This window comes from Dyadobacter soli, from assembly GCF_900101885.1.
Classification (GTDB): Bacteria; Bacteroidota; Bacteroidia; order Cytophagales; family Spirosomataceae; genus Dyadobacter; species Dyadobacter soli.
In genome coordinates, this window is record NZ_FNAN01000025.1 from 1 (window position 1) to 57,671 (window position 57,671).

The following is a 57,671-nucleotide window of genomic DNA, read 5'->3' on the forward strand; positions in this document are numbered from 1 at the left end:
ACCAGAATTTCTGGCTGACAAATTCAGGCAATGGTGCGAGAGCAAAGGCATCGCGATCCATTACATTCAACCCGGAAAACCGATGCAAAATGGTTACGTTGAAAGGCTAAACCGCACCTATCGCGAAGACGTGTTAGATGCCTATTTGTTTGAATCACTTGAACAAGTTCGTATTTTATCAGATGAATGGATGGATAATTACAATCGGCTACACCCGCATCAAGCCCTTGCAGGAATGGCACCAGCCGTGTTTGCGAAGACAATAGAAAACAAAAAAGTCTGATATCTCATTGTCCTATTTTAGGTAAGGCTACACCAGCAATTGCTTTTGAACAGATACCTTCAATTGGTTAATAACCACTACATCGATAAAAGAACGGTGAAAGAATATGCCGATCTTCTTTCGGTTACCGCCAATCACCTTTCGCAATCGATCAAGGAAGTTTCGGGCAAGAATGCGCTTTCGTACATCGCCGACCGTTTGTTGACCGAAGCAAAATCGCTGCTGCTGTATACGCACGTGGACATTGCCGAAATAGCCTTCCAACTTGGCTTTTCCGACCCGGCTAATTTTGGCAGTTTCTTTAAGAAGCACGTGGGAATGTCCCCTCTGGCGTTCAGGAAAGGCAAGGAGAAATAAAATTCACCATTATAACCAAGGTTTTAACCAGCGGGACGGGGTAAGAAGCTTTTTCTTTGCAAGGAAGTTTATTTAATCACCACTTAAAGAAAAAAGTAAATGGCAACCAAAATTTTTGTCAATCTTCCAGTAAGTGACCTCAACAAATCAAAAGCATTCTTCGAAGGCCTTGGGTTTTCCTTTAACCCTCAATTTACGGATGAAAATGCGGCCTGTATGGTGATCAGCGATGCTATCTATGCGATGCTGCTGACCGAACCGTATTTCGCGACTTTCACGGAAAAACCGATTAGCAATGCCCATGAAAAGACCGAAGTACTGATCGCCCTCGACGCAGCTTCCAGGGATGAGGTGCAGCAGACCATTGCCAAGGCGAAGGCATTGGGCGCAACCATTTATAAAGATGCAGCGGATCATGGCTGGATGTACCAGCATAGTTTTGCAGATCTCGACGGGCATCAGTGGGAGTTTGCCTACATGGACGAGACCCAGTTTCCTGCGTCGTAATGCAAAAGGCAATAAGCGGAGCAAATCAGGTGTTCCGCTTATTGCTTTCAATTGCAATGAATTCCGGCAAATAGTTGGGAGTACAGCCTTTTGACACCTTTTCCCCTTTGAACAGTCCTGTGTTTTCGCCGATAGCCACGCATCGGCTCCGATACTGTTTTTCATAAACGCCGATCCAGCCGGCGGTGAGGTTCATTGCCCATTGAACTTCCGGCGCTTCTTTGCCGATATTCGCTTCGATTCTGGCCAGCAGCTCGCCCGTATCCGCGGGAGGCGTTTGCCCCATCCACCGCAGCCGCCCCTGATGGTACCAGAACACCCTTCGTTGAAGCGCCGAAGGGCTATTTTCCCACGATTCAATGAGCGCGATGGTCTTCTTGTCTTTATGAAGCTGATTCGCCATTAACCAGTCGATCAATTGATTTCGCTCAACAAAAGGATGCGTCTGCATACCTTGATCAAGCTCATCAATCAGCGCTTGCGAGAGGCGTTTGCTGTCCATAATCAGAATTGCCAGTTGCCTCGGCAAAAACTTTCCGGTCGACCACAGCTCGATTGCCAGCTCGTGATCTCTTTTGATATCCTTCGCCATGGTCCGCAAGTCGCCCAGCTTGGTTTGCGAATCGATCTTATTCAGGATGTTTTCGGCTTTTGAAGATAGTTTCATTACAAAATTTATTTTTACCGGGATGAAAAAAACCTGGAATGGGTATTTGTCCGACAATATAAAACAGCCCGATCAAAAATACTTGTCAATTTTCCGGTTGCCGGGTGGGTGTCGGCATCCTAATTTTGGCTATCAATTCAACAAACAGAACCATGAATCTCTCAAAAGAAAGGATGTATCAGGCTATTATCGAGAAGGATAGCCGATTTGAAGGTATTTTCTTCACAGTTGTAAAAACCACAGGGATATTTTGTCGCCCAACATGTACCGCCCGAAAGCCGAGAATGGAGAATGTTGAATTTGTGTTTTCTACCAAGGAAGCATTCCAAAGAGGGTACCGGCCGTGCAAAGTTTGCAGACCGTTGGAACATTCGCATCAGACACCCGTGGCCATTCGCGAGGTTCTGGATGAATTGGTTGACGATCCGGCCCTTAAATTCAAGGATGCTGACCTGATCGCGCGCGGGCTTGAACCAAATGCGGTCAGGCGATGGTTTCTGAAAAACCATCAAATGACGTTCCATGCTTACCAACGAATGTACCGGATCAATTCCGCTTTCAAACACATTCAGCAGGGGCAGCCCGTCACCAAGGCGGCATTTGATTCCGGTTTCGATTCCCTGAGCGGTTTTGGCGATTCGTTTAAGCGTATTTTCGGATTTTCACCTGCGAAGGGCAAGGCGCAGCAGGTGATCGACCTGACCCGGCTGGAAACACCTTTGGGAACGATGTTCGCTTGCGCTACAAAGGATGGTTTGTGCCTTTTGGAGTTCACAGACAGAAAAATGCTGGAAACCGAGTTCAGGATTCTCTCGAAGTCGCTGAATGCTATTATTGTTCAGGGGCGAAACGAGCATATTGCATTGCTGGAAAAGGAGCTTGGTGAATATTTTGCAGGGGTTAGGAAGGCGTTTTCCGTCCCCCTCCTCACCGTAGGTTCGGACTTTCAAAACAAGGTCTGGCAGGCATTGCAGGCAGTACCATACGGTGAGACCCGAAGCTATCAGCAGCAGGCGGCAATGATCGCCAGCCCTACTGCCGTACGGGCGATAGCCAATGCCAATGGTATGAACAAGATATCCATCCTCGTACCCTGCCATCGGGTAATCGGCTCGGATGGCAGCCTCACCGGTTATGGCGGCGGTATCTGGCGCAAGCAGTGGCTGCTCGATATGGAGCGTGCCAACAGGTAATTTCCAAACTATTTTTTAACGTCTCATACCCGTTCCATGAATACTTTACATTCAAGGTGGCTGACGCTCTGTGTCATTCTCACCGCGCCGTTGCTGTATGTGATAGACATTTTCATTATCAATATGGCCTTGCCTGTCATTGAACAGAAGCTGAATGCCAGTCAAAGTGATGTCCAGCTGGTAATAGCCGGATACTTGCTGGGCAGTGCTTGTTTTCTCATTCCTGCCGCGAGGGCGGGAGATTTTTTAGGCAGAAAGAAAGTGTTTTTTTGGGGAATGCTGGCTTTCACGGTAACCTCGTGTTTTTGTGGCCTCGCACAAAGCCCGCTGGTGCTTAATATCGCCCGTTTCTTTCAGGGTATCAGCTCTGCGTTTATGGTAACTCAATCGCTATCATTGATACAGGAACTGTTCCCGCAACCTGCCGAAAGGGCCAAGGCTATTGGCTGGTATGGGATGACGCTGAGCATTGCTGCAATAATCGGACAGATTCTGGGAGGTTACCTGGTGGAACTGGATTTTGCAATTGCCGGATGGCGACTGATTTTTCTCATCAACGCCCCGCTCGGCCTGGCCTCGTTGTGGGCTATCGATAAATGGATAGGGGAGAGTCCCGGGGTATCACTTCGGAAATTCGATGTGACCGGAACGATGTTGTTAATGCTTGGAATTGGAGCGCTGATTTATACCCTCACTGCCGGGAGGGAAGCTGGCTGGCCGTTCTGGAGTGTGGTGGCGGCAATGGCCGGGTCACTATTACTTTTTCTTTTCTTTCGATACCAGCAGTTGAAAGTCCGTCGTAATGAAGAACCCTTAATGGACGTCGGCATATTCAGGCACCGCGAATTTATGATCGGGCTAGGGGCCGTGTTGTTTCATTTTATGCTCCACACCGCCTATTTGCTCATGATTGCGGTTTATCTTCAATCCGGAACTGGCATTTCGGCTCTGGCCTGCGGCACCTATTTCATTCCTCACGCATTGCTGTTTATGTTGTCCTCATTTGTCGCATCAAAGCTGATAGGACGTCACGGCAAATACATTCTGCTGACAGGTTTGGGAATAATCATGAGCGCTTTCATTTTACATATACTTTTGCTGGATCACAGGGCACCATCAGCATTGGTGATAGCATTGATCGGCTTGTACGGTCTCGGGAATGGGCTTGTCCTTCCATTTCTTCTCAATATCGTGCTGGACGGACTACCAGTTTCTGATGCCGGCATTACATCCGGAATTTTCTCTACGTTTCAACAAATTGCGTCGGCGTTGGGAATCAGTATTATCGGCGGAGTTTTTTATCAAACACTAGCGGATGGTGTCTCTTTCGAGCGCTACAAGCATGCGCTCGATAATGGGTTGCTTGTCGGGTTAACCTTCGCCGCTGTTGTTTCCGGCCTGCTATTGCTGACGCCCCGGAGCAACACCAGGCCGGAAAAGAAAAGGCAAAGTCAGGCGTTGGACGTCCACTGAGGGCTGACATCACCGATGATTACGCTGGGACGCCCGTTGAACTGCCATCATACCCTATCCTTATTAACACTGTAACGAAGCGATATCAGCCCTGACGCGTAGGGCTTGCTCTCGATCAGTGTGAGATGCGTGCGGCTGTCGGACTGACTGAACAATGGGCGGCCGCTGCCAAGTAATATGGGATGTACCGACAGCCACAGTTCGTCGACCAGACCTTCGTGCATCATAGCTTCGGTGAGGGAAGCGCCGCCATACAGCCAAATGTCTTTTCCCGGTTGCTGCTTGATTTTACGGGCTTCGTCCATTGCGTTGTCCGCTATGAGGATTGCACCGGTTTTTACTGATTTTAAAGTGTTGGAAAAAACATATTCTACCAAAGGCGGCATGCCCGGAACTGCTTCCCCGTCGTTGCCTTCTGCAAATTGTTGCGCGACCTCGTAACTTTTGCGGCCGATAAAAATGGCATCGATCCTCTGAAAGAATTCGTTCAAGCCATAATCCTGGTCGGTAAAGCACCAGTCAAATTCTCCATTCGGCCCTTCGATGTACCCATCTAATGTGATTGCCAGCCCTAATATCAATTTTCGCATATCATTATTGTTTTTCAGGCAAAACTACATTCCGCCGATTGACAGGAATTGTACGAAATGGACATCAATATAAAATATGACTTGCCGCCACAACCTCGCCGGGAGAATGGCCCGTGTAAACTTTATAATCGCGTATGAAATGCGCCTGGTCGTAGTACCCGCTCAGGTGCGCGATTTCGGTAAGCGACACGCCCGGGTAATTTGCCAGGTATCGGAGTGAAGCATTGAACCTGCACACACCGAGGTATTCTTTGGGAGACAGACCAACACTTTGGTGGAATCTTCGCGACAACTGACGTTGGCTGAGGCCAGTTTCGTTCGCCAGTTGCCGGACAGGTATCGAGCCTTGGGTGTGCTGCGCCTGGTTGAGGCAATAGGCCACTTGTAAATCCTGTTTCTCGGATTTCAATTGCCTGAGCAAAAAGTCCTGCATTACGGCACTTCGTCCTTCATCGTCAGGCGCGCAGGCGAGTTCATCTTCGAGCGCGGAAGTTGCGTCATGCCATAAGTCGGGAAAATTGACAGTGGTATCCTTCAATGCATCCATGGGCACACGAATGAACGGATAGGCCATTCCGGGATGAAAGCACACGGCCAGACAGCCCGACCCTTTGCGCATCTGAACATCCACAGGGCGGCTCAGCCTGAAACAAACGATACTACGCTTGTAAAGTGCCTGATCAATTACCGCAATAGGGGTGGTGGTATAATTTACAAACAATTCCACACAGGTATCCGGCAGCACCCGTACCTGATTCCAGTCTGCTTCCCCCTCGCATTCCATCGAGCAAATTGACTTTACGTAGTTTTGTAATTGCGGTAGGATGACGTAAGATCGAATGCGCATGAGGCAAAAATATAAATCATGTTTACTCAACAACTTTTGCCGGGACTGAGCTGCCGCGGCGATAGTTGAAAATCCATGGCGCCCAACGGGTAGGGACGGAGGCCTGGGGGATATTTTAATTTTGCATAAATATATGTATTATCTTAAAGCGCCTGATTAAGAAAATGGCGAATGCATCGCTTCTGGAATTCCGGCAGGGTTTTAACTAAACATTTTATCGTGAAAGTCATCATCACAGGCGCAACGGGCATGATCGGCGAAGGCGTTTTGCTCGAAAGCCTCAAACATCCGCAGGTCAGCCAAATACTGAGCGTCAGCCGCAAACCCTGCGGCATTGAGCACCCGAAACTGACCGAATACATTGTTCCCGATTTTCTGGCTTTGCAGCCAAACGACCCCAGGCTTACCGGCTACGACGCCTGCTTCTTTTGCGCGGGCGTAAGCAGCGTAGGTATGAGCGAGGAGCAGTACGAGCGGCTCACGTACGACACGACGATCGCGTTCGCACGCGCTACCGGCCCGAATCCGCAAATGACCTTTGTGTACGTAAGCGGCGGCGGCACCGATAGCAGCGAAAAAGGGCGGATGCATTGGGCCCGGGTGAAAGGCAAGACGGAAAACGATCTGATGCGGATGCCCTTTAAGCAGGCATTCGGCTTCCGGATCGGCGTGGTGCAGCCTGCTTCGGGACAGCAAAGGGTGTTGAGTTATTACAAATATTTCTCCTGGCTTATTCCGATACTCAAAGTGCTGTTACCGAGAACCATCAGCACCATGAGTCAGGTCGCTAATGCCATGATCAACGTTTCTCAAAACGGTTACCCTGAAAATGTAATTCAAATCAGTGACATCGCTATTTTATCCAAACAGAACGGATAAGCAGGTTAGATTGAATTCGGGTTGCGGAAGGTTGGGCATAGTATTACTATATTTAAATTCAATAAGTTATGACAAAGCAAGTGGTCTTTTTTCATGGTGGCGGGTCAGAAGAGGATTTCGAGGCCGACAAAAAGCTGGTCGAATCGCTGAAAGCGCATTTGGGCCCGTCTTATGCCGTTCAATATGCTTTTTTACCCGATGATGGATCACCCGACCTGGGAAGGCGCCGACAGATCAGCCAGGCCATATCGGATAGCAACGACGGCGTCATGCTCGTTGGCCACTCGTTCGGCGCTTCGATGCTGCTGGCTGTCCTTTCCGAGACGATCATCACGCGAAAGATCGCGGGGATATTCCTGATATCGACCCCATTCTGGCAGGGAAGCGAGGATTGGGTAGAAGCATTCAAGCTACGGCCGGATTTTGCAGAAAAGATAGACCGCCGGACGCCATTATACCTGTATCATTGCCTTGACGACGAGGATGTTCCCGTTGAGCAATTCGCGATCTACAAACAACACCTTCCCTGGGCAACTTTCCGGGAAATCCCTACCGGCGGGCACCAGCTGAATGACGATCTTGGTGTGGTGGCGGCGGATGTCAAGCAGGTTGATTCAAATAAATAGTGACGAACCCCAAACGAAACCGAAGTACGTCGGTTAAGTCGTCAGGACAACGGAATAATAATGCTGACATGCGTGCCATTTTCGGAAGTCAGCTTGTAGTCTGCTTTTAGTTTCCTGATTCGCATATCGACATTTTTGAGCCCCATCGCGCCTTCCTGGTATTTGTCTGCGGGAAAGCCTTTGCCGTTGTCATCAATATGGATATGCATAGCCATTTCTTCGACGGTAATGCCGAGAGTGATCTTGCTGGCTTCCGCGTGTTTGATCGCATTGTGAAGAAATTCTTTAATCAGCAGCAGGATATTTTTACGTGTGTCGCCCGATACGGAGATTTCCGGGATAAACTCAGGTATTAGGGCTTCAAACTGAATGTGGGAATGATCAAACAGTTTGACCATCTGGAATTTGGTATACAGGATCAGGTCAGCCAGGTTGTCATTCTCAACATTGGTACTCCATATGATTTCCCTGATTTTTTGAGATATTTCGTTGATCATGACCGAAATACGCAACAGGTCCTCGCGCGGGTCGCCCGTGTCACGCGCGACATCGGCAAAGAGTTTGATCGCGAAAATTCCGGCCCCGATGTCGTCATGAATTTCGCTGCTGATCCGCTGGCGTTCCTGGTTGATCGACTGCTGTTGCTGGTAAAGTATGCGCTCGAAGGTACGCTTGTTCAAAAAGTAATTTACGAGAATGTAGCAGGTGAATCCCACCAGTAGCAGGGTTACCAGATACTGAAAGGTCTCATTTTGCCACCAGGAGTGCAGTATTTCGAATTGATACACGACCGGCTGCCGCGCGTAGCCCAGTTCGGGGTTCACGGCAAGGGCCTTGAATGTATATTTCCCCGGCATGAGCGAGGCGAAAGTTACCGTACGCTCGCCCGGGCCCGTGACATTCCAGCTCGAATCCTTGCCGGTAACCAGTGCATACCGGATATAGGTTTGCCTTGCCTTATAATAAAGCGGAACATCGATTTTAAATTGCAGATTATTCTGTCCCGGTCCGAATTTCCTAACCTCCCCCGCGAGCTTGTTGTTGACCTTTACCGGCGCGAGAAAATTGGAGATTTTCTCGTTGAAGCTGGCTTGCTCCGCTCTCACCACGTACAAGCCGTCCATTGTCGCCAGATAGGATTCATCGTTCACAAGGAGAAGGTCGGTCGTGATGACATTTTCCGCGACAGAATGGTTTTTGTTGGAAAGAAACGTCATGTTGGACATATCAAAGACCTGAACTGCGCCCGAGCCGATTATCCAAAGTTTGTCGCCGCTTTTGCGAAGGCCCAAAATACTGTTTGACAACAGGCCCGAATCGATGGAGAATTGCGTGGTGGAGCCTTTGTCGTAAACCAGCAGCCCGTCGTTGACGGTGCCGATAAAGATCCTCCCATTGTGATACAAAAGTGCCTGCGCATAAACCTGGCGGCCCTTGTATTTAACCACCGCCGATCCCTGTGAATCAATGGCGTAAAGGCTGTTACGGAAAGCCACAAAAAGCGATTTTTGGTCCGGGTAGTAGGCAAGGGCATCGCATCTTTTGCCATAACTAAAAGAGTTCGTCTGCCGGTCATAATCAAAAGTGCCGCCAAATTGTTTCCTGACCCGTTCTACCAGGCGGTCGGATTTGTGACCCGGCAATATGACCAGGTGACTGGCCGATGTCGCGAAGACGAGCTCATCGGCATAATCGGTTTGTTTAAGAATGTTCAAAACCGGTATTTGTTCCAGCCGGGCGGTAGTGAGGTCGAGCTTGTAGGAATGTATGGAAGTCCCAAGCAGAACGACGTCGTTCCGGAAAAGAGCAATTTTATTAATGGCAGGGAAGTCTTTGGGGAGTGGTATCTTCCCGGCGAAACGTTTTCGTTTGTAATCATACCGGTAGAGCTTGCCGCTTTGTGTCCCCAGTAAAAGCATTCCGTTGTGATGTAACATGGTTTTAACCAAACTCTTGTCATCAGGTTCCGGCAGTTTCACCATCTCGCGTGCCTTTTGTTTATAAGAAACCAAAAGGCCGTTTTCAAGGCTGGAAAACCATTTGTTCTCTTCCCGATCAACCGCCACATCGCTAATGTTCTGCCCGCTTACCAAGTCCTTCGAGTTTAACCTGGAACTCGTCTTCTGCGTGTTTACCCAAACTTCCTTGTCGTTCAGGGAGATTGTATTAACAAATTCTGAGTAGGTTTTCTTTTTGTACACAACCATCGAATCGTTTCGGATGCCGAGCATTTTCAAAGTACCGGCAGGATTGGAAAACATGTATACCGTGTCACGACAGGATGACGGATGCAGGGAGGATACCTCATGCGGGGATGTAATGCCTGTGGGATGTTTAAGTCGGATAAGGGAATTGTCAATGCCTGGCCTGAACGAAAACCAGTCCTTATCGCCCAGCACGACTACGCGATCGGAAATCACTGTGAGCGCATTCGTTCGCAGGGAACCGCTGTCGGAGGTGCCCACATACCGGCTGGCCAGCGTGCGGGTGTCGCAAACGAATAGTCCGCTGTCGGAAGTGGCTATCAGAAAGTCCTTATGCAGGGCAATCCTCGGGAAGCGAGATTCGCGATCGGAGCGGTATGATTTGAGCAAATGCGTTTTTCCCTTGTCGATATAGAAAATCTGTCCGGTAAAATTGTAAAACCAGATCTTCCCCTGATCGTCCTGCATTAATCCCGATGCGCCCAGGGAGCTTTGCTCGGCGGAGGAAAACAGGGTGAAATTAATGCCGTCGTAACGATGTATTCCAACTTCCGATGCCAGCCATAGAAAGTTTTGACGATCGACAAACAGGTCGTAAATGGTCTTGGTCGGAACGTTGGCTATACGTTCAATAATCACCTGATCCGGCTGGGCGGCTATGGATCGCGCAAGTAGGAGGCAGACAAAAACGCCCAAAAATTTGTGCATGAATCTCAAAATTGAATGTATCAATATATGTATTTTGTATCCTTGTTTAAACCTGATTCCATCTAAAATTCTGCCATGATCTCCGTTTCGATAGTCGAAGACCACGATGCTTACAGATTTTCGCTCGTCAAAATGCTTAAAAGCAACCCGGATTTCGGCATAGCGGGTGTTTACGATTCAGCGGAAAAAGCGTTGGCACTTATGCCCGGGCAGCGGCCGGATATCGCGATCGTGGACATCGAGTTAAAGGGAATGTCCGGCATAGATCTGATCAGGTCGGTCAGAGATGAAATGCCCAATACGCAGTTCCTGATCTGTACTTCGTATCAGGATAATCAGAATGTTTTTAATGCATTGCGAGCGGGGGCACTGGGCTACATTCTGAAAGATGCGACTTCCCGGGAAATTCAAAATGCCATTATCGAGCTCAATAACGGAGGTTCGCCGATGAGCCCTTACATTGCCAGACAGGTCATTATGCTCATGGGAAGCCTCCCCACACAGGAATACGAGGAATTGAGCATCCGCGAGCTGGAAGTAATCACGTTGCTGAGCAAGGGACTGCTCTACAAAGAGATATCGGACACACTCTCGATTAGCCATAACACGGTTAAAAACCATCTGAAAAATATCTACAAAAAGATGCATGTGCAGAACAAGGTAGAAGCAGTTAACAAGTACAATTCGCGTAGATAGGATGCGGCGATGTAACATAAAAATGGCTCCGAAACCATAGCCCAAACGGGCTATTGCCGGGTGGTCGATATTGGGATAGTTTTGTGAAAACGCTCCTCTATCTCTTTTTTCGCCCTCCTTTATGAGAATACTAGCATCTGCTATGCTTGCCTTTCTTTTGAGCACAGCATACCTGGCACACGCGCAGACGGTCGATGTTCACGGCCCCGAAGGCAGTGATAATTTTAGCTATTTCCTGCTTTTGCCCAATGGGAATTATGCGGTTGCCGATCCATTTTTCGATGACGGGCCTGTTCAGGATGTGGGGGCCGTCCACCTTGTGAATGGTAAAACCAAACAGATTATCAGTACGCTGAAAGGGAGTTTCCCCAACGATAGGGTGGGGAACACGATCATAGCGGTTTCCGGAAGCAATTTTGTGGTAACCAGCCCGGACTGGAACGGAAGTATCGGGGCAATAACCTGGGTAAATGGTGTAACAGGCCTTTCAGGGGCAGTTTCTGAGGAAAATTCACTGATAGGCTCCGCGGAGATCCAGGTTGGGTACGATGTACAGGTGAAAGTATTGGCCAACGGCAACTACCTGGTGAGCACGCTCAACTACGATACCGGCATCGGAACGCTTACATGGAGCAATGGCTCCACTGGTACTACCGGCGTCATCAGTATCTCCAACTCATTAATCGGGCCCTATATCGGACAAAATGTGTTCATCCTGCCCAATGGTAATTATGTATGCGCATCACCTTCGTGGGGTGATGGAAAGGGTGCGGTCACATGGGTGGATGGCACCACGGGTGTCAGCGGAGAGATCAGTGCGGATAATTCCCTGGTCGGCAGTTCACCGGGCCATCTGATCGGACAGGAAGTAGATGTTCTTGCAAACGGTAACTATGTGGTGCGCTCTTCCAGCTGGAATGCTTCGCGCGGCGCCGTAACCTGGGGCGACGGGGCCGTTGGGACGCGTGGTGTCGTTGGTGAGACAAATTCGCTGATAGGCGACCAGCCCGACGACCAGGTCGGGGACGCCGGTATCATCCAGTTGCCCAACGGAAGCTACATTGTGATCAGCAGGCTATGGAATAACAGAAGAGGGGCTGTAACCTGGTGCAGCAGCACAGGTACGGTAACGGGCGTCGTGAGCAGCACCAATTCACTTGTTTCGGCCTCAATCAATCATAGCGGGACTACCAGCAAGGTAACCGTCCTGTCGAACGGAAACTACACTGTATCCAATTCCTCATGGGAAAATTCCCGGGGCGCAGTTACCTGGGGCAGCGGCTCATCCGGTGTTTCAGGGGTGATTAGCGCTTCTAATTCTTTGGTAGGTCCTTCCGCGGGCGACGCTATTGGCATTGTTACCCCTTTAACCAATGGCAATTATGTGGTAGCGAGCTCATTGTGGAACGGCAAGAGAGGCGCGGTAGTGCTATGCGACGGGAACTCGGGGAGAGCAGGGGATGTCGGCCCGGCTAATGCATTGACAGGTAGTAATCCAAATGACTTTGTGGGAACTTACGTCACGGCCCTGACCAATGGCAACGTGGTGATTGCCTCTCCTAGTTGGAACAGTGAACGGGGAGCTGCTACCTGGATGGACGGCACACTGGGCGTTACCGGGCCGATATCGTCCGGGAATTCCTTAGTCGGGACAACCGCCGGCGACCGGGTCGGATACATGGGAGCTGTTGCACTACCTAACGGCAATTACCTGACCAGCAACTGGTTTTGGAACAATTATACCGGTGCGGTGACCTGGGGAAGTGGAGCAACGGGGATTGCAGGCCAGATATCTGCGGACAATTCGCTGATTGGCGCTACATCGGGCGACAGGATCGGATACACCGGAGTAAAAGTGCTATCGAACGGAAACTACGTTGTCCAGAGTGAATACTGGGCCAGCACCGGAGCCGTGACATTGGGGAATGGTTTAAGCGGTATTTCTGGTATAGTCTCGCCTGCCAACTCGCTGGTGGGTAGTAATTTGTACGATTACATCGGAAGAAAGATAACGGAACTTGCAAACGGCAACTACGTGGTGGAGAGTTCGAACTGGGGCTCCGAGACGGGGGCTGTGACCTGGGGAAACGGGCTAACCGGCGTAACCGGTCCGATAAGCAGTGCAAATTCATTGCTCGGAAGCTCCCGGAGAGATGGCCTGTCTCTGTCCGTCAAAGCCTTGCCTAATGGAAATTATGTGGTCGTTACCCCTTACTGGAACGACATGAAAGGAGCCGTAACCTGGGGCAATGGGAAGACCGGCATAAGCGGGATGATCGGAGCCGACAAGTCACTGGTCGGTAGTTACAGGGGCGATATGACCTCATCGACCCCGGGTGCCGATCACATTACCGTTTTCCCAAACAGTACCTACGCAATTTATAACCCGGGATGGTTTTTTAATCGTAGCGCACTGACATTTGTAGACGGCTTTACCGGGCTTGCGGGGACCATTAACGCATGTAACAGCGTAGCCGATAACGACACCTATTCCTACAAAGGTCATTTTAATTACAACCTTGTATTCGGCTATGGCATGGTTGCGCTGCCACACCTCAAAAAAATAGCGCTCGTAAACCCCACTTTTACACCCATTTCGAATGCAGCCGATGTCGCTGTCAGCACAATAAGCGGCTCCCGTAAGGTGCATATCATCGCGGCCGATAATTGCAGGCTTATCGCCTCGGTACAGCCGTCCGGCAGCAGTCCCGTAAGCGGTGTGATCGAATCAAAAGCGTGGGTTGAAACCAGCATTCCTACACACCAAAACCAATTGTATACCGCGAGGCACTACGAGATCACCCCTGAAACAGGGGCCGCTTCCGCCACCGGAAGAATAACCCTGTACTTCAAACAGGAAGATTTCGATCTGTTCAACAGCCATCCCAGAAGCCTGCCGGACTTGCCGACCGGGCCAAATGATGCGGCCGGGATCGGCTACCTGCGCGTTGCTAAATTTCCGGGCAAAAGCCAGGACGGATCGGGGATGCCTGCCAGCTATTCAGGTGCCATCACCACGATCGACCCTGCCGATTCGGATGTTGTCTGGAATCCGTTGACCAGCCAGTGGGAAATCAGTTTTGACACCGAAGGTTTCAGCGGGTTCTATTTGTTCAGTTTCGGATCATCTCTTCCAGTGACTTTGATCGAGTTTAAGGCACAAAAGATCGAGAACAATGCGCTACTAACCTGGAAAACAACGAATGAGCGCGACGCTGATCGGTTTGTGATCGAAAGAAGTGCAAATGCGAAGACTTTTCATGCAATCGGCTCTGTCCCGGCGCGAAACCTGACGGACATAAACCAGTATGAATTCGTAGATACGCTTATCGACTATCTGGGGTCCGAAAAACAATACTATCGCTTAAAACAAGTCGATTTCGATGGGAAATACGCCTATTCGGGCATCGTCGCGGTGACTGTTGACCAGCGCAACCAGATTTCCTTATTTCCGAATCCGGTCGAAGATCAGTTAAGCGTAAACGGTCCCGCAACCCTCGAACCATTGAATCTGAGGATTCTTGACGTTACAGGCAAGATTCAATTCCAGAAGAAATCCTTTCATGGAGGCAGCCCGCGCACTCTGGATGTAAAACGACTGGCTCCGGGGATTTACCTCCTGGAAGTTGACGGAAAGGGCGGAAAGCAAGTCAGGAAGTTTATCAAACAGTAAAATTATTGGTTCAATATTAACTCCTCCTTATGAAAAAAACGCTACCATTCTTATTACTCTTCCTGGCTGGTATTTGCAATGCATTCGCTGCGAAAGACATTGAAGTTTCCGACACATTTGTGCTGTTGGGAAGTTCGTTTACCTACCGCTACGTTTCCGCGTCAGAAAGTTCAAATAGCATTCAGTTTACAAGAAATTCGGATAATAAGACAACTACGGAGCTGTTATTCGAATCATTTACGATCGAGGTTTTCAAAGAAATATTCCACGATTCGGTTCCAGGTCTGATTCCTGGTTACGATCCGGCGACGCAATACAACGATGTCGAAAATAAAGCTTCCGAGATTTTTTATGGTATCAAAGCAAGAAAGGAATTTCTCGACGACGAGCCGGTAACATCCACAATCCTCGTCAAAAGTGATACCATCAATAGCTTGCTAAGCTTGAACGGATCGCTGCATTACCAGGGACCGCTTACCGGCCTGCTGGTAGCCCACAAGCTCAAAGATTTTGAAATTGAATTCGAACAGGGAACAATCAAAAACGTGACACTCCGGCTGGTTGACCTGACAAATCCGAACCTTAGGAATTATCTGATTTTTACGAACCGTTTCCCCTTTACCATTTCGGCCAAGTTTGACAATGAATCCCTGGCAAATATGCGCTTGTATTGCAACAACTGCGGAGGGGTCGATAATGTTACCCGCTTCGTCACATTGGGGAGTTTTCTGATCCTGGACAACAAATACGATAACTACAAGGAAGATTATAGTCCTGTTGACGGCGTAACGATCCTGAACCCGCAACATCCCGTCAAGGAATTACGCAAGGAAAAGCGCTCACAGATTCTTGAAGTAGCCGGCTTTACCGACTTTATGGGTGTGGACGAGAAAAATCCGAATGGACTGCTTCAAATCGAAGTTTCACGGAAAATCAATCTCTGGAACCAGCATTTCAGCGGTGCAACGAAGAAAAAGGACATCTCATCCTACCTGGATTTCGGAAAGGTATACCCGGCAATGCCTTTGATTAAAAAAATAAGCGAGAAGGAGGGGCTTTACAAAATTACTTTCCTTTCCGCTACTGAATTAAGAAAAGCACAAACGAAAGATACGATCAACTCAAGTGCGAGAAAATTCTTGAAGAAAGACACTTCGTCATTGAGTCCCAAGCAATGGACGCAGCTCGCAAAAGACAGAAGGTACGATTTTGATATGCTGATCAAGGATAATGTGGATTCTAACATCAAATCCATGGACGATATGCCCAAAAGGCAACGGGCAAATTTGCAGGCCTACTTTGATCGGACGGACTCGATATCGGGCGTATATTATATTAAAACACAGAATTTTAGTAAGGTTTATTCCAACTTCTTTGGAAGCCTTGAAACCAAGTTCAGATTCTCAAAAATTGAGGACAATCAAAAGAACCTCAGTTACACCCCCGATACATCTGCGGGCAATCCGGACACTTTGAATCCATTGAATTTCTATCGCTATCAGAAAATGTCGTTTGGAGTCGATTTGAATGTGATAAAAATCAACTTCACGAACTTGAAATTTGCGATCAACCTCAATATGGGTGTCAATTGGTATAAAACGGGACTGGCCAACCAGGCATCGGAAGAGTCGCGGAGTGTCGACGGCTTTACTTATACATTGAGCAGCGGAATAAGGTTTTTCCCCGACGGCAGATGGGGCGCGGGTGTCGGATATGATTACCTGCACAATACACTGCTGGGTGAAGACTTCACACTCGCAAAAAACAGGGGATTGTTCCAGTATAAGTTCGATGGGTACCTAAAAACCAATGCAACTGATAAGGTATTTTTCAGGTATCGGCTAACGCATCAATCCGGTAACAGAAACAACGTATTTGCGCAGGTACAGCTCGGATATTCTATGGATATTTTCAGTGTAAAATCTAAATAAGTACCAGCCGACTCAGATTTTGAGTAAGAAGGAAGGCGCGGGCATGCTTTCTTGCGTTTGCGGGTCGAGTTTGTCCGATTGCGGTACCAAAGCAAAAAGCACTGAATTTCAGTGCTTTTTGCTTTGTAATGAAACAATTGACCCAATGCCCTCTAACACCCTCCATTGATTGGTATGGCATAAATAGCGTTGTCTGAAACAAATAAATTGAAGACCTTATCTCCAACGGAAGGTAATAAAAGCTGCCATGTTTTACCCTTATCCGAGGATCTGTAAACACCTGCCGGGTGACCACAGAACATGAATTCACCCACCTCGGTAATGGAGGCGATATCGGGGCTTGGCGGAAGATCAGCATCGATAGGCTGCCAGGTTTTACCGCCGTCATAGGATGTCCGTACCCTTCTTGTCTCCGTCTCGGTATTGTAAGTAATCGCGGCAAATCCACCTTTGATACGTTCGACAGCAATGCCCACACCACCCTCATTGATCACATTAACCCAATTTTCACCCCCATCTGTCGACCGGATGATGCCTCTCTGGCTGGTAGCCATCAGCACGCCATTTGATTCCACCAATTTCATTACCCAGCCTCCGTCATGGACCCGTTTCCAGTTTTTCCCATTGTCGTCAGATCTGAAAAGGCCCTTATCGCAACCGATAAAGACGGTGTTTCCAGTTTCAAAGATCGTGCGAACGCTCTTCCCCGGGAATTCCGTATATATGGGCAACCATAAACCCGTTCCGTTTACTTTTTGCAAAAACTGGCCACCGTAATTGAATGCGAGCATTCCGTTCTTGCCGGGGACAATGCTGCCAAAGTTGCCCGGTGAAATTTCTTTTTTCCAAAAGGGAGCGGTGGCATTTGGTTTGCTGTAATACAGCTCTTTGCCAGTGCGCAGATAAATTCCATGATCATTTGCCAGGAAGCCATCTCTCCAAATGCCGTCTTCTGGCAAATTTTCGGGCAGCCCTTCACTAACGTCCTGCCATGTCTGCCCACCATCTGTGGATTTGAAAATGATGTTTGCGGCTACTGCCTTATCCCGATTTTGTTTTTGCTCACTATCCGTAACTGAGGAGGGCGGTGAAAATTTTAAAGCCTGGTCAAAAGCAAACGGGAATTGGAAAAGGAGCACTAATGCAAGGTTGTGGATCTTCATGACTAAAATTGGTTTGGTGAAATAATAGCGTAAAATTGTTTTTAACTTCACGTATCCAAATGTAGGCGCCTGTGTTGCTGCCCGTTGTAAATCAATTGTAAAAAGAAATGTAAATGCGTGTAAATTCTGCCTTTACTGGCTTTTTCACTAACCGGTTGGTGGTGGGAGCGGGCATTGCGACGGTAATGCTTGCTGTTTTTCTGATCACCTCGTCATTCACAGAACATTCCGGCCGCGACTTCCGGGCGAAGCAAGTGAACCTCATTATCCGTCAAATTGGTCATCGGTTGCTTTTGCAGGCAGGTGACTCCACCTCACGCATATTACCCGTTACGGAAAATAAAGAAGGCACGTTTTTGCTCCGGTTCGAAAGTGAATTTGTTTTCAACCACGACTCGCTCATGGTGCTGTCGCAGGGATTACTTCCCAAAACACAGTTCCCTTCCGGTTACACGGTTACCGTACATGATTGCGCGAAAAGCGGCATCGTTTATGGTTTCCAGGTAAATAATACCTCGCCAGACATCCTGGCTTGCAGTGGCAGAAGTCAGCCCTCGGGTTGTTATACAATCGAATTTGCCTTTCCGGATTTTTACGAGAACGTAAAACAGCAGAATGCCGTCACCGACCGGCGGGCTGCGTCAGTTAAAGCGGATACGCAGGTAGTCAATGCGAAACCGGACGAATTCAAAGCGGCAACCTTCGGCTACGGCAGCGGCCAACAGACTGAAAAACGCAAATCCGCTAAAACGGATGCCAGGGAAGTCGATTCAAAATTGGAAGAAATAGCAACTACAACCTTTGACTATCCATTAGTCAATATGGTTTACGGCGGTATTTTTGTGTTGCTGAGTGTTACCTTATTGGTCGGACATTTTGGGGGAAAATCAAAGGCAATGTCCGGGCAGAATCCAAACTACGCGGTAATAAAAGAGCCCGTTCCGGAACTGGCCTCGCTCGGGAGTTTTTTGTTTAATGTGAAGGGGCAGCGATTGCTTTTGGGAAGCGAAGTGATTAGTCTCACCGACAAAGAATGCAAGGTTCTGGAATTGCTCCACAAGCATTTCGGTGAACTGATCCCCCGCGAAACGCTGATGCAGGAAGTCTGGATCAATGAAGGAGTCTTCACCGGTCGCAGCCTGGACATGTTTGTGTCGAAACTACGGAAGAAATTAAGCCATGATCCTGAACTGAGAATCACGAATGTTCACGGGAAGGGATACAAGCTGGAAATGCCTGAGAGACCCGTTAAAGCAGTTTGATATGCGCCTTGACTTTTCCGCGAAGATGAACTTTTTCCGGATAAATCGGCCCAAATGTTGAGTTCCGCTGCGCAATTCTAAAATAGACGTCATACTCCGCCTGGACTTCTTTATCGTCCGCATTGTAGGATGTTACTTTCACCGTACTTTCCTTCGAGCGATCCAGCATATATTGATCCTTACCGGCGTCGCAATTCATCGAAGTAAATTTCACGTGTGCGTATTCCGGTGTGTGCAGTTGCGTAAACTCGTTAAGGGAAGTGGTTGAAACTTTAAGCGGCGCGCGCACGACAAAACTTTCCATCAAACAGGATTCGATTTGCTGGGCTGTCAGCATAGGATAGATGCCGATCAATATTTCGGGCTCTCCCGTTGCCGTTTGCGGCGGATCGAAACGGTTAATATACACCGAAAGAAACGGGGCATGGTCCCAGGAGTGCCCGTTAAAATAGCTCTCAATTTCCCCTCCAAGTAGGGTAGGATCGTGCGTCTCGATTTTTGACCCATCCAGATTCCGGGGATATTCCCCATTGTAAGAATTTGGATCGAACTTCTCGTCTTCCTTGCAAGCAGATGCAAGGAGGACGAGAAGATAAAAGCATATTTTTTTCATAATACAGTCACCGTAAATAAAAACTTGCTTTGGATGTGGGTTCTGCTTTGAAATAATTGAATATACAAACCGTCCTGTCAACTCAGCATTTGCAGGAACTGCTTGCGATAGGTAGATGAAATAGGAATGTACATTTGACCGATCTTTACTTTTTCCTTTTCCACTGTTTCAATTTTATCCAAAGCTACCATATAGGATTTGTGTATCCTGCATATTAAATGAGACGGTAGTTCTTTCTCGAAATCCGTAAAATTTTGCAGCGTCATGATTTTTTTCGACAGGGTATGGATCCGGCGATAGTCGCGCATTCCCTCAATGTATAGTATTTCATCCAGGAGCACTTTTTCCAACCGGTTTTCAGTTTTCACAAAAATCCATTTTCTGTCGAAAGGCCTTGTCCTTACCAGATTTGCTTCCACTTTCTCCACGGCTTTGACAAACCGTTCGAAAGTATATGGTTTGAGCAGGTAATCGGTCACATTCAATTCGAAACCCTTCAAGGCAAACTCGTGATAGGCCGTGGTGATGATGACGTGGCTCTGTATGCTCGTCGTTTCCAGTAAATTAATGCCGGAAATCGCCCCTAAATTAATGTCCAGGAAAATCAGGTCGACCTGGTTGGATTTCAGAAAAGAGAATGCGTCGGAAGTATTATCGAACGTGCCCACCAGGTTCAGCGACGTCAGCCGGGAAACGAAATCGACGCCTCTTTCCATGGCGAGGGGTTCATCTTCGACGATAATGCAGCTGATTTTCATATTTCGAACGACAGTTTGACCATCCATTGTCGATCCATTTTAAGATCGACAATGGATGTTTACCCGGATAAAGCAATGTCAAACGTCTTTCTAACAGTTTTCTTCAGGACAACGGGCAAATTCCTGAATTCCAACCGGCAGGGTTTGCGGCTACCGCTCTATCAAAATTTTCTGAACGGCCTTCAGGCCATTTGTCCAGGAAATTTCCATCACATACAATCCTGCCGGCAGGTTATCGACCCGGATACCGGCATCGCTCACCTTGCTGGTCCAATAGACCACTTTCCCGTTCATATCGCTTATACGGGCGCTTGAAACTTGTGTGGAATTCTGTACAAAAAGCTTTTCCGTTGCCGGATTTGGGTATGCGAGGCTTTTGCCCGAACCTGAAAAAGACAAATTCCTGATCCGGCTGTAAGCGAAAGTACCGTCGGTATCCACCATCCTTAAACGATAGAAGCTTTCTTTTGAAACCAAGGGATGTGAATCCACAAAGCGATAGTCCGTCAACACCTGGCTCTCCCGGGCAGCCCCGACAGCCCCGATACTTTCCCAATCTTTTGCATTACTGCTGCGTTCCACTTCGAAGCGGTCACTGTTTGTTTCGGAGGTGGTCGACCAGCTTAGCAATGCCGTATTTCCTTCCGATACGACATCGAAACGGGCGAGCGTGACGGGAAGCGGGCTGTTGGGATTGGTCACCGCGAACGGCGAAAAACTCGTTATGCCCGAGCGGCGTTCCGTGTAGGGGTCACTTCCTTCCACGGAACCTGCCGGTATCTCGTCCCATTTATTGTTTTTGTAATGAGAAATAAAGCACATGCCGCGATCAAAAGAAGGTAATTCATCGGACTTGTTCCAGGTCAGCGACATCGTCACATTGGACCCGCCGGGCACGTCTTCGCTCACATACCAGGTTTTGTTTACCGCCATACTCGTAACAGGGCTTCCCTGAGGAACATTATCCGCGTAAGTCGGGTAGGCACCATCACCAGCGCGAACAGTGAAGTTGTCCGCAATGCCCAGGTTGCTCAGAACCACCGGCGAGTAGCCGCTTTCAGTACCTACCGGAAAGCTGAATTCCTGCGAACCGACATTTTCCTTTTTGAAGCCCCCCGTCCCATCTGTAATAAAATAGCTTCCTGCACCGGCGCCTTCTATCAAAGCATTGTTAACCAACGCTATGTCGTTGTCGCCCAATGCGACCTTCGTATTGCCGGAAAGAAGTATAAGGCTATTTACACTAGCGTCGCCCGTGAGCTGTTTCCTGGCATCGCCGCCGAGGGAGAGGACTGAATATTCTACACCTGGGATGGTTTGCGTACCGGTGCCCACGAAAGCAACCCACGCACCTTCAACACCTGCGTAGAAAGCCCCATTGTTGATAGCATTTCCGTATATGGCAAATACGCCTCTTCCCGTCATCGTGAGACTTGCGCCTGCTGCTATCGTCAAATCATTGGTGACGGCGTTCGCGACACTAATGACCGGGTCATTTGGCGTACCGGCGGGGATATAGACATTCATCGTCGCATCAGGAACTTTGCTATAAGTCCAGTTATCCGCCCTACTCCAGGCAGAACTGTGCGCGCCCGTCCAGGTGCCGGGAGGGTCGGACATTACATAATTGAACGGTACCGTATAAACGCAATCAGAATGATTGATCACCATTTGCACGTAAAGCGTCTGACTTCCCGGGGGCAGGGATAGGACTGGTGTAAAATCGTACCCGTCAAAGGTGCCGGCCGTCTGTGTTCCTTCCTGATCGCTGAAAATGCCTAAAATATCAAATCCGCTCTCCGTTCCGTAGTCGATAATCAAGAGCTTCGGGTCGTCGGTGACCAGAGCGGAGCCTGTTCTTTTTTCCTGGTTATACAGAATTTTGAAATTATCCTGGTCGGCTGCATCGAGCGTTTTAAGTTTTAGAATCCCCGCGTTTTCAAATATTCCCATCGGCAATTTCAGCGAGTCGGTAATGATAGTAGTTCCTTCATTAGTCATGCCTCTACTAGCTTCGTCGTCGATGGTCAGAGAGCCGTTCACCTGGAAATGTGCACATTCTTCGTTTTTTGTCGTTCCGCCCATGAGCATCACATTGCCATCGCAGACAAACTTGCCGTTATTGACGATATCGGCAATACTAAAGAGCGTTCCCTTGACCCGTATTTCAGCCCCGTTTTCATTGATTATGTCACATCGAGGTAGTGAAACCAATCCAAAGTTGTTGTCAAGGGAAAGAAGCCCACCCGACGCATTGTATAACTCACCTGAAACAACAAAAATGCCAACTGATATGGTACCGGTTTCAGTCAGGGTTCCAGCGTTGCCAAGGAGACCGCCATTATTTATCTCAATGGCGGCCCAATCCTGAGGGCCGACAGCGTTGTTGGTGATCGTTATGGTGCCATAGTTGATAAATCTCCCCAAAATCTCCAGTGTACGATTCTGCGAAGCGGTGGAGGTCATAGTAGCGCCGGCTTCCACAGTAAAAGTAGCGCCGTGATTGAGTTTGATACTACCGAAATTGATGTTTGAACCGGCCGGAACAACCGGACTGTTAGGAGTTCCCTCAGGAATGGTGATGTTCGCAGCGGAAGCCGGGATGCCTAAGGGTTCCCAGTTTCCGTCGTCTGTCCAACGCTCGCTTGATGTTCCTGTCCAGGTTTTCTGAGCGAATGATGTGGAGCCTACGGCGCACAAGAAAAGTAACGGAAGTAGAAATTTGTACATGAGGCTAAGGTTTGGTAGATGGTGTTTTTCAAATGTTGTTTTTCGATATGGAGAAGAACCTGTTTAGCCGCCTACGGCTTAACTAACTTCAAGACTTGCGCTTTCCCGTCGTTCTGCAAATGAAAGTTGTATATGCCCGTCGGGAGGTCGCTTACCTGTACCTGTATACGCTCGCCCGGCACAGCCTGAAAGCTGAGCCGTTTCACGGTTTGGCCCGAACTGTTTATCACCCGCAAATTGACCTGGCCGGTCATCTTGGTCATTTTCAGGTTTACGACATCGGTAGCCGGATTCGGGTACATTGAAATCTCCGCTGCATTATTATTGCTTAACACGACGATCCGGCTATACTCTGAGGCGCCGTTAGCGTGCAGGATGTGCAACCGGTAGTATTGTCTGCTGGCCGTAGCGTTGCTATCAACGTAGCTGTATTGATGAAGATCCGGAATGTTGTCGGCGGCAACTTCTGTCAGTTTGGTGAAGATTTTTCCGTTGGTACTTTTCTCAATCTCGTAGTGATCAATTTCTGATTCATTTTCGGTAATGAAATTGAGCATCGCCATTTGTCCTTGCTGGTGCCAGGCGACGTTGAACGAGATAAGATCCACGGGCAATGCACCCGGTGAGCCCGATACGGTTTCAACATAGCGCCAGGGGCCGTACAACTGCCCGGTAATAGCCGTGGCGGGATTGTACTTAACACGTGCCCTGACATCGGTAAGGCGGCCCGGGAGTTTGTCCACTACGGTTTTCAATTCGATACCGGATAGCCCCAGGTCGGTGTATACGTTTTGCTGTGCGGTGAATGCGCCGCTATTGGAGATGGGCGAACCGGTGTAAGGAGTGCCGTTTCGCCTGGTTTCCCATACCAGTTTGCCCTTATCCCTGCCCATGAATGATCTGGCAAACAATCCGGCACCAAATTGCGAATTACTGAAATTGGTGATGTTCACCGGTGTGACCAGATCCGTATTGTACAGGTCAACATTATTACGTTTAAAGTTTTTTGCCGCATTTCCGTAGTGGACAAACACCATTCCTTCATCTGTTTGCCCGTTGCTATAACGGCTGGCACCTGTCATGATATCGCCGAAGCCGTCCCCGTTAATATCACCGCCACCGGCAACCGATATTCCGAATTGCGCTCCTGCTTTGCTGCTTTCCAGTAATTTGGCCACGTCTGCAGTAATGCCTGACGGAGATCCCAGGTAGATCATCACGGCTCCCTCGTCGAGCTGCGGAGCGGTATAGTGGAACGCGCCAATGATCACGTCCGAGTAACCATCGCTATTCACATCCCCTGCACTTGCGACGCTGCCTCCAAAGGAAGCTCCTGCCTGGTTGAACTGGAGCACCCGATTGGGCAAAGCGGCTATGCCGGTTGCTGACCCATGGTAGACGAATACATTTCCTTCATTGCTTTCACCATCATCATAATTAGGTGCTCCGATCAAGATATCACTGAACCCGTCGCCATTTACATCTCCGGCACGCGCTACGGTAATGCCAAAGTCGGAATTCGTCTGGTTAGATTCGAGCATTCGCGCAGGCGTGGTGATAATACCGGCAGCCGAACCATGAAAAACGAAAGCAGCACCTTCATCAGTTTCTCCGTTATCATACTGGGTAGCGCCAACGACGACATCTGCAAACCCGTCGCCATTTACATCGCCGGCCGAAGAAACAGGAAAACCGAAGCCGGCACCTGCCTGGTCCATTTCCAGCGTGGCTGTGGAATTGGTATTGATACCTGAAGCGGAACCGAGATAAAGAAAAACCCCTCCTTCTCCCGTTTGTCCGTTGTTGAAACCGGTGGCACCGACCAGCAAATCGTCATATCCATCGCCGTTCACATCGCCCGCAGCGCTTACCGAAATTCCGAAGAAGGCAAAAGCCTGATCTTTTTCGAGTAAAACCGGAGCATTGATAATACCTCCGTTTGATCCGTAGTACAGGAATGCAGCACCTTCAAATGCTTCTCCGTTGTTGTAGAAAGGAGCGCCAACGATCACATCGTCGTACCCATCGCCGTTCACGTCACCTGCCGACGCAACTGAAATTCCGAAGCCAGAGGATTCCTGGTTTCTCTGCAGCGTGGTTGGCACTCCGCTCAGTCCGTTGGCAGTTCCAAGGTAAACAGTCGCGGTGCCCTCGTTATACTGCCCGAAATCATATTGCGGCGAGCCTACAATCACGTCACTGAATCCGTCTCCGTTAATGTCGCCTGCAATGGCTACCGAAGTGCCCAGCCTCGCTTCCGCCTGGTTAAGCTCAATTTTGGCAGAATACCTCGTAGCAAGCACATCAGCGGAACCGTACAGCATAGAGATACCACCTTCATTTTCCTCAGGGCTGTCAAAACCATGATGCCCGAATATCAGATCACTGTACCCGTCTCCGTTGACATCGCCGGCACTGGATGCACAGCTCATCAAACTAGACGGTTGATTAGTCTCAACAATTTTAGCAGCATAGCCAGCCAGGCCAGCTACCGATCCCATGTAAATGTAAGCAGCGCCTTCGTAGGTTTGACCTTTGGAATAAAGGGTAGCTCCTGCCACCACATCAGCAAAACCGTCTCCGTTCAAATCACCTGCACCCGATATACTTCCGCCCAAGTTTCCCTCCGGGATATTGGACTCCATCCGACCAGCCGCCGTTGTGTTAATTCCAGCCGCAGAACCCATAAAAATGTAAACGGCTCCTTCCTGGAATTGCCCACTACCGAACTTAGGGGAGCCCACCGCCACATCACTATATCCGTCTCCATTGACGTCACCGGCGCTCGACACCGATAATCCAAATAACGCGCCTGCCAGGTTGGCGTCAAGCGTCACCGGTAAAGGATTGACACCCGATGCAGATCCGTAGTACAAACGGACAATACCCTCGTCTGTTTCTCCATTATCATAATAGGGTGCGCCTGCAATGATATCACTAAATCCATCTCCGTTCACATCGCCCGCACCAGCTACGGAATAACCGAATTGCGCCCCATCTTGTCCAGACTCAAAAGTAGTTGGCGTGGCCGCGATAATGCCGGATGGAGAACCGTAATAAATGTAGATTGTGCCATTTTTTGTTGTTGAAGGTGCCCCGACAATAACGTCGCTATAAGACGCGCCGATGATCACATCGCTGTATCCGTCACCATTTATATCTCCAGCGCTGGCAACAGAGGCTCCCATGCGTGCAAAAGCAATATTGGGTTCCAGGATAACGGAGGGGGTTGTTGCAATCCCGGAAGCGGAGCCGTGGTAAATAAATACCCTGCCTTCCTGCTGCTCTTCGTTACTCCCATTAGCATTGCCAACAATGATATCGCTGTATCCATCGCCATTTACGTCACCAGCGGTTGAGACAGCGTTGCCGAAGACACTGAATCCCTGGTTGGACTCAAGCATGACCGGCGAGGTGGTATTGAGCCCATTTGCCGAACCATAATACACAAAGACCACGCCCTCCCCAGCCTCTCCATTGGCGTAGCCGGGGGCTCCGACGATCACATCACTATATCCGTCTCCATTCAGATCTCCGGCGCCGGATACCGAGTACCCCATCCAGGCGGCTGACTGATCGCTATCAGCAATAATATCAAGATTGCCCCCCAGCGGACTGGGTTGGTCGTAATAGAGGAAAACAGCCCCCTCGTCGGCCTGGCCGTTATCATACTTACTTGCGCCGATAATAAGATCCTGAAAACCGTCACCATTGAGATCCATCCGGCCAGCAAGGGACTGTCCGAATTTTGACTCGCTCTGGTTAGACTCGAAAATCTGAGTGTAAGTGAAACCAAGACCACCAGCTGACCCCATGTAAAGAAATGCAGCGCCTTCATTTATTTGACCATTGTCATAGTCCGGCGCACCAATAAGCAACTCCTCGTACCCATCTTGATTAATGTCATCCAACGATGCAATCGACATACCAAAATGCGCATTGTCCTGACCTCCGTCATAAGTGGCGTAACCACCGGGGAAGTTGTTTGTGCCATACCAGATTGCTACAAGGCCTTCATCGACATTGCCATTGTCGAAGAAGGGTGCGCCCACGATAATTTCATCGAAACCATCGCCGTTGAGATCGCCCGCTGAACTGATCGCATAACCCATCTGGCAGTTTGCCTGCCTACCCGAGAAAAATCTTGTTCCAGTCGATAATATACCGGTAGCAGATCCAAAGGCCCATAAATAAAAGCCCTCATCTTCATATATATCATCTAAAAAAGGTGCCCCCATACCAACGTCGTCATACCCGTCGTTGTTAAAATCTCCGATACCCGCAACCGACCAGCCAAGTTTGGCTCCCGCTTTTGAGATCTGAAATTGTTTATTTATTACCAGATCGACAGCCGAACCTCTATAAACAGCAATCGTACCTTGATCTGTCAGGGTATGATCATAATTCGGAACACCAACGATCAAGTCGTCAAAGCCGTCTGCATCTACATCCCCTGCTCCATCAACGGCCCACCCGTACTGAGAATTAGCCTGGTCACCTTGCAAGATATATTTCGTGGTGGCTAAATCTAACCCTGTCGCACTTCCGCCGAATACCCAGACCACACCCTCGTCCACCTGTCCATTATCGTAATAAGGAAGACCAATTATTACATCGTCAAACCCGTCGCCGTTCACGTCACCGGCACCTGCAACAGAATACCCCGCCAATGCACCTGCCTGATTCGATTCTACCGGTGGAGCACTAAGTATTGTACTGATTCCTTGTTGCGATCCATAGAACATAAATACCGCGCCCTCATCCACCTCGCCGTTGTCGTAATACGGAGCTCCGACTATAATATCGTCGAAGCCATCTTTGTTCACGTCACCAGCGCCATCTACAGAATACCCCAGTTGGGCATTCGCCTGATTGCTTTCGATGGACGCCGAAGGGCTGCTGCTGATCGGGTCAATGGTTACCGGGTAAGTGGCGCCGAGTGTGTTGACATGGATGGAATATCCTTGTCCATTCTTTTCAAACTGTGCAGCCAGTTCTTTCCCTTTGGCATCCCATACCTTTAACCCGTCATAGTTCAGCACGGCGCCTTCACGGGGGTGGATAAACGATAGACGATTGTTGCTGAATTCCTGTTTGAGTTTTGTTTTTACTGTAAAATTTACTTTGAGTTCTTCGCTGCACGCTAAGGTTTTTTTGACGATAAAATTCTGGCGCATGCCGTCCTCGCCATTGACATATTGCACCGTCATGTTATCGGTAATGTATTCGGCCTGATGGTCCTGTACCGACCACCGGCCGTCGACTACCTGTTGTTTGTCCATCAGAAATTCTACTTTCCATTCCGCCAGGGTTTTATATTGCTGTTCATGCGGCTGCTTTCTCGGGTCGGGTTTTCCTTCCAGGATCTTCGTGGTGCGGGGTTGGACGCTGAAACCGTTCTCGTCATAATAGAAGCGCATGTTGTTCTTCCTGTTGGGCGAGCTGTATTTTCCGAGGCTGTCGATCTTCGTGAATTTGTATTCCGCTTTCTGGATCGATTTCATCACTGAGCCATACCACGCGCTGTTTATCAGGGTATCGCCTTTCGCCTTGTTTTGGCTGGTTTTTGCCTGCACTCCTTTTTGAACAGGAAACGAAGGCAGAAACGTATTTTCATTGGGTGTGAGGGCTTGTTCGGTAGGGATAGTGATCCGCTGTGTCGCAACCCAGGCAGCCATTAATGCGATCAGCATGGCGACCATCGCGATATGGCGTTTTTTGAATTCAGAAAGGGGCTGGTGGGTAGAGATTTTTCTCATGGGGTTTTTTTAGAAGTAGTGAACAGGGTCGGACTTTGCAGAAACGTGGCGTAGAAAAGGGAGGCATGGCGCATATCACCATCCTCGCTGCAAAGGAAATGGCCATGTGCGAAGCATTTCCTACCCATTCGGGTAGTTGTCTATACGTTTGATTGATTTTGCAGAGTTACTTGGCTAATCCGTCGCGAATTATCCCAGCGGGTTTCGGAAACGCAGCAGCAGCTCGCTTCTGCTCGATATTTGGAGCTTGATGTAGATGTTCTTGATGTGGTATTTAACGGTTTCCACCGATATGAACAGTTTGTCACCAATGTCTTTATTGGAGAAGCCGCTTTGCAGCAGGGATAATATCTCGATTTCGCGGACGGTTAGCTTAGCGTCCGGCTGCTTTTGCTGGGGCCTGTTGAAAAACCGGATTACTTCCATCGCGATTTTCGGGGAAATGGCTGCGCCTCCCGCCAGCATTTCCCGCAACCCGGCCCGCAGCTCGCTCAATTGGGAGCTTTTGAGCATATACCCGGTCGCGCCTGCGCAAAGCGACTGGAATATTTTGTCCTGGTCTTCGAACACCGTAAACATCATCACCTGCGTCTGCGGGCTGCTTTCTTTGATGTGCCATACGGCTTCGATCCCGGACCTGCCGGGCAAGCCGATGTCGCAAAGGAGCAGGTCGAGCCGTTGCGAGGGATTCCAGCGGTCGACGAACTCTTCAAATGACGCGGCGGACAGGATGAGTTCGAAATCCGGTTGTACGGCAAAAAAGTCGGACAGCACCTGCCTGATGCCTGCTGTATCTTCAATAATAGCTAGTCTGTTCATCGTAGCTGCAAAATTAAGCGGGATGCTGGGTGTGTTTTCCCACCCATACAGGTAGTTCTACGCCGCTTTGCTTCTTTGCCAATGTGACCGTGACGCCCCGGTCTCCGGATTCTATTTTTAGCTCCGCACGGATTTTATGCGCCCTGTTTTGCATATTCTTAAGGCCGTTACCCTGGCTGGAAATATCACCGAGCCCTCTTCCATTGTCTGTAATGCACATCCGCCATTGCGAATCATTGAAATCAAGGGTAATCTGCGCTTTTCCTGCTTGCGAATGTTTGCATACATTAGTGATCGCCTCTTTATAGATCAGCCACATATTCTGCCTGACCTGCTGGGAAAGAAAAGTGAGCTCGGTAATTCCCTCACTTTCAAACCCGTATTGTATTCCAACCGGTTTCAGGGCAAATTCAGCATAATCTTTCATGCGTTCGGTCAATGTTTTGGCATTATCGTTCCGTGGGTCGATGCTCCACACCACGTCGTGCATACTTTTAACAGCCATACGCCCGGTGTCGATAATTTTGCGGAGATATTCCTTGCGCTGGCTATCGTCGGCATATTGGAGAAAATCAGCTTGAAGGGCAAGACCTGAAATCAGCCCGCCCACCTCGTCGTGGAGATCTTCCGCGATTTTGAGCCGCAGGCCTCTTTCTTTTTCCCTTTGCCTTTCCAGGTACCGGAATACGGCCATCCCCAAAGCCAGGGCGGCAGTGATCAGCAATATCTTAAACCATGCCGTTTCTGAAAATTGTGGCTTAATCCTGATCATCTCCGCCGTCACGATCGCATTGACCTTTCCGTTGGGTGCCGCTGTGCCTACTTCGAGCCGGTAAGACCCCGGCTGCGGCCTTACGAGTGAGATCTCCTTGTTGTTCCCCAGCCTGCTCCACGCCATCTCTTTATCGAGCCTGAAAAAATAAGGGGTTTCATCGGTCGTCCCGCTGATGTCCCCGCCCAGGTGAACCGTAAATGAGATGACGTCGGCGGGAATCACGATTTCAGTCCCTGAATGATAGGGGAGCGTCAAGTCGGCTTTACGATCATTGTCTCTTGTTTGCGTAAGAAGCTGGGTCACATAAAGTGTCCCCGGAGCTTTGGGGCCGGATGCCAGAAGCTTGTCGATAGGTATCACCACAACGCCGCTGACGGTTCCCAGCAAGAGCGTATCGCCGGACAAAAATGAGGCGCCGGTATTGAACTCGTTGGAGGGCAAGCCGTCATTTTCTTTGTAGTTCCGGATCAGGCCGGTTTGCAGGTCGATCCGGCTGAGCCCGTTGTTGGTACCTGCGAGCAATACATTCTTTCGAAAGCTGATGGAATAGACCAGGCTGCCGGCCAGGTTTTTCGTTTCATCGATCCAGGCGACCTTTTTAAAACTGCGCCGGTCGAGCACGACGAGCCCCTTGCCGATGGTAGCCGCATAAACCCGGTCTCCTACAAAAGCCAGCGAGGTACAGCTGGTTTGGTCGTCGCTGCGGTAGACGATCTTTCCGACTCCATCCTTACCATATTCAAAAACAAAAAGCCCGTCGACCGTGCATACCCAGAGCATGCCATCCTGGATGTATAAAGCTGAAACATGCACCTGGCGGGCAGCAAATTCAGCATTGTTGCCATTGCTTTCGATAATTTGCCCTTTTTTTAGATCGGCAAGGTAAAAACCCTGGTAGCATCCCACCCATGCCAGGTTACCTGTGCGGACAATGGAGGTAACGTATTTTTCGTACAGTTGCCCGTATTTAGTGATAGTCTGCGAAAAGGTCCCCTTGGGGATGTCGTACCAATACAAACCGCCGCCTTCAATGCCCAACAGGAGCGTATCCGCCGACCACGGGACGATTTTGTAGACGAAAAGCAAATTGGTCAGCTGCTTTTTGGCACCGGTACGCCCGTCAATTTTGAGGAAACCTTCTGAATAGGTTCCAAGAAATACATCTCCGCTGGGGTGTTTGTAAATAGACCTTATACTGTTTCCCCTGGTAAGGTCAATAGCCTCTATACCAGGCTTGTCCGGCGCCAGCGCGACGCGAAAGATACCCCTTTCCTGACCGGATTCGTACACGATGAGCTGGCTGAGATTGTAATTGTTGTGTTCAGGAATGCGCTTTCCGGCGATAATACTTTGCGTGCCGGCCGTTGTGATGCTGCTATTCTTGAAATCGAAGATAAAAAGCTCATTTTCAATGGTGGTTATCAGTACCTGATGCCTGGAAAGCGGGGTTTGGTAGGCGCAGCGCACGGGGTGGGGCAGTCTGACATTTTCGATAACTTTTGAATGGCAATCCAGGAGTTTCAGCTCTCCCCGGTCGGTAAGAAACAGGATTTTTCCGGACTCGTGATAAACCGGGTGCTGAATGGATTTATCAGTAAAGTCATTCTGCTTGATGACCTCTTTCAGCACATATCTGTTATTTTCTGGATGCAGCCTCACGATGCGTGCCACGTAGCCGGTGGTGAGCCAGAGATCGCCGTCGGCCTGTTCGTGAATCCAGTTGACCGCCCCTTTTCTTGGCCCGTCGTTGATCTTATCTTTCAGATCAAATATCTGCCGGAGGCTATCCGCCTTCACCTCATACAGTTTTCCCCATCCTGCCGCTACCAATACACGTCCGGCCCTGGTCTGCATGACATACCCGGTAGCACCGGCATTGTCCGCATCATTTGCGGCGGTCGGAAATTGGAATGAATGATGTTTCCAGGTTTTCAGGTCCAGCCGTATCAGCATTTGCCTGGTTCCTATCCAAAGCCGGTCGTGATCGTCGCAATGAATGAATTTAATGGTATAAGGCTGAATCCCGAACTGCGGGCCGAGCCCGATGACATTGTTCCCGTCGAAACGGTATATATCCCTGTTTGTAAAAAACCAGAGAAGTCCCTTTGAGTCGTAAACCGCCTGTTTAATATTGCGGTCCTTGAACTGCCGGGGAAGCGATATATCCGTTATCTGTAACCTGGGCCCGACAGCATGCGCGTAAGAAAATAAAGAGAAGCCCAGTAACACCGAAAAAATAGCCTTCCGACAGAAATTACCGGCTTTCCCGGATACATTCAGGACGCTGGCTAAACCCGGAACGGAGAAAATTTTCATGGAGTAGGGCCCGTGAGGTGAATTGACAGGCACAAGGTAAAAAAAGACTGTCAGAATCGGTTCCGGGACTTACTGTGGGGGCTTTAAATAAAGCATTTAGTTAGCTTCTGGAAACCCCTGAAACTGCCACTTCATGAGGCCTCCGAAAGCCGCGGTGGCGATCGTCTGCCCGTCGGGCGATATGGCAATGATCCTGGGCGTTTCGTTGCGTAGCTTCATGCGGTAATCGTGTGACGCACCGGTTGCCAGGTCCCAGGTGCGTACGGCTCCGTACACGCCGGCGGCCATCCATTTGCCGTCAGGAGAAAAGAAAATGCGGGCGGGCGTTTCAGTTTTGAGCTCAGCAGGGTAGTCCCGAAACTTTTCTGATTGCACATCCCAAACCCTTACAGCTCCGAATATGCCTGCCGCCACCAACTTTCCGTCAGGGGAGAAAACAGGCGATGTGGGTGTCTCATTCACCAATTTTCCCGGAAGGGTAGGTTTCATGCCACTGCACGAGACAAATGTCAAATAAATAGCAAGGGATAATAATGTGCACGTTCTTAATTTTTTCGCTTTCATATGAGATTTCCGGTTACATACCTTCATGACAACGATTCGTGCGCACGCCCCTATATGCCCGGGCGTATTTACCTAAGTTATTTGGGGTGATGTTAACGGCAATGCGCTATTCCCCGATGATCTTTTTGCGGTGCTCCATGCCCCATTCGGTCAGGTTGGTGATGATGGTCTGTAAGTGAACAAAATTTGAGCCGCTTACCGGGCCGTCGGTGAGGGCCTGGTGTTGCACGCGCAGTGCTGCCGGATTAACTTTGCGGAATGATCTTCCGTGTGCTCCTGCTTGTTATCTTTCTGCTGTTTAGCGGATCCGGTCACGGGCAAAACTACATCTTCAACCGGCTGACGATCGGCGAGGGCTTACTGTCCAACCACGTGCTTTGCGTGTGGCAGGACAGTACCGGGTATTTGTGGATCGGTACGCAGGGTGGGTTGCAACGTTTCGACGGGATCAGCATGCGGACGGTGCTCGACGAGCGGGTAGACCAGATACTCACCGACAGCGCCGGAACGGTATGGATCCGATCGGGCGGCCGCGTGGCAACGCTGAATACCAGCAATTTTTCAGTCCGTTATGTGGCCTATCAGGGCGACAAAGAAGTGTACGGGCCTTTCAAGGTATGGCTGCGCAAGGATGATGCAGGCCGCGTTTTCCTCGTATATGTTGGTAAAAATTGCCAGTACTTAGGATCTGACGGGAGATTTTCACCGCGCAGCGGACCGTTTACATTACCCGATTCCCTGCTGGTGACCGACGTTGTGCCTGATACGCGCCTGGACAGGTATTGGGTTTTGTCGCGGAATGATTTCGGTTTTTGGGATAAAAAAACGCGATCATACCATTCGGGATCGCAGTCACACGACCCTATGCTTGCCAGCCGGAAGCTGCCGCCGGTGATTCAGCGGCTGTTCATCGACCGGAAGAGCCGTTACTGGATGGTGGCTACCGGGCCATCCCGGACGCGCTTTTTCTGCTTTGACAGGGCCAGCGGGAAATTCACCACCGATACGCTCGGCATGAACGGCGGCGACGCCTCCGATTTGTATGAAGTGTACGGTTTCGGCAATTACGAGGATTCCATTGTCGTCGCTTACGGCATGAATTACTTCCGCGGCCACCATGGCAAGTCGTTCATCGACCTCCGATCGCCGGGCAGCAATCCTTACGGCATTCATTTCAATTCCATTGCGGGTATTTTTCAGGACAGGGAGGGCATGTTGTGGGTCGCTACCGACAATGGTTTGTACTACACGGCGGGCAATAAGAACCAGTACACGCATATTTTATTCAGCCAAGAAAAACGCCGTGCATCCATCAGCAGCCTGCTTCCTGACCGGCAAAACCGGCTCTGGATCGGCACATGGGGGCGGGGCACCTTTGTATTGAGCAACGAATTCAGCAACCCTCAGATCGAGCCGGTGGCAGCATTCAACAACCTGGGGGATCCCATGCAGCGGGTACTAGCGCTTTACGAAGACCGCCGCGGCGATGTATGGGCTGGCTGTGACCAGGGGCGCATTGCCCTGTACCATACTGGCAGCAAAACGGCGACGCTTTATGCACCGAAAGCTTTCGAAAACAGCAGCGTAACCCAAATCGCCGGTGACAAAGCAGGGAAGCTATGGATCGGTTTGCGAAACGGCGATATCTGGGTGCATGACCCTTCTTTGCCATTCTCCGATAAAAACCTGAAAAAAGCATTTGCCCTAGGCGGCGCGGTGAACCGGATGCTTTTCCTGCCCGACGGCCTTCTTTGGGCAGCGGTGACCGGGAAAGGCTTGTACATCATCAACGCGCAGCATGAACGGCTCGTGCATACGATCGACCTGGCAAAAACCGGTAACAGTTACATTGCCGGCATTAGGGACATTATGCCGCTGAATGACTCGCTGGTGATGGTGGCGGGCGAAAGACTGGGTACAATCAATACCAAAACCTACACCGTTCGTTTTGACAATGCCCACACCGGCCGGTTGGCGGGGACGATTTTCGCCCTTGGGAAGGACCAGAACCAGCATATCTGGCTCGGCGGCGCCTCGGGGATCTACAAACTCAACCCGTCGACGAAAATGCTTACAAAATACTCCCAGCAGGACGGGCTGCTCACCATCCACAGCAACAGCTATGTGCCGGAGCGAAGCGCTACGCTGAAAAACGGCCGGCTGGCATTCGGAGGCAATCAGCATTTGGTCATCTTTGACCCTAACGAGTACAAAACATCGCCCCGTCCGCCCGACGTCACCATTACCGGCTTCCAACTGAACAACCGGTACCTTTCCCTTGATTCGCTGCTGCGGCCGGGAGCTATCACATTGCCCTACACCCACAACAGCTTCCGAATCGATTTTGCCGCGATCAGTTTCGCACAGCGGGAGCGGACTACCTACGAATATAAAATGGATGGGCTCGATGCGGATTGGATGATATTGCCTTCGGGCGGGCATGTGAGCTATAACTTCCTTCCCGACGGGCGGTACACGTTTTCGGTTAGGGCCAAAAACGAGCAGGGCGAGTATTCGCCCAAAACGACCACGCTGGAACTGCGTATCAAACCCCCATTCTGGAAAACGATCTGGTTTTACCTGCTGGTTGCCTCGCTTACAGCCTGTGTGCTTTTTTTTCTCCACCGGCTCAGGGTCGAAAAGCTCCTGCATATCGAGAAAGTCCGGAACCGCCTCGCCCGCGACCTGCACGACGACATGGGTTCGACGCTCAGTACCATCAACATTCTCAGCAGCATGGCCCTGGACCAGAAATCGCTCGACGAGGCAAAAAGCAAGCAGTACCTGACCACCATCAGCCAGAGCACGCATCAGATGATGGAGGCAATGGACGACATCGTATGGAGTATCAACCCGGTGAACGACAGCATGGCGAGAATCCTCGCTCGCATGAAGGAGACCGCCGGGGCAGTCCTGGAACCCCAGCAAATCGACTACCGCTTCGAAACGGAGCCGTCGGTGGCGGAGCTGCACTTGTCGATGGAATCGCGCCGGGAAATCTTCCTGATCTTCAAGGAAGCATTGAATAACATCGTCAAATATGCCGGTTGCAGCCTGGTGACTGTGGGGCTATCCAGAAAGGCCGCGCAGCTAATGCTCACCATCGCCGATAACGGGGTGGGTTTCGACATGCCGCAACCCGGCAGCACGGTAAGGGGCAACGGCCTGAAAAACATGCAGATCCGCGCCGGGAATGTAAATGGCACCCTGACGGTCGTTTCCAAGCCTGGCGATGGCACTACCATTACCTTGTGGATGCCCATCGCATGAATATGCGTTGTTTCTGAATCTTGTAGCTGTGATCTTTGCATTGTCAAAATCGCTGAAAGAGTCAAGGCGATGTCAAAATGGATCAAAAAGTTATGATAAGGGTACTGCTTTACGATGATGTGGCGCAATTCAGGGAAACGATCGGCCTGCTGCTCGACGGGACCGACGAATTCAGCATTGTAGGAAAATTTGGGAATTGTGAGTCCGCAGCTTCCGACGTGGCATTGCTGAAACCCGACGTGGTGCTGATGGACATCGATATGCCCGGCGCCAGCGGAATCGACGGGGTGAGGATGATCCGCAGGAAAAATGATAAGGTCAAAATCATCATGCTCACCGTGTTCGACGACAACCGCAACATCTACGACGCCATCCGCCTCGGAGCCAATGGTTATGTGTTGAAAAAGAGCTCGCCTTCGGCCATTATCAGTGCCATCAGGGACGTGTATGAGGGAGGGGCGCCCATGAATTCCTCCATTGCGACGCAGGTACTCCAGATGTTTGCAGGGATGTCGCCCGGCGATGAAAACTACGGGCTTACCGATAAAGAAAAGGCGGTGCTCAAATCACTTGTGGACGGCAACAGCTACAAGATGGTAGCGGCCGACCTGAACATTTCCATCGACACCGTGCGGACGCATATCCGGAATATTTATGAAAAACTGCAAGTCAATTCCAAAAGCGAAGCGGTGGCCAAGGCACTGAAAAACCGGATAGTCTGACCGCACTTTCCGCATTCGTATACCGTGTAACGTTCAACCTTTAAAGCCTGATCCGGATCGGGAAACACAAAGGGTTCTACCGCAGGGCGAGATTTCGCCAGGGCACCGCTATGCCCAAAAAAATAGCTTGCATCCATTAAAATCAACATTTGTCCAAATTAGCCATGAAAAATACTACCACATTCGCCTGCTTCATTCTCCTGATTTTCGCCTTGGCGGCCTGCAAAGAAAAGTACGTCGAAATACCGCCGGACGTCAGCAAGCCGGATCGCTCCGATACGATCCGTATTCCCATTCCCTCCGACACGAGCAAGCCGCTGCCCGCCATGGACAAGCGCGTGTTCATCCGGGTGATGATTAAAGTCGGGGAAGTGCTGTACGACAGCATTCCGGCCCAGCTGATTGTCAAAAGCTGGGATGCCAAACAGGAAATGGATTACAAGATCCACTATCTCGCGGCCGGTACCCAGCAGATCTACCTGTCTGCCAAAGCGGTGCGCTTCGAGCTGTCGGTTTCCAAATGGGGTATGAATGCGCACCGCACATTATCTCAGGCCAAAGTACAGGAGAACGCCTTGTACGATCTTGGCGGGGAGCTGCCGGCGAAAAGGATCAGGTCAGTCACACAAGCCAGAATCAAGGACGGCGTCAGTAAACCTTACACCAAAACCGACTATGAGTACCACGCAAACGGCACCGTGAAGCAACGCCTCTTGTGGGGAAAACGGGCCGATATGTCAACCTATCTCATGGAAAAAGACATTTTCGGCTACACCGACGGATATATCACCTCCATCCTGACCTATGATGAAAGCAATGCCCTGCTCAAAAAGCAGGCAGTGCGCTACGACGCGGAAGGACGCGTGGTATCTCTCGAAGAAACCAGGGGAACCGCGACAATCACAACCAACGCCAGCTATTTCCTACTCGAAACCCGCTCCGGCGTCACCCAGGATTACCGCATCGACGCGCAATACCAGTTTGAAAACGGGAAGTACACCGATTATTATTCCAAAACCATGCATGGTGGAATCGCTTTGCTGGACGTCTATTCGGGCCACACCGGCAGCAGGGAGGAAGGCACTTACAACTATGATTCTTGCATTAATCCTTACGTCCACCTCAAAATTCCGGAAGCGCATTTTAACCAGTATGTCAAACATAACATGGTGATCCAGCGGAAAATCCGCAGCGGAGCCCGCCCGCAACACGAGCCTTATGATTTTAAATACACTTACGACGCCGACGGCTATCCCAAAGAGCTGATGACCAAATACCGGTCCGTAGAAACCAGGGCGGATACTTATATGATGCGCACCGTTTTTACCTATTAATTACAAATCCATTTGAAAATCCTCCGGTAATGCCATGAATAAACTATCAATTTTTATTGCCGTGATAAGCCTGCAAGTGCTTGCTTCCTGCGAAAGCAATGAAACCGCTCCCGAAAATGCCAGTGAGCTTGCGGCACAGATCGGTGCGCTGGTGGATCAGCGCACGGGAAATGTACCGTTCGAAGCGCCGGTGGCGTGGGCCATGATCGAGAATGGCCAGACAAAGGCATCGTTTATCCAGGGGGCGGAGGAGCCGGGAGGCGCCACAAAAGTATCCGACCGCACCCTTTTCATACTCGCTTCTACCGCCAAGCTTTTGACCAGTACCATGGTGATGAAAGCCGTGGAGGAAGGCAAACTGCAACTGACGGCGAAGGCGGGCGAGCATCTCAACGGACTTCCGGCAACCTGGGTGCCAGTCACCATCGGCCAGCTCCTCTCTCACGCCGACGGCATTCCCGATGTGATGGAAAACGAACGTTACCGCGCATTGCCGATCGAAAAAAGGGAACACATGAGCCGTACCGATTACCTGGCCCACGCAGCAGAAATGCCGTTGCATTTTACACCCGGCTCACAATCCCGGTATGGCCAGACGGGCTTCGTGCTGCTGTCGGTGATCCTGGAAAAGGTATATGGAAAATCTTACGAGGAGATCGTCCGCGAAAAGATCCTGAACCCGCTCGAAATGACCGATACTCGCTTTATTACACATCATTCGGCCATCGAAGGCTCTAAACCGCAGATTTTTGAAGTGGAGGGCAAAGGATTCAGGGCAGTGACGCCGGAATATGTGTATGCCGACTTCGCGACCGCCGGAGTATGCAGCAGCCTGCGCGATATGAGCAGGTTCATCGCTGGTCTTCAAAACAACAGGCTGATTACCGAGCCGCATTTCAGGCAACTTTATACGCCTGTCAAAGGGCTGCCCGGCTTTGCCCTGGGCTGGGAATACCGCTATAAGGATGGCGAGCTGATGGCCGGGCACAGCGGAGGCTGGTCGGTGGTGGTAATGCACCTTCCCAAAAGCAACACGACCAGTATTTTCCTATCCAGCGCCGCCGACGAATCCATTCTCACCACGGGTTATCAGGCAGCCGAAAAAGTAAAGCAGTTTATTGACAAACGCTGATGCAATTCAACCCTCATTCAAAAATGAAATCACTTATTACCGCTGCAATAATGGCCCTGCTCTCCCTGCGGGGCCATGCGCAGGCCGGCGCTCGCGAGTTCCCGCGCTGGCATATCAACCTTGAAGGACTCACGCAGACCACGGGCGTTTTCGCAGAATCGTACAGGCTTCCGGGGATCAGAACCCAGTTTTCGGGAGGCAAAGGCTTGCAAACAGGTGTTGAATATGTGTATTCGGGTAAAAAATGCGGACAACTATTCCAGCACACGGCCCTGGCAGCTTATGGCACACGCCACGAGACGGGATGGGGCGCCATGACGGCGCTGGGCTACCGCTTCCTGCTGGGCCGGGCTTATGTGGAAGCGCAGGCCGGCGTCGGCTACCTGCAAACTACTTTCCGCCAGGACAGAGAACTCCAAGACGACCAGGGCAATTTCTCCCGGGAGAAATTCCGGGCGTCGGGACTTGCGCCGGTAGCCGCATTGGGCGCTGGTTATCAGATTAATACAAAATGGAAAGTATACCTGCGCTACTACCATCACGCGCAACTGGGTACCGAAGCAACGCCCGGCGACGTGCGGCTGCACCGGAACCTGAACCTGGGAGTAAGTTTAAAATTGAAATAAAAACCTTCTGAACATCCGAAATGAAACATTCATTAATCGTTGCGGCATTGCTGCAACTGACCTTACACCTGAGTACCGGGGCGCAGTCCCTGCCTGAGAAAAAACTCGCATCCGTCGCCCTGGTTTCCGACCTCGATATGATCCGAACGAGCGTCGTGACACTCCACCCGGGCCTGGGAAGGTTTGAGCCGCGTGAGCATTTCCTGCATTCGCTCGATTCGATCAGGAGCGTCGTCGCCGGCCGGGATTCCACTACTTTGATGTCCTTTTTCAGGATGGTCAACCCAGTATTGACTAAACTGCGTTGCGGGCACACCAAATTTTTTTCGCCGATGAAGGGCTTTCCATTTTATTTTTATACCAACAGCCTGATGCCCGTCATTGTGCGGTTCGACGATAGCGGCGGTTTGCTGGTGACGAAGTCGGAGTATCCGCAGGCCGTCGGGAAGTACATTACGCAGGTAAACGGGCAGCCGATCGACGCCATTCTACGTGCGCTGCGCGCGCAGATGTTTGTCGACGGTTTCGTACGCTCGTCCGCCGATGCGCAAATCCAACAGTATTTCAGCGCATGGTACGCCGACTTCATCCAGCAAAACGAAGGCCCATTCACAGTGGCATTGGCCGATGAATCCAACAACCGCACCTCGATCGACATGAAGGGCATCGGCACCGAAGCCTGGCAAACGCTCAACCGCGGCAGTTCCAGCCTGTCCACCCATAACCACCTCAGTTTTCCATCCGACTCCGTAGCCAGGCTCCGCATTGCGACTTTCTATTCGACCCAGGGCGACAAACATTTCAAACGCTTCCTCGACTCCGCTTTCACGGCCATCGACCAGCGTCGGGTGCGAAGGCTCATCATCGATGTAAGAGGTAATGAGGGAGGAAACGATGCGCTCGGGAAAGAACTTTACGCGCACATTGCCCTGCGTGATTTCCGCTATTACGACCATGTTGAAGTGAAAGTGCGGCGCAAAAAGGACGTTCCGCACCGCGACAATGCTTACCTGCCGCGGTTCATCGGCTTAGCCAGGCTGTTTATCAGAAAGGATGCGTCGGGCCGTTTGCAGTTCCGTAAACACCAGAACCTGGGCATACATCATCCGCGCCGCAAGGCCTATACCGGAGAAGTGGTTTTCCTAATGGATGGGCTGAGCTATTCTGTTACGGCTGAGTTTCTGGCCGTCGCACGCCACCAGAACCGCGGACTGTTCGTGGGCGAAGAATCCGGCGGTGCCTACCAGGGCAACAGCAGCGGCACATTCGCCATTTACAAGCTGCCAGCTACCGGCCTGGATTTGGGTATTCCGCTCGCGGGTTATTACCCGGCTATCGGCACCGAGCCTGAGAAAGGCCGCGGCGTGTTGCCCGATGTAGCCACCCGCCCTTCCCGGCAGGATCTGCTGTCGAACCAGGATCCGGATACTGTCGCGTCCAACCCGGGTAACTAACCGCCGCCGGTCACGTCGATTTTCAGCAAGTCGCCCTCGCCTGTCACTTTGGTTATCTCAAACGGTGTGCCGTCAAAATCTTCACGCCCCGCCAGGAGCTTGCTATACTCCTCACCATTTGTTTGTACCAACGGCCCCCCCGTCCGGATCAGGCGAAATGCTGTTTTCCCTGTTGCAGGAAAACGAAACGGACAGCAGAATCAAGAAGAGGAACGCGACGCATTTGGAAAGATTTGTTTTCATTTTTGCTAACAGATTAAGTTGTTTTTTATGAAGTCGTAAAAAGAATTTGAAACGCTACTGCTTTGAGCCGGAAAAGATTACCGTTATGAGAATTACGGCACCAGGAAGGTTAGAGCATTTTTGTCAAAAAATTAGGCGGCATCGCATTCGCGTATTACTTTTGGTGCCACCTGCAATTGCTCCTCGCCAACCTGCACCAGTCATTTTGAAATCGCTTGTAAACCACATATCGGGACTTTTACTGCTGGCAGTGATGCTGGCGAAGGTTTTTGTGGTACCAGTGATTTACCTGGATTTCGAGCTCCGGAAGGATTACATCATCGCGACACATTGCCAAAACCGGTCGCGTCCCCAGCTGCATTGCGACGGGAAATGTTACCTGGCCAAACGGATCGCCCAGGCTGCCAAAGAGGAGCAGCGGCAGGCGGAGAATGACCTGATGAGCAAAATACTTTCCGCTCAGGCGCCTGCTCACGAAAACATCACAGGGCTGCAACCGACCACGCATGTGGCGATACCGGAAGCTGTGGTGTTCAATTTCTCCGATCCCCTCAATGGACAAAACCTTGTCCCGGACATATTCCGCCCGCCCATCTGCTGACATTGTACACCATACATTGTCATAACAGAAATCCGGCCTTCGGTAATTGTTACCGTCAAGGCTGCTAATCCATTGATTATCATGAAACTTTCCAGGGCTTTGCCAGCGATGCTGGCTGCCGTGGTGGGGATGCTCATGCTTGCTTCCTGCGAAAGCGAAGCACAAGGGCCTGTACCTTCCACTGGCGATAAGGGTGCGCTTACCATTGAATTCGACAACATTGCGGGTGACAAAAACCTCGTGCTCGGCGGCGGCGCGAGCACGAACGGGGCAGGCGAGGACTTCGTCATCACCAAGTTCAATTACTTTGTTTCCAATATCAAACTGCTGCGCGCGGACGGAACGTCGCATACTGTGCCGCAGGATTCGAGCTATTTTCTGATCATGGAGAATAAAAAGGAATCCCAGTTTGTAAGGCTCAAAAACATCCCGGTCGGTACCTACACCGGCCTGGAATTTATGCTCGGCGTCGATAGCTTGCGTAACACCATGCCGATCGAAAAGCGGACCGGCGTACTGGACCCCGGCGGCTCGATGATGGAGGACGGCATGTACTGGGCATGGAATTCGGGCTATATTTTCCTCAAAATGGAAGGTACCTCCTCGAAGGGAAATCCCGTGAACGGCAAGTTTTACTACCACATCGGCCTGTTTGGCGGGTATAGCACCCGCACGGTCAACAACACGCGGGTGGTCAAACTGGGCTTCGGCGAACTGAAAGCGGATGTGACGACGTCCAAAACACCGGAAGTGCATTTGTTTGCAGACGTCCAAAAAGTGTTCAAAGGGCCGGGTACCAATCTGTCGATCGGGCAATATAAAAGTGTGATGAGCCAGCAGCCGGAAGTTGCCGGGCAGATTGCCGACAACTACACGCAGATGTTTTCGCTCGACCATATCCATTGACGGACCATGCTATTCACCTTCAAACCTGGCCGGGCAACCGGCCAGTTACCTTTCGCATGCGCCATTCTGGCCGGTCTGTTCGCGGTGGTAAACATCGCCTGCAAGACAAGCGACGACCCGGGTGTGGAACCGGGCAGCGGTACGCCGACCCCGGTTCAATGGAAGAAACCCGCGCATTTTCCCGATCCGCTATACGATGTCAGCCGTAACCCGCTCACCCGGGAGGGCGTTGAGCTCGGGCGTTTCCTGTTTTACGACGGTATTCTGTCGCGTACCAACCAGATCGGCTGTGGTACCTGCCATCAGCAGGAAGCTGCCTTCACGCACCATGGGCATGAGCTGAGCCACGGCGTCGACGACCTGCTCGGCAGCCGCAACTCGCCCTCAATCCAGAACCTGGCCTGGAACCCGTCGTTCTTCTGGGACGGCGGCGTGCACGACCTGGACCTGGTGCCGTTTAACCCGATCGAAAATCCGGTGGAGATGGACGAGACCGTGCAAAACGTCATCACGAAGCTGCAAAATACGCCGCTACCAACTGCCAAAATGCCGGTTAACTACCCGCAGATGTTCAAAAAAGCATTCGGCGATGAGCAGATTACCAGCGAGCGCATGATGAAAGCACTTTCGCAGTTCATGCTCACCATGGTGTCGGCGGAGTCGCGGTACGACTATTTCCGGCAGGGCGACCCGTCGGCGCTGACGGCGGTGGAACAGCAGGGAATGGCGGTGTTCCGGTCGAAATGCGGCAGTTGCCACGCCGGCGAGTTGTTTACCGATTACAGTTTTCGCAACAATGGGCTCGTCCCTTCCGGGGCCGACGACCAGGGCCGGTTCGGGATTACGGCAAATCCGGCCGATCGCTACAAGTTTAAGGTTCCGAGCCTGCGTAATGTAGGCCTTACGGCGCCCTACATGCACGATGGCCGCTACCACAGCCTGCAAGAGGTGCTCGACCATTATTCGGATAGCATTCATCCGTCTGCCACCCTGGACAGCCTGTTGGTCCGGCCCGGAGAGAAGCCGGGCATTAGCCTGACTGCCAGCGAGAAGCAATCCATTATAGCCTTTCTGCGCACGCTCAGCGATGAGCAGTTTATCCGGGAAAAGCAGTTTTCCGACCCTGGCGTCGGGACGAATTTTTAAACAAAACTTACAATGAGAAACCTGGTTTTTTGTATCATATTGCTGCTGCTGGCACCCCGCCCGCAAGCGGTTGCGTGCGACATCTGCGGCTGCGCGAACAGTGGCGCCTACTTCGGGCTGCAACCGCAATCGCACAAGTCGCTCGTAGGTGTGCGGTACCAGCGAATGCGTTCCGTCACGCACGGCGAGAGCCCGGTGCTCCGTACGGAGGAACATTTTAATATAGGCGAACTTTACACGCGTTTCTTTCCGGTCAAACGCGTGCAGGTGATGGCGTTTGTCCCTTTCCGGGCCGATAAGCAGATCACCTCGGCCGATGTAAAGAAGCAGAGCGGCCTGGGCGACATCACCGTACTGGCTAACTACAACCTGTTCAATACTTTTATGGACAGTGAAAACGCCCGGACTTTCAACCACACGCTGCTGATAGGCGGGGGTGTGAAGCTTCCGACGGGTAAGTTCCGGTTTGACGAGAACAATGCGCTGCAAGTCGCCAATGCCAACTTTCAACTGGGCACCGGCAGCACCGATTGGATACTGAATGCTTTTTACACAATCAGTAAAGACAAATGGGGCCTGGCGGCAAATCTATCCCGCAAGTTCAATACGACTAATTCGGAAGATTATCGTTTCGGGAACCAGTTTTACGGTACCCTGGACCTTTACCGGTCCATCGAGCTGGGAAAGCTGACCCTCACACCGGTCGTTGGCATCTATGGTGAGCATGCGAGCCATGGCGTCCAAAAAGGTGAAATACTCGATATAACAGGGGGCAGGCTGCTCAATGCGACCGCCGGGCTCACGCTGTTTGCCGACAAATGGACGGTAGGCATTACGGGTCAGAAACCCGTCACCCAGAAGAGCGCATCTGGGCACGTTCAAGCGAAGGAGCGTTTGCTGGTACAATTCGCGGTGCTTTTCTGAGAATCGGCAATTGCAATGCAGGCTGCGGCGGTACCGCCGCAGCCTGACCCGCACAGCTTTTTGCCAAATAGCGACAGACTGTTGGTTTGTCAATGCCTGCCGTTCTCCAATCGACTTAGTACTCTTTTAATTCTCAGGCGATTGTATTGTTGCAACAAGATGGGATACAGGTTGTAAATGATATTAGAAACGGTCATTAGCAAGGCCATTCCCATTTTGCCCGTTGACAAAGCGCTAAACGAGCTCAGCGTAAAAAAGACAAAACAGCTGTAATGAAATCTTTCCTGCATCGCGATTTTGACTAAATAGCTACCGGCGTCCTGCCGATTCCGAACGGTCCTATGGCTCTTGCCCATATATCTATTGACCCGGCTCACCAACATACCGTCCTGAACAAGCCAGCGCATCGCGCGAATCCCCACCCGTTCGTAAGCACGCGTATTCGAACTTAGGTTCAGGGCCGAAATCAATTTTGCGGGAACATGGAATGCGATCACACTGACGAAAACGATAACATACAGCATAAATCCCGTTCGCTTTTCAGCAAAATACATTCCCCAATAACATCCAACAACGCTGAACGAGACAATCGTCCACAATACATTAATCAGTTGATTGAGCATTTCGTGATAAAGTAATGGGATGACGGAATATTGGACAAAGTATCAAATCGGGAACATGAGCTTAAAGAACAGCCTGATACGTTGTTTGGTTTAAATGAATTATCAAGTGCGTTATGTGCTGAATGCCAAGCCTACTGTCAGATTAGCGCGGAATCTCAATTTCCAACTTTCCGGTTGTTTCTCATAGTTGCAGGAAGTGTTCAAATCGACATATCCGTTTTTGAACAGGCGTTGCTGAATGCCCATAAGCGGCCCCGCGCGAAAGTTTTCGGAGTTGAGTTTGAAAGTGAATTCTTGCAGTTGAATTTTAATAACATCATCCCACCTGCTCGGTCTCGTATGAATTCCGCGATAAACAGCGTACTCTGAATTGATACCTGCGTAAATGCCGGATAAGTCGCTTCCGACTTTTCCAAGCCTCAATTTTCTCTTTTGATTCAAATAAAACCTCGGTTGGATACTGAAAATATGGGCCTGCTCCCTGGACTTTGTTTCATATGCATACCATCCACCAAACCAATCAGTCTTGATACGCCCATGGAGATAATTAAAAGCGCTTTGAAGATTCAAATCATATTGAAAATTGAATGATATCGGCATCTCCCCGAGAAGGATCTCGTAAGCAACGCTTGTACCCAATGCCTTCTGCATTTTCCCAAATTTGAGATCCGGGATTTGTATTTTAAAATGCTGATTTACTTGCTGGTCGCAGCGTATGAGGTCGCAAAGTAGCGGTTTGGCAGTTCTTTTCCAGTCACCAACTGCCAATCCCAGGTTAATTTCTGTGAATAGGTTCCAGTTATTAAACAAGTTTTTTTGTTCAAAAGGATCGTTTTTTCGCAGACCTATTGACAGGTCCAGAAATCCGTTGTTGAGGAAGCGCCTTTGAAATCCGGTCCTGAGCGCCAAAGCTTGTCTAATGCTGCTCGGCAGTATGGTGGTGTATTCGATCGCCGCATAGTTACCTGTGAAGTTATTTGCGCTTCTGCCGGATTCAATTCTTCCCTTCATATCGTAATACCACCGTAGCTGGCCTCCCACCGCGATGTTTTCAAAAATCCAACTGAGCGGAATTGCATTACCGACCAACGGTACCTGACCAAAAACACCTATTGAGAATTGCGGTGCCAGCTTGTGTTCATAACTGATTTGGGCGGCCGAATTTTTAAATCCCTTGTCGTTGTATAATGCGAACGGTGTTGACTGTTGATACTGTGAAATGCCAAATTTGAAAATATTCCTGGTCGGTATTTTGTTCATGAAGATATTTTCATACCGATCAATAAACCTCACAGGCGGGAGTGAATCATATTCTTCGGTAAAAGTAATTTGCGTAGTATCCTGGCAAAATGCATTAGTTGCATTTACCAAACCCACCAGCAGCAAGTACCATTTTATCATTCTCGATTCTTACATTTCAGGAAAGAGGCGCCTCCTCGATTCAAAGGTTGTATGGACGCTATTTTTTATTTCTGCCAGGCGCCATTTAATGCCTGAATATACTTTTCGATGTAAAGGCTTTTTGAAGCGCTTTTGTATTGCATGATAAATCGTGGGTGTTCCAAAGGTATGATCTTGCCGAAAAAACCATGATCGTCGTTGAGCTGCTTTAAAAATTTGGCGTTCTGCCCGGTGCCAAGGCAAAAGCAGGTGTCCGTAGCTATTCCGAGATCAATAAGTTGCCGCATACTTTTGACTATGAATGGGTAAACTGCTTTCGTCAGCGCTGCGCTATCGTAGTAATTATAATTGATTTCTTTTCCTTCCGAATTGATTTTTGTGATGGCCAACGGGAATGGTGAGTTGATATAAAATTGGCTGTAAAAATCGCTTACGCCGCCAAAAGCATTGATCATTTCATACATAAATACGGACGAAATCTCATGCGTCTGCTTTCCGTTGTAGGGGATTTTGCATTCGCTGACCAAGCGTTTGGTATCCGTGAAGGGAATGCCTGTTACCCCGGCGCCTAGCCGGCTGGGATTGATGCCCAGAATGATGCGGCGTTGTTTTTGATCGCCGAGATACCTTTGGGCGAAAACCCTGAGGTTGTCCATAGCCGTCGTGGACTCAATAAATGGATTGATAACGCCGATGCCATTCGGCAGGGCCGAACCGGAGTAAATCAACTGTTCATGGAAACGGATAACATGCTCTCCAAATGTCATAAATTTTCGAATTCGTTGCTGGCAGGCAAAGTTGAATGTTATTATTGTAAAAAATAAGAAGTTTGAATTGTTTCATTGCGGTAAATAGTTGTCGATAAAAAGTTGATTAAACCCATAGAACTTACTACTATTCAATCCGGATGAAAAGCATCAGAACCTTCTCTCTTTCACGCCACAGCAAACTATTTTCAGTACCTGACAATGGAAGGGAATACCTGTTCGTCCGTTCCGGTGATACGCCTTATCAGGAGGAGCCCTACCGTGCGGAAAGTTATGCGCTTGCGTATATCAAGGAAGGTGGGGTCAGGATCAACGTTGGGTTGTCGTCGTGGGAGGCGGCGGCACCGTCCATTATTACGCTGGCGCCGTCGGACATTCGCTTTTTTACCAAAAGCAGTGACTTGCTGAAAATGGATGTAATATTTTTCAGGGACACCTTCCTGATGGAGCGCTACCCCGACCCGTTTTTTCTTTCCAAATTCGATTTCTTTGGTAACGACGATCACCATGTCCTGCCGCTTGCTGATGCCGGTTTTACCAAAATTAACTCGATCTATGAGCTGATCCATCTCACGCACGAGACGGGTAACGTGCATAAGGCCGAACTCGTGCGCAACTACATCTTTGCGCTGATCTACGAAATCGACGGCGGCTACCGGCAGAACCATATCCTTAATTCGATGCCGCAGCGGGAGCATCCGTTATTTTTGAAGTTCAGGCAACTGCTCAGAAGTAACTACCTGCAAGAGCGCAAGCTCGATTTCTATGCTGAAAATCTGCATCTTACACCCAAGTCGCTATCTGCGGCGATCAAGAAGCAAACGGGGAAGCCGGCCGGTAAATGGATCGACGATGCTGTAACACTGGAAGCGAAGGTGTTGCTTCAAAACGAAACGCTTACAGTAGCGCAGGTTGCCGAAATGCTCAATTTTTCGGACCAATCTGTTTTCGGAAAATTCTTCCGGGCGAATGCAGGATTGTCGCCGATAGAATACCGGAAGAAATTCAGCTGAACCGGCTCCGGGTACACTTACGCCATTTCGACGAACATTGAGGTGTTTCGGGCTACAATATGACCCCTTTTCGGAGGGAATTTTGCCATAACAAAACTTTAAAAAGTGGGAACAATGGCAAAGTTGTCAGTCTTCAAAACAAAAATAGCCCGTCGCCATGAAGCCGGTATATTTTAAAAGCTGGGTGGGCAAATGGCCGTGGGCGATGCGCATCGGGCTGTTTATGATGCTGCTCTCGGCCCTGGTGCAGCTGGGGATGTTTGTGCTTACGCAGGCGTACATGGTTTCTTATCTCGGAGCCCAGCCGGAGGATGTTTCGTTTGCGATCATGTCGACGTACGCGGGCATTATCACCGTCATACCGGTTCAGTTCCGCTTTTTCAGGTATTTCCAAACGCGGAGTTACCTGCTGGTGAACATGATGCTCGCCATTGCGTTGAACTGTATTTGCCTGCAATGCCGGGACGTGGACCAGTTTCTGGCGATCAGGTTCCTGCAAGGGATCGTATCGGGCGGTATCATTGTATTTACGCTGCACCTGATTATTTCGAGGCTGCCGTCGGACCGTGTCCAAACCGTCGCCCCGGCGGTATTTTACGGGACAATGCTGAGCAATACCGTCCTCATTGGCCTCGTGGCGGGCGTGGTAGTGGAATCGGCCGATTGGCAATCGACTTACTATTACCTGATCCTGTTCCAGGTGCTGATGCTCCTGGTCATGTTATCAATGCTGAGACGTGTTTCCGGCCACCGGCCCTACCCGCTGTACCAGATAGACTGGATTGGAATGCTCCTGTTCGCCTGCGCCGCGCTTGCACTCGCTTACACTACCATTTACGGTTCCAAATATGACTGGTTCACCGACCCACGGATTCGTTACGGCGCCGCGGTGGCCACCATCGGCATTGTTCTCTTCCTGTACCGCCAGCACATTGCGAAACGACCGGCAATCCACCTCAGGATATTCCGATCGCCGAATTTTGTGGCCGGTGTTTGCCTGCTGGCGATTTACTACGGTAGTAAGGACAGCGTAAACCTGATTTTCAGCTACACCGCTGGGTTACTGAAATGGAGTACGTTTCAGGTTATCCAGCTGGGGGCCTGTAATATGGCTGGAATGGTGGGGCTGCTCATAATCAGCACCCGCATGTTGCTGGCGAAGAAAGTTACCATCCGTACGCTTCTGATCACCGGTTTCGCGCTGCTGGGCGCATTCAATTTTTGGATGTGTTTCCTGATCACACCCGACCTCAGCTATGCCGATTTGCTCCTTCCTGTCATGATGCAGGGAGCGGCGTCGGGGCTCTTGTTTGTTCCCATTATGATATTCGTGCTCTCATCGGCACCGAAGGATACCGGTGCGAGTGGTCTGGCTGTTGCCGCATACACGCGTTTTACAGCAACATTGCATTCCATCGCCGGTTTTTACAACCTGCAATTGTATTTCAACCAGCATTTCAAAGAAAGATTTCTCGCTCGCCTCACGCCCGAAAACCTGAATGTCGCCGCCCGCCTGGATCAGTACCGGTCGGTTTTCTTAACCAAAGGATTCACGAATCAGCAGGCAGAGAGGCTGGCCGACGCGGCTATATGGCAAAACCTCACCCAGCAAAGCCAGCTCCTGACGAACCGCGCGTTGTTCATGCTCTTTGCCGTGGTATCGCTGGTGATAATGCTGCTCATCATCGCTGTGCCGCCGATTAGTCGGGCAATCCGGCATTGGAAACGAAAAGCGGATAGCATACCTCACCGGGCCCCGTTCATCGAGGCAGGTAACGTATAGCACAAAACGTCATTAACCATTATTTTTTAACCATCATGACAAACATCGAACAGCCGGAAGCGCCAGCGGCCAGCATTCCGCAGCCTGCATTACCCACCGAAATTACAGGTTCACAAGCCGTCCTGGAAGCGTTGATCGCCGAGGGGACGGATACTATTTTCGGGATTCCCGGCGGCGCTATTCTCCCGATTTATGACACGCTTTATGATTACAGGGAGCAACTGACGCACATTTTGGTCAGGCACGAGCAGGCGGCGGCACATGCTGCGCAAGGCTATGCACGCGTATCCGGGCGGGTAGGGGTGGTTTTCGCTACGAGCGGGCCGGGCGCCACCAACATCCTTACCGGCGTGGCCGACGCGCTGATGGACAGCACGCCGCTGGTTTGCATTACGGGCCAGGTGTACGCGCATTTGCTGGGGACGGATGCATTTCAGGAAACGGATGTAGTTAACATTTCGGCGTCGATCTCCAAATGGAACTACCTCATTACCGATGCGTCCGAAATTCCGGTGATACTAGCCAAGGCATTTTACATTGCCCGCACAGGCCGGCCGGGACCGGTGTTGATCGACATTACTAAAAATGCCCAGCTTCAAAAGTTTAAATATGCAGGGTATAAGCAGGTGACGGACATTAGAAGCTACAAGCCGAGGCCAGTTGTGAAGCCGGAGGCGCTCGAAGCCGCCGCCGCATTGATTAACAATGCATCCAGGCCTATGATTCTCTGGGGGCAGGGGGTGATTTTGGGTAATGCCGAAGAAGAATTCAGGGCTTTTGTGGAAAAAACCGGTATTCCCGCAGCATGGACGCTCCTCGGCGCCGGTGCCATCCCCACGGATCATCCGCTGAATGTCGGGATGCTCGGTATGCACGGAAACTACGCGCCAAACGTGCTGACGAACGAATGCGACGTGCTGATCGCCATCGGAATGCGTTTCGACGACCGGGTAACAGGCCGGTTGGACAAGTATGCCCGGCAGGCGAAGGTCATCCACCTCGACATCGACCGTGCCGAGATAGGTAAGAATGTGAAGACGGAAGTTGCGGTTTGCGGTAATTGTAAAGAAACGATCCCTATGTTAACGAACCTTGTTGCAAAACGGAACCATCAGAAATGGGCAGCAATGTTCCGGGCGCTTTACGGGGAGGAACTGGAACAGGTGATCTCCCCGGAGCTCAGTCCTTCGACAGGCGGCATTACCATGGGCGAAGTGATCCATCAACTGAATTTGCTCACCGGCGGTGAAGCGATCGTGGTGACGGATGTGGGGCAGAACCAGATGGTAACCTGCCGGTATATGAAGCTGAACAACACGCGCAGCAGCGTCACCAGCGGAGGCCTGGGGACAATGGGTTTTGCTTTGCCGGCGGCTATCGGGGCCAAATTTGGCGCGCCGCACCGGGAAGTCGTAGTCGTTGCGGGTGATGGCGGGTTTCAGATGACTTTGCAGGAGTTGGGCACGATAATGCAAACCCGGCTTAACCTTAAAATTATCATCCTCAATAACCACTTTCTTGGAATGGTGAGGCAATGGCAGGAGCTGTTCAGCGATTCGCGCTATTCTTTTGTCGATATAGAAAGCCCGGATTTCGTGGCCCTTGCCGCTTCGTATCAGATCGGCGGCAGGCGCGTGGCGCAGCGGGAGGATCTGCAAGCGGCGTTGGCGGAAATGCTGTCGCATAATGGCGCATTCCTGCTGGAAATAATGGTTATCAAGGAAAACAATGTATTTCCGATGATTCCACAGGGGGCAAGTATCAGCGAAATCAGGCTGCGCTGAATGGGATTGGCTATTTTTGTTTAAACATCAATATGAAACCCAACCAGGAAGTAAATGAAGCGCCCGCGATGTTGACGGACATCCTTGCGGAAAACCTGACCGTCGTATTTTGCGGGATCAATCCCGGATTGAAGTCTGCCATCGACGGTCACCACTTTTCGGGCAGGAGCAACCGGTTCTGGCGGGTGCTTTATCTGGCAGGTTTTACACCTTATGAAATTGCTGCGAAAGATGATCGGAGCATATTGGCATTCGGGTACGGCCTCACCACCGCCGTCGAGCGCCCGACAGTGCGGGCAGATGAGTTGTCGCTCAGCGAGTTTCGTGATAGTTTCAGGGCATTTGAACAAAAAATGCATGCCTTTAAACCCCGGTATATCGCTTTCCTCGGGAAGGCGGCATACCAGGGCTTCTCACGGCAAAAGGTTGTAAACTGGGGTATGCAGGACGGAAAAATTGCGGGGGCAAACATTTGGGTACTCCCTAACCCCAGCGGGCTCAACCGCGGCTTTTCATTGCAGGCCCTGGTAAATGCTTATGCGGAGTTTTTGAAAGCGATTACGCCGTAGCGGCCAAGTTTTTGTCGTTAACTGCGCCGGGCGATGAAGCCCGGTACACCGGTATTGACAACATTGTTGAATCTCTGCCGGGTCTGAATGCGGGTAATTGCCTCGAATGCATCATCGGGGAGTAGGGAAATATCAAAGTTTTCTCTCGCCCTTTCCACGGTTTTAGGCGTGGTGAGCAGGGCCGTGCCACGTTGAGCTGCCCAGGCGAGGAGCACCTGCGCGGGTGTTTTTCCAACTCTTTCAGCTATTTCCAAAACCACCGGGTCTTCCAGCGGCCCGGGTTTGATACCGTGGCCCAACGGCGCAAAAGCGAGGAACACGATGTTCTTCTCTTTGCAATATGCTAGAAGCTCTTCTTCCGGCAGGTACGGATGTGCTTCCACCTGAACCGCCGCTGGCTTGATCCGGGCGGCTTCGTAGATCGATTTCAGTTCATTTAAACTGACATCGGATAACCCGATAGCCCGGCATTTACCGGCATCGACCAGTTGCTCCATTGCCTGCCACGTGTCGAGCAGGGTTACGCTCTTGTCGTAAATCACGTTTCCGTTCTCGTCGCGCGGGTCCTGGTCTTCGCCGGGTTGAAATGCAAACGGGGTATGGATCAGGTAGAGATCCAGGTAGTCCAGTTGCAGCCTGTCCAAACTCGCCTGGAATGCGGCCGCCACGCGATCCGGCCGGTGGTTGGTGTTCCAGAGCTTCGTGGTTACGAATAGTTCTTCCCGGGAAATGCCGTACTTAATGAGTCCTGCTTTCAATGCTTCACCGACTTCCCTTTCATTCTTATACCGCTCGGCGGCATCGAAATGCCGGAACCCGGCTTGCAGTGCATTCATAGTGGCAGTGATGGTCAATGCCGGATCGGCGATCAAAGTCCCGAATCCGAGCAAGGGCATCGGAATGGAATCGTGTATTGTTTTCATTTTTCGTCGTCTGATAGTTCGGTGATAAAGTTCAGACCAATCGGTGAGGAAGTCTAGACCAAAACGCTGTAATGTTCGTCGAATTGGCTGATCCTTGAAATTGTGCCGCTGGCTGGATATATTTGTTTATACACGAATTGAAAGACACCACCCACGTACCATCATGCATTCACTCGATTATTTGCGCGACGAGATCAGAACCTACTTCCCGGAATCGAAGGAACTACAACTTTCGTCCGCATTCGACGGTCAGCGACGCTTCAATTTTTACTTCGAAATAGCACCGGAACAGCGCCATTTGCTGTATCTCAACTGGGACGGCGATATTGAAGGTTTTACTTTGAAATGCCTGGAATTTCCCGACGCGGACCTGTTGAAGGAACTGACCGGCGCTTACACGGAAAAAGGCTCTAAAATGTTCAATATCGGCCAGCCGGTCGCGGCGCTTTCATTTGTTTATCAGGGAAAAGACAACCTGAGGGTGCGTAATTACCAGGGCAGGACGCATATCGATGCCCATGAAATATCGGCGCGGAATCTGATGTATGCGGTGAATCCGTTTGAATGAACGGCATGTATCTGGATGTTCATACCCATTACCCGATTAGCGATCCGGCTGTGCTCGTCATCGAAAACCGGCTCGACGGGTTCGATGAAGCCACAGGTAGCGCACATGTAAGCGCAGGCCTGCACCCGCGGTACATCCAGGCCGAAACGCTTCCCGATGATTTTGACAAACTGCGCCGGTACGCCTCCCGCCCGGAAGTGCTGGCCATCGGCGAATGCGGGCTCGACAAGCTTACGGCAACCGATTGGAACATGCAATGCCGTGCATTCGAATGGCAGATCGCGCTGGCGGAAGAGCTGCGAAAACCGCTGGTGATCCATTGCGTGAAGGCATTTCAGGAATGTCTGGAGTTTTTGAAGCGAACCAGCGTTCCCGTCATTTTTCATGGGGTCAATAACCGCATTACTTTGGTCAGGCCGGTGATAGAGGCAGGCTATTTCCTGTCGTTCGGGAAGACTTTACTGCATCCTAATGCGGCTATTTTGGAAACATTCAGGGCTGTTCCGTTGGAGCAATTGTTCCTCGAAACCGACGACAGCCCTACCGACATCCGCGAAATCTACAAAACCGCCGCACAACTGCGGAATATTCCCGAAAAAGAGATTGTTTTGCAGCTCGAATCGAATTTTGGTAAAGTATTTAAACGATGATGGAGGATTTTTCCTGGCTTTCCAGGACGGAACTGCTGGTTGGAAGAGATAACCTGGTGAAGCTCAGCCAAGCGCATGTGCTGGTGATCGGTTTAGGCGGAGTAGGCTCGTTTGCGGCTGAATTTGTATGTCGTGGCGGGGTAGGGACGATGACCATCGTCGACGGCGATGTGGTGGACCCGACCAACCGCAACCGCCAACTGCCCGCATTGGCAACGAACCACGGCCAAAGCAAAGCCGATATCATGGCCGAGCGGCTCAAAGCCATCAACCCGGAACTGACATTGCACGTGGTGAAGAGCTTCGTAACGCCCGACGCCGTGGGGCATATCCTGGACATGGCGCACTACGATTACATTATCGACGCGATCGACAGCGTCACGCCCAAGCTGACGTTCCTCACGCAGGCGCACAAGCGCAACCTGCGCATCGTGAGTTCGATGGGTGCGGGCGGGAAAATGGACCCGACGCAACTGAAAATAGTCGATATTTCAAAAACGTATAACTGCCCTTTCGCGCAGCAGGTGCGGAAAAACCTCAAAAAGGCAGGCATTTACAAGGGCATCAAAGCCGTGTTTTCAACCGAGGAACAAATCCGCGAATCGCTCATCCTCACCGACGGCAGTAATTACAAAAAATCGGCCTACGGGACGATGCCCTATTTGCCGGCAACGTTCGGCGCCACCTGCGCTTCCGTGGTGTTGCGGGATTTGATTGGCGCGAATTATTAATGTGCGGTTTTTACGGCAGCGTCTTTCTTGGAGGATAGTTTTCGAGATTTGAGAAAGGCGCTGAATTCCTTTTCTTCCTTGTCAGTCAGCCTTCTATCGACAAGTACAAGATCTTTCTCGTCTATTTTTTTGAAATCTATCATGGGTCAGATTGCTTAAATTGTTTGTCTTAAATAGTTTTTTGTCAGCATCATCGCTTCCCGGGTATCGATGAACATCCTGTTCGGTCCAAAAAGCTTGGCGCCGAAACTTTTCTGGTAATGCTCAATAAGTTGTGTCTTGGGAACAAAGGACACAACGCCATCATATTTCAGGTCAAAAGAAAGCTTGCAGGCAGTTGCAAACAGATTCCCAGCCACACCACAATATAACTTATTTTTTCCTTTATTCCAGCTCACATTCTCAATTAAATGCATATAAATATGGTCGCCTTTATCGGTTACGCTAAGCAGTCCCTGCACGGTCGAAGGTTCATTCAACAGCTCAATTTTGAGCACTCGTCTGTCCTTACGGCATAGCTCCGAATGCCAGTCAAACAGCCAGTCGGCGGCGCGGATCTGTGAACGTTTGGTACTTTCGGCGCAGCTGATGCACGTCCCAAACATCTCCCCGGTGAGGGAGTGCTGAACGGAACCGGTAAAATTGAGCGTATTGCAGGCAATGCGATGCGGTTGGCTTGAATGCATTGCCGAATTTATTCAGCAGGTAATGGCTCCACGAATCCGATGTGCAAACAGCACCAACGGATGAGCAAATGGCTGTAAAGGCCCCGTTCCGACTACTCACAATTTCCGAAGTGGTTGTTAACAATTGTTAAAGACCGGGCGGACGGTCTTTAATGGGTGTTACTCGGGGAATTCCATTTCGGTTTCGGAGAAATGGCAGAGGCCGTCGAGGAGTTCGCTGAGCTTGGCGCCTGTTTCCGACAAGGTGTATTCTACGCGGCTCGGGACCTCGCGGAAATTGTCGTTACGGATGATCAGCTTGTGCTGTTCGAGCAGTTTCAGGCGATCCGCTAAGATGTTGTCGCTAATGTGTTTAAGGTCTTCTTTCAGCGTCGAAAACCGGTTGTTGCCTTCTTCAATGCTGAACATCACTTCGGTCAGCC

48 protein-coding genes (1 of these 48 running past the window's edge) are annotated in these 57,671 nt (G+C 50.5%); 28 read left to right on the forward strand and 20 right to left on the reverse strand.

Annotated features, from left to right (window positions below):
- From BLQ88_RS31530 to BLQ88_RS31540, 3 genes are all read left to right on the forward strand, one after another.
- Positions 1-283: integrase core domain-containing protein (locus tag BLQ88_RS31530; RefSeq protein WP_143016972.1), on the forward strand; the 283-nt coding region annotated here is incomplete at its 5' end.
- Positions 284-328: 45 nt separating this feature from the next.
- Positions 329-640, forward strand: coding sequence for a helix-turn-helix domain-containing protein (locus tag BLQ88_RS31535; protein WP_176885170.1), 312 nt, complete (start codon positions 329-331; stop codon positions 638-640).
- 99 nt (positions 641-739) lie between these two features.
- Complete coding sequence (locus BLQ88_RS31540) at positions 740-1,147, forward strand: VOC family protein (protein ID WP_090157013.1); 408 nt, start codon at positions 740-742, stop codon at positions 1,145-1,147.
- 25 nt (positions 1,148-1,172) lie between these two features.
- On the opposite strand, the gene BLQ88_RS31545 is transcribed toward BLQ88_RS31540, so the two are convergent.
- Entirely contained in the window at positions 1,173-1,814 is a 642-nt protein-coding gene (locus BLQ88_RS31545; RefSeq protein WP_090157091.1) for a DNA alkylation repair protein, read from the reverse strand.
- A gap of 152 nt (positions 1,815-1,966) precedes the next feature.
- Between BLQ88_RS31545 and BLQ88_RS31550 the strand changes: the two genes are divergently transcribed.
- Together BLQ88_RS31550 and BLQ88_RS31555 are read left to right on the forward strand one after the other, a co-directional pair.
- Positions 1,967-3,007 carry a bifunctional transcriptional activator/DNA repair enzyme AdaA gene (locus tag BLQ88_RS31550; protein WP_090157014.1) on the forward strand — a complete coding sequence of 347 codons (1,041 nt, stop codon included), beginning with the start codon at positions 1,967-1,969 and terminating at the stop codon, positions 3,005-3,007.
- A gap of 36 nt (positions 3,008-3,043) precedes the next feature.
- Positions 3,044-4,480 carry an MFS transporter gene (locus BLQ88_RS31555; RefSeq protein ID WP_090157015.1) on the forward strand — a complete coding sequence of 479 codons (1,437 nt, stop codon included), beginning with the start codon at positions 3,044-3,046 and terminating at the stop codon, positions 4,478-4,480.
- A gap of 47 nt (positions 4,481-4,527) precedes the next feature.
- Here BLQ88_RS31555 and BLQ88_RS31560 read toward each other — a convergent pair whose 3' ends face one another.
- Together BLQ88_RS31560 and BLQ88_RS31565 are read right to left on the reverse strand one after the other, a co-directional pair.
- Positions 4,528-5,070 (reverse strand): dihydrofolate reductase family protein, encoded by a 543-nt coding sequence (locus tag BLQ88_RS31560; RefSeq protein ID WP_090157016.1) that lies wholly within the window; start codon positions 5,068-5,070, stop codon positions 4,528-4,530.
- 64 nt (positions 5,071-5,134) lie between these two features.
- Complete coding sequence (locus BLQ88_RS31565) at positions 5,135-5,917, reverse strand: helix-turn-helix domain-containing protein (RefSeq protein WP_090157017.1); 783 nt, start codon at positions 5,915-5,917, stop codon at positions 5,135-5,137.
- Between the two features lie 219 nt (positions 5,918-6,136).
- On the opposite strand from BLQ88_RS31565, the gene BLQ88_RS31570 reads away from it, so the two are divergent.
- Together BLQ88_RS31570 and BLQ88_RS31575 are read left to right on the forward strand one after the other, a co-directional pair.
- A complete protein-coding gene (locus tag BLQ88_RS31570) occupies positions 6,137-6,796 on the forward strand; it encodes a Rossmann-fold NAD(P)-binding domain-containing protein (protein ID WP_090157092.1) in 660 nt (219 codons plus the stop codon).
- A 68-nt stretch (positions 6,797-6,864) separates the two neighbouring features.
- Positions 6,865-7,422, forward strand: coding sequence for an alpha/beta fold hydrolase (locus tag BLQ88_RS31575; RefSeq protein ID WP_090157018.1), 558 nt, complete (start codon positions 6,865-6,867; stop codon positions 7,420-7,422).
- Positions 7,423-7,463: 41 nt separating this feature from the next.
- On the opposite strand, the gene BLQ88_RS31580 is transcribed toward BLQ88_RS31575, so the two are convergent.
- The gene (locus BLQ88_RS31580) at positions 7,464-10,334 is read right to left on the reverse strand and encodes a sensor histidine kinase (RefSeq protein ID WP_090157019.1); all 2,871 of its coding nucleotides are present in this window, start codon (positions 10,332-10,334) and stop codon (positions 7,464-7,466) included.
- A 75-nt stretch (positions 10,335-10,409) separates the two neighbouring features.
- Here BLQ88_RS31580 and BLQ88_RS31585 point away from each other — a divergent pair, with 75 nt between their 5' ends.
- The 3 genes from BLQ88_RS31585 (at position 10,410) to BLQ88_RS31595 (ending at position 16,634) form a co-directional block, all read left to right on the forward strand.
- The gene (locus tag BLQ88_RS31585) at positions 10,410-11,030 is read left to right on the forward strand and encodes a response regulator transcription factor (protein WP_090157020.1); all 621 of its coding nucleotides are present in this window, start codon (positions 10,410-10,412) and stop codon (positions 11,028-11,030) included.
- A gap of 142 nt (positions 11,031-11,172) precedes the next feature.
- Positions 11,173-14,703 (forward strand): T9SS type A sorting domain-containing protein, encoded by a 3,531-nt coding sequence (locus BLQ88_RS31590; protein ID WP_176885172.1) that lies wholly within the window; start codon positions 11,173-11,175, stop codon positions 14,701-14,703.
- A gap of 29 nt (positions 14,704-14,732) precedes the next feature.
- Positions 14,733-16,634, forward strand: a complete 1,902-nt coding sequence (locus BLQ88_RS31595; protein WP_090157022.1) for a hypothetical protein — start codon at positions 14,733-14,735, stop codon at positions 16,632-16,634.
- 152 nt (positions 16,635-16,786) lie between these two features.
- Here the strand turns inward: BLQ88_RS31595 and BLQ88_RS31600 are convergent, their stop codons facing one another.
- Positions 16,787-17,797: a sialidase family protein gene (locus BLQ88_RS31600; RefSeq protein WP_090157023.1), complete on the reverse strand. Its 1,011-nt coding sequence runs from the start codon at positions 17,795-17,797 to the stop codon at positions 16,787-16,789.
- A gap of 113 nt (positions 17,798-17,910) precedes the next feature.
- Between BLQ88_RS31600 and BLQ88_RS31605 the strand changes: the two genes are divergently transcribed.
- Positions 17,911-19,059, forward strand: coding sequence for a winged helix-turn-helix domain-containing protein (locus tag BLQ88_RS31605; protein ID WP_218132974.1), 1,149 nt, complete (start codon positions 17,911-17,913; stop codon positions 19,057-19,059).
- Here the strand turns inward: BLQ88_RS31605 and BLQ88_RS31610 are convergent.
- From BLQ88_RS31610 to BLQ88_RS37425, 8 genes are all read right to left on the reverse strand, one after another.
- Positions 19,046-19,672, reverse strand: coding sequence for a hypothetical protein (locus BLQ88_RS31610; RefSeq protein WP_090157024.1), 627 nt, complete (start codon positions 19,670-19,672; stop codon positions 19,046-19,048). The two genes, BLQ88_RS31605 and BLQ88_RS31610, sit on opposite strands and share 14 nt — an antisense overlap.
- A 77-nt stretch (positions 19,673-19,749) precedes the next feature.
- Complete coding sequence (locus tag BLQ88_RS31615) at positions 19,750-20,430, reverse strand: LytR/AlgR family response regulator transcription factor (protein ID WP_090157025.1); 681 nt, start codon at positions 20,428-20,430, stop codon at positions 19,750-19,752.
- 150 nt (positions 20,431-20,580) lie between these two features.
- Positions 20,581-23,160: a T9SS type A sorting domain-containing protein gene (locus BLQ88_RS31620; RefSeq protein WP_090157026.1), complete on the reverse strand. Its 2,580-nt coding sequence runs from the start codon at positions 23,158-23,160 to the stop codon at positions 20,581-20,583.
- Between the two features lie 71 nt (positions 23,161-23,231).
- A complete protein-coding gene (locus BLQ88_RS31625) occupies positions 23,232-28,919 on the reverse strand; it encodes an FG-GAP-like repeat-containing protein (RefSeq protein WP_090157027.1) in 5,688 nt (1,895 codons plus the stop codon).
- Between the two features lie 189 nt (positions 28,920-29,108).
- Complete coding sequence (locus tag BLQ88_RS31630; RefSeq protein WP_090157028.1) at positions 29,109-29,738, reverse strand: response regulator; 630 nt, start codon at positions 29,736-29,738, stop codon at positions 29,109-29,111.
- Positions 29,739-29,751: 13 nt separating this feature from the next.
- Positions 29,752-32,829, reverse strand: a complete 3,078-nt coding sequence (locus BLQ88_RS31635; RefSeq protein WP_090157029.1) for a sensor histidine kinase — start codon at positions 32,827-32,829, stop codon at positions 29,752-29,754.
- A gap of 96 nt (positions 32,830-32,925) precedes the next feature.
- Positions 32,926-33,318 (reverse strand): WD40 repeat domain-containing protein, encoded by a 393-nt coding sequence (locus BLQ88_RS31640; RefSeq protein ID WP_090157030.1) that lies wholly within the window; start codon positions 33,316-33,318, stop codon positions 32,926-32,928.
- Between the two features lie 181 nt (positions 33,319-33,499).
- Positions 33,500-33,622, reverse strand: a complete 123-nt coding sequence (locus BLQ88_RS37425; protein ID WP_262485725.1) for a hypothetical protein — start codon at positions 33,620-33,622, stop codon at positions 33,500-33,502.
- A gap of 29 nt (positions 33,623-33,651) precedes the next feature.
- Between BLQ88_RS37425 and BLQ88_RS31645 the strand changes: the two genes are divergently transcribed.
- The 6 genes from BLQ88_RS31645 (at position 33,652) to BLQ88_RS31670 (ending at position 41,931) form a co-directional block, all read left to right on the forward strand.
- A complete protein-coding gene (locus BLQ88_RS31645) occupies positions 33,652-36,663 on the forward strand; it encodes a sensor histidine kinase (protein WP_090157031.1) in 3,012 nt (1,003 codons plus the stop codon).
- Positions 36,664-36,755: 92 nt separating this feature from the next.
- Positions 36,756-37,385: a response regulator transcription factor gene (locus BLQ88_RS31650; protein ID WP_090157094.1), complete on the forward strand. Its 630-nt coding sequence runs from the start codon at positions 36,756-36,758 to the stop codon at positions 37,383-37,385.
- A 164-nt stretch (positions 37,386-37,549) separates the two neighbouring features.
- Positions 37,550-38,719 carry a hypothetical protein gene (locus BLQ88_RS31655; protein ID WP_090157032.1) on the forward strand — a complete coding sequence of 390 codons (1,170 nt, stop codon included), beginning with the start codon at positions 37,550-37,552 and terminating at the stop codon, positions 38,717-38,719.
- 34 nt (positions 38,720-38,753) lie between these two features.
- Positions 38,754-39,851, forward strand: a complete 1,098-nt coding sequence (locus BLQ88_RS31660) for a serine hydrolase domain-containing protein (RefSeq protein WP_090157033.1) — start codon at positions 38,754-38,756, stop codon at positions 39,849-39,851.
- A gap of 23 nt (positions 39,852-39,874) precedes the next feature.
- Positions 39,875-40,477: an outer membrane beta-barrel protein gene (locus BLQ88_RS31665; RefSeq protein WP_143016974.1), complete on the forward strand. Its 603-nt coding sequence runs from the start codon at positions 39,875-39,877 to the stop codon at positions 40,475-40,477.
- 20 nt (positions 40,478-40,497) lie between these two features.
- The gene (locus BLQ88_RS31670; protein ID WP_090157035.1) at positions 40,498-41,931 is read left to right on the forward strand and encodes a S41 family peptidase; all 1,434 of its coding nucleotides are present in this window, start codon (positions 40,498-40,500) and stop codon (positions 41,929-41,931) included.
- Here the strand turns inward: BLQ88_RS31670 and BLQ88_RS37430 are convergent.
- Positions 41,928-42,062 (reverse strand): hypothetical protein, encoded by a 135-nt coding sequence (locus BLQ88_RS37430; RefSeq protein ID WP_262485726.1) that lies wholly within the window; start codon positions 42,060-42,062, stop codon positions 41,928-41,930. The two genes, BLQ88_RS31670 and BLQ88_RS37430, sit on opposite strands and share 4 nt — an antisense overlap.
- A gap of 317 nt (positions 42,063-42,379) precedes the next feature.
- Here BLQ88_RS37430 and BLQ88_RS31675 point away from each other — a divergent pair, with 317 nt between their 5' ends.
- The 4 genes from BLQ88_RS31675 to BLQ88_RS31690 all read left to right on the forward strand — a co-directional run bounded on the left by BLQ88_RS31675 (position 42,380) and on the right by BLQ88_RS31690 (position 45,751).
- Positions 42,380-42,775, forward strand: coding sequence for a hypothetical protein (locus BLQ88_RS31675; RefSeq protein ID WP_143016975.1), 396 nt, complete (start codon positions 42,380-42,382; stop codon positions 42,773-42,775).
- Between the two features lie 81 nt (positions 42,776-42,856).
- Positions 42,857-43,681, forward strand: coding sequence for an MbnP family protein (locus BLQ88_RS31680; protein WP_090157037.1), 825 nt, complete (start codon positions 42,857-42,859; stop codon positions 43,679-43,681).
- A 6-nt stretch (positions 43,682-43,687) separates the two neighbouring features.
- Positions 43,688-44,827 carry a cytochrome-c peroxidase gene (locus BLQ88_RS31685; protein ID WP_090157038.1) on the forward strand — a complete coding sequence of 380 codons (1,140 nt, stop codon included), beginning with the start codon at positions 43,688-43,690 and terminating at the stop codon, positions 44,825-44,827.
- Between the two features lie 12 nt (positions 44,828-44,839).
- The gene (locus BLQ88_RS31690) at positions 44,840-45,751 is read left to right on the forward strand and encodes a transporter family protein (protein WP_090157039.1); all 912 of its coding nucleotides are present in this window, start codon (positions 44,840-44,842) and stop codon (positions 45,749-45,751) included.
- Between the two features lie 89 nt (positions 45,752-45,840).
- Here BLQ88_RS31690 and BLQ88_RS31695 read toward each other — a convergent pair whose 3' ends face one another.
- From BLQ88_RS31695 to BLQ88_RS31705, 3 genes are all read right to left on the reverse strand, one after another.
- Positions 45,841-46,374, reverse strand: coding sequence for a glycosyl-4,4'-diaponeurosporenoate acyltransferase CrtO family protein (locus BLQ88_RS31695; RefSeq protein WP_090157040.1), 534 nt, complete (start codon positions 46,372-46,374; stop codon positions 45,841-45,843).
- A gap of 111 nt (positions 46,375-46,485) precedes the next feature.
- Entirely contained in the window at positions 46,486-47,760 is a 1,275-nt protein-coding gene (locus tag BLQ88_RS31700; protein WP_218132975.1) for a hypothetical protein, read from the reverse strand.
- Positions 47,761-47,840: 80 nt separating this feature from the next.
- Entirely contained in the window at positions 47,841-48,542 is a 702-nt protein-coding gene (locus tag BLQ88_RS31705) for a uracil-DNA glycosylase family protein (RefSeq protein WP_090157042.1), read from the reverse strand.
- A gap of 140 nt (positions 48,543-48,682) precedes the next feature.
- Between BLQ88_RS31705 and BLQ88_RS31710 the strand changes: the two genes are divergently transcribed.
- The 4 genes from BLQ88_RS31710 to mug all read left to right on the forward strand — a co-directional run bounded on the left by BLQ88_RS31710 (position 48,683) and on the right by mug (position 53,691).
- A complete protein-coding gene (locus BLQ88_RS31710) occupies positions 48,683-49,555 on the forward strand; it encodes a helix-turn-helix domain-containing protein (protein ID WP_090157043.1) in 873 nt (290 codons plus the stop codon).
- Positions 49,556-49,712: 157 nt separating this feature from the next.
- Complete coding sequence (locus BLQ88_RS31715) at positions 49,713-51,338, forward strand: MFS transporter (RefSeq protein ID WP_090157044.1); 1,626 nt, start codon at positions 49,713-49,715, stop codon at positions 51,336-51,338.
- Between the two features lie 35 nt (positions 51,339-51,373).
- Complete coding sequence (ilvB, locus tag BLQ88_RS31720; protein WP_090157045.1) at positions 51,374-53,122, forward strand: biosynthetic-type acetolactate synthase large subunit; 1,749 nt, start codon at positions 51,374-51,376, stop codon at positions 53,120-53,122.
- A gap of 32 nt (positions 53,123-53,154) precedes the next feature.
- The gene (gene mug, locus BLQ88_RS31725; RefSeq protein WP_218132976.1) at positions 53,155-53,691 is read left to right on the forward strand and encodes a G/U mismatch-specific DNA glycosylase; all 537 of its coding nucleotides are present in this window, start codon (positions 53,155-53,157) and stop codon (positions 53,689-53,691) included.
- Positions 53,692-53,708: 17 nt separating this feature from the next.
- Here mug and BLQ88_RS31730 read toward each other — a convergent pair whose 3' ends face one another.
- Entirely contained in the window at positions 53,709-54,614 is a 906-nt protein-coding gene (locus BLQ88_RS31730; RefSeq protein WP_090157046.1) for an aldo/keto reductase, read from the reverse strand.
- A 163-nt stretch (positions 54,615-54,777) separates the two neighbouring features.
- Here BLQ88_RS31730 and BLQ88_RS31735 point away from each other — a divergent pair, with 163 nt between their 5' ends.
- The 3 genes from BLQ88_RS31735 to BLQ88_RS31745 are packed head-to-tail and all read left to right on the forward strand — an operon-like array spanning position 54,778 to position 56,563.
- Entirely contained in the window at positions 54,778-55,182 is a 405-nt protein-coding gene (locus BLQ88_RS31735) for a hypothetical protein (protein WP_090157047.1), read from the forward strand.
- The gene (locus BLQ88_RS31740; protein WP_090157048.1) at positions 55,179-55,832 is read left to right on the forward strand and encodes a TatD family hydrolase; all 654 of its coding nucleotides are present in this window, start codon (positions 55,179-55,181) and stop codon (positions 55,830-55,832) included. The genes BLQ88_RS31735 and BLQ88_RS31740 overlap by 4 nt, the downstream gene beginning before the upstream one ends.
- On the forward strand, positions 55,829-56,563 hold the full coding sequence (locus BLQ88_RS31745; protein WP_310590161.1) for a tRNA threonylcarbamoyladenosine dehydratase: 735 nt from the start codon (positions 55,829-55,831) through the stop codon (positions 56,561-56,563). The genes BLQ88_RS31740 and BLQ88_RS31745 overlap by 4 nt, the downstream gene beginning before the upstream one ends.
- A gap of 155 nt (positions 56,564-56,718) precedes the next feature.
- Here BLQ88_RS31745 and BLQ88_RS31750 read toward each other — a convergent pair whose 3' ends face one another.
- Both BLQ88_RS31750 and BLQ88_RS31755 read right to left on the reverse strand, forming a co-directional pair.
- Positions 56,719-57,249 carry a hypothetical protein gene (locus tag BLQ88_RS31750; protein WP_143016977.1) on the reverse strand — a complete coding sequence of 177 codons (531 nt, stop codon included), beginning with the start codon at positions 57,247-57,249 and terminating at the stop codon, positions 56,719-56,721.
- A 159-nt stretch (positions 57,250-57,408) separates the two neighbouring features.
- A protein-coding gene (locus BLQ88_RS31755) for a winged helix-turn-helix transcriptional regulator (protein ID WP_090157050.1) crosses the window boundary here: on the reverse strand, positions 57,409-57,671 show its 3' portion. It continues 94 nt past the right edge of the window; 263 of the gene's 357 nt are visible here — the last part of the coding sequence; the start codon falls outside the window, past its right edge — the gene reads right to left on this strand; its stop codon occupies positions 57,409-57,411.

Bases quoted from the DNA above. Each gene is read 5' to 3' on its own strand.
- BLQ88_RS31600 (WP_090157023.1), bottom strand. From the start codon at position 17,797: ATGAAGATCCACAACCTTGCATTAGTGCTCCTTTTCCAATTCCCGTTT.
- BLQ88_RS31740 (WP_090157048.1), top strand. From the start codon at position 55,179: ATGAACGGCATGTATCTGGATGTTCATACCCATTACCCGATTAGCGAT.
- BLQ88_RS31730 (WP_090157046.1), bottom strand. From the start codon at position 54,614: ATGAAAACAATACACGATTCCATTCCGATGCCCTTGCTCGGATTCGGG.
- BLQ88_RS31665 (WP_143016974.1), top strand. From the start codon at position 39,875: ATGAAATCACTTATTACCGCTGCAATAATGGCCCTGCTCTCCCTGCGG.
- BLQ88_RS31615 (WP_090157025.1), bottom strand. From the start codon at position 20,430: ATGAAAATCAGCTGCATTATCGTCGAAGATGAACCCCTCGCCATGGAA.
- BLQ88_RS31590 (WP_176885172.1), top strand. From the start codon at position 11,173: ATGCTTGCCTTTCTTTTGAGCACAGCATACCTGGCACACGCGCAGACG.
- BLQ88_RS31750 (WP_143016977.1), bottom strand. From the start codon at position 57,249: ATGCATTCAAGCCAACCGCATCGCATTGCCTGCAATACGCTCAATTTT.
- BLQ88_RS31705 (WP_090157042.1), bottom strand. From the start codon at position 48,542: ATGACATTTGGAGAGCATGTTATCCGTTTCCATGAACAGTTGATTTAC.
- BLQ88_RS31545 (WP_090157091.1), bottom strand. From the start codon at position 1,814: ATGAAACTATCTTCAAAAGCCGAAAACATCCTGAATAAGATCGATTCG.
- BLQ88_RS31710 (WP_090157043.1), top strand. From the start codon at position 48,683: ATGAAAAGCATCAGAACCTTCTCTCTTTCACGCCACAGCAAACTATTT.
- BLQ88_RS31575 (WP_090157018.1), top strand. From the start codon at position 6,865: ATGACAAAGCAAGTGGTCTTTTTTCATGGTGGCGGGTCAGAAGAGGAT.
- BLQ88_RS31540 (WP_090157013.1), top strand. From the start codon at position 740: ATGGCAACCAAAATTTTTGTCAATCTTCCAGTAAGTGACCTCAACAAA.
- BLQ88_RS31735 (WP_090157047.1), top strand. From the start codon at position 54,778: ATGCATTCACTCGATTATTTGCGCGACGAGATCAGAACCTACTTCCCG.
- BLQ88_RS31715 (WP_090157044.1), top strand. From the start codon at position 49,713: ATGAAGCCGGTATATTTTAAAAGCTGGGTGGGCAAATGGCCGTGGGCG.
- mug (WP_218132976.1), top strand. From the start codon at position 53,155: ATGAAACCCAACCAGGAAGTAAATGAAGCGCCCGCGATGTTGACGGAC.
- BLQ88_RS31565 (WP_090157017.1), bottom strand. From the start codon at position 5,917: ATGCGCATTCGATCTTACGTCATCCTACCGCAATTACAAAACTACGTA.
- BLQ88_RS31660 (WP_090157033.1), top strand. From the start codon at position 38,754: ATGAATAAACTATCAATTTTTATTGCCGTGATAAGCCTGCAAGTGCTT.
- BLQ88_RS31635 (WP_090157029.1), bottom strand. From the start codon at position 32,829: ATGAAAATTTTCTCCGTTCCGGGTTTAGCCAGCGTCCTGAATGTATCC.
- BLQ88_RS31685 (WP_090157038.1), top strand. From the start codon at position 43,688: ATGCTATTCACCTTCAAACCTGGCCGGGCAACCGGCCAGTTACCTTTC.
- BLQ88_RS31630 (WP_090157028.1), bottom strand. From the start codon at position 29,738: ATGAACAGACTAGCTATTATTGAAGATACAGCAGGCATCAGGCAGGTG.
- ilvB (WP_090157045.1), top strand. From the start codon at position 51,374: ATGACAAACATCGAACAGCCGGAAGCGCCAGCGGCCAGCATTCCGCAG.
- BLQ88_RS31610 (WP_090157024.1), bottom strand. From the start codon at position 19,672: ATGAAAAAAATATGCTTTTATCTTCTCGTCCTCCTTGCATCTGCTTGC.
- BLQ88_RS31680 (WP_090157037.1), top strand. From the start codon at position 42,857: ATGAAACTTTCCAGGGCTTTGCCAGCGATGCTGGCTGCCGTGGTGGGG.
- BLQ88_RS31695 (WP_090157040.1), bottom strand. From the start codon at position 46,374: ATGCTCAATCAACTGATTAATGTATTGTGGACGATTGTCTCGTTCAGC.
- BLQ88_RS31560 (WP_090157016.1), bottom strand. From the start codon at position 5,070: ATGCGAAAATTGATATTAGGGCTGGCAATCACATTAGATGGGTACATC.
- BLQ88_RS31620 (WP_090157026.1), bottom strand. From the start codon at position 23,160: ATGTACAAATTTCTACTTCCGTTACTTTTCTTGTGCGCCGTAGGCTCC.
- BLQ88_RS31605 (WP_218132974.1), top strand. From the start codon at position 17,911: ATGCGTGTAAATTCTGCCTTTACTGGCTTTTTCACTAACCGGTTGGTG.
- BLQ88_RS31585 (WP_090157020.1), top strand. From the start codon at position 10,410: ATGATCTCCGTTTCGATAGTCGAAGACCACGATGCTTACAGATTTTCG.
- BLQ88_RS31555 (WP_090157015.1), top strand. From the start codon at position 3,044: ATGAATACTTTACATTCAAGGTGGCTGACGCTCTGTGTCATTCTCACC.
- BLQ88_RS31670 (WP_090157035.1), top strand. From the start codon at position 40,498: ATGAAACATTCATTAATCGTTGCGGCATTGCTGCAACTGACCTTACAC.
- BLQ88_RS31745 (WP_310590161.1), top strand. From the start codon at position 55,829: ATGATGGAGGATTTTTCCTGGCTTTCCAGGACGGAACTGCTGGTTGGA.
- BLQ88_RS31650 (WP_090157094.1), top strand. From the start codon at position 36,756: ATGATAAGGGTACTGCTTTACGATGATGTGGCGCAATTCAGGGAAACG.
- BLQ88_RS31625 (WP_090157027.1), bottom strand. From the start codon at position 28,919: ATGAGAAAAATCTCTACCCACCAGCCCCTTTCTGAATTCAAAAAACGC.
- BLQ88_RS31645 (WP_090157031.1), top strand. From the start codon at position 33,652: ATGATCTTCCGTGTGCTCCTGCTTGTTATCTTTCTGCTGTTTAGCGGA.
- BLQ88_RS31595 (WP_090157022.1), top strand. From the start codon at position 14,733: ATGAAAAAAACGCTACCATTCTTATTACTCTTCCTGGCTGGTATTTGC.
- BLQ88_RS31580 (WP_090157019.1), bottom strand. From the start codon at position 10,334: ATGCACAAATTTTTGGGCGTTTTTGTCTGCCTCCTACTTGCGCGATCC.
- BLQ88_RS31550 (WP_090157014.1), top strand. From the start codon at position 1,967: ATGAATCTCTCAAAAGAAAGGATGTATCAGGCTATTATCGAGAAGGAT.
- BLQ88_RS31640 (WP_090157030.1), bottom strand. From the start codon at position 33,318: ATGAAACCTACCCTTCCGGGAAAATTGGTGAATGAGACACCCACATCG.
- BLQ88_RS31655 (WP_090157032.1), top strand. From the start codon at position 37,550: ATGAAAAATACTACCACATTCGCCTGCTTCATTCTCCTGATTTTCGCC.
- BLQ88_RS31690 (WP_090157039.1), top strand. From the start codon at position 44,840: ATGAGAAACCTGGTTTTTTGTATCATATTGCTGCTGCTGGCACCCCGC.